Source organism: Streptomyces sparsogenes subsp. cuspidosporus (assembly GCF_039532705.1).
Classification (GTDB): Bacteria; Actinomycetota; Actinomycetes; order Streptomycetales; family Streptomycetaceae; genus Streptomyces; species Streptomyces sparsogenes.
In genome coordinates this window covers 56,435-112,945 of the sequence record NZ_BAAASD010000024.1, presented here as the reverse complement: position 1 = coordinate 112,945, position 56,511 = coordinate 56,435, and the positions used below count along the sequence as shown (strand labels likewise).

General features: G+C 71.0%; 48 protein-coding genes and 2 pseudogenes (2 of these 50 only partly in view). 21 read left to right on the top strand and 29 right to left on the bottom strand.

Annotation, left to right across the window (positions count from 1 at the left end; genetic code table 11):
• From trxB to ABFY07_RS25675, 6 genes are all read right to left on the bottom strand, one after another.
• A protein-coding gene (gene trxB / locus ABFY07_RS25700) for a thioredoxin-disulfide reductase (RefSeq protein WP_346176744.1) crosses the window boundary here: on the bottom strand, positions 1 to 75 show its start. Its footprint begins 882 nt before the window's first position; the window shows 75 of its 957 coding nt (coding positions 1-75); the start codon lies at positions 73 to 75; its stop codon lies off the left edge, out of view.
• 169 nt (positions 76 to 244) lie between these two features.
• Complete coding sequence (locus tag ABFY07_RS25695) at positions 245 to 1,264, bottom strand: anti-sigma factor (protein ID WP_346176743.1); 1,020 nt, start codon at positions 1,262 to 1,264, stop codon at positions 245 to 247.
• Positions 1,261 to 1,950, bottom strand: a complete 690-nt coding sequence (gene sigM, locus ABFY07_RS25690; RefSeq protein ID WP_346176742.1) for an RNA polymerase sigma factor SigM — start codon at positions 1,948 to 1,950, stop codon at positions 1,261 to 1,263. The genes ABFY07_RS25695 and sigM overlap by 4 nt, the downstream gene beginning before the upstream one ends.
• A gap of 28 nt (positions 1,951 to 1,978) precedes the next feature.
• Entirely contained in the window at positions 1,979 to 3,712 is a 1,734-nt protein-coding gene (locus ABFY07_RS25685; RefSeq protein WP_346176741.1) for a protein kinase family protein, read from the bottom strand.
• 110 nt (positions 3,713 to 3,822) lie between these two features.
• On the bottom strand, positions 3,823 to 6,219 hold the full coding sequence (gene murJ, locus ABFY07_RS25680) for a murein biosynthesis integral membrane protein MurJ (RefSeq protein ID WP_346176740.1): 2,397 nt from the start codon (positions 6,217 to 6,219) through the stop codon (positions 3,823 to 3,825).
• A 48-nt stretch (positions 6,220 to 6,267) separates the two neighbouring features.
• Complete coding sequence (locus ABFY07_RS25675; protein ID WP_346176739.1) at positions 6,268 to 8,631, bottom strand: DUF6049 family protein; 2,364 nt, start codon at positions 8,629 to 8,631, stop codon at positions 6,268 to 6,270.
• A 180-nt stretch (positions 8,632 to 8,811) separates the two neighbouring features.
• Here ABFY07_RS25675 and ABFY07_RS25670 point away from each other — a divergent pair, with 180 nt between their 5' ends.
• Entirely contained in the window at positions 8,812 to 10,302 is a 1,491-nt protein-coding gene (locus ABFY07_RS25670; protein ID WP_346176738.1) for a CCA tRNA nucleotidyltransferase, read from the top strand.
• A 4-nt stretch (positions 10,303 to 10,306) separates the two neighbouring features.
• Here the strand turns inward: ABFY07_RS25670 and ABFY07_RS25665 are convergent, their stop codons facing one another.
• From ABFY07_RS25665 to ABFY07_RS25655, 3 genes are all read right to left on the bottom strand, one after another.
• Positions 10,307 to 11,638 carry an MFS transporter gene (locus tag ABFY07_RS25665; protein WP_346176737.1) on the bottom strand — a complete coding sequence of 444 codons (1,332 nt, stop codon included), beginning with the start codon at positions 11,636 to 11,638 and terminating at the stop codon, positions 10,307 to 10,309.
• Positions 11,639 to 11,800: 162 nt separating this feature from the next.
• Positions 11,801 to 12,883, bottom strand: a complete 1,083-nt coding sequence (locus ABFY07_RS25660; protein ID WP_346176736.1) for an inositol-3-phosphate synthase — start codon at positions 12,881 to 12,883, stop codon at positions 11,801 to 11,803.
• A 49-nt stretch (positions 12,884 to 12,932) separates the two neighbouring features.
• A complete protein-coding gene (locus ABFY07_RS25655; RefSeq protein WP_346176735.1) occupies positions 12,933 to 13,661 on the bottom strand; it encodes a PadR family transcriptional regulator in 729 nt (242 codons plus the stop codon).
• Between the two features lie 356 nt (positions 13,662 to 14,017).
• Between ABFY07_RS25655 and ABFY07_RS25650 the strand changes: the two genes are divergently transcribed.
• Positions 14,018 to 16,723 carry a transglycosylase domain-containing protein gene (locus tag ABFY07_RS25650; protein ID WP_346176734.1) on the top strand — a complete coding sequence of 902 codons (2,706 nt, stop codon included), beginning with the start codon at positions 14,018 to 14,020 and terminating at the stop codon, positions 16,721 to 16,723.
• Between the two features lie 222 nt (positions 16,724 to 16,945).
• The gene (locus tag ABFY07_RS25645) at positions 16,946 to 18,433 is read left to right on the top strand and encodes a glycosyltransferase family 87 protein (protein ID WP_346176733.1); all 1,488 of its coding nucleotides are present in this window, start codon (positions 16,946 to 16,948) and stop codon (positions 18,431 to 18,433) included.
• A gap of 93 nt (positions 18,434 to 18,526) precedes the next feature.
• Here ABFY07_RS25645 and ABFY07_RS25640 read toward each other — a convergent pair whose 3' ends face one another.
• The 3 genes from ABFY07_RS25640 to ABFY07_RS25630 all read right to left on the bottom strand — a co-directional run bounded on the left by ABFY07_RS25640 (position 18,527) and on the right by ABFY07_RS25630 (position 21,193).
• Positions 18,527 to 19,558, bottom strand: coding sequence for an alanine racemase (locus ABFY07_RS25640; RefSeq protein WP_346176732.1), 1,032 nt, complete (start codon positions 19,556 to 19,558; stop codon positions 18,527 to 18,529).
• An 81-nt stretch (positions 19,559 to 19,639) separates the two neighbouring features.
• Positions 19,640 to 20,758, bottom strand: a complete 1,119-nt coding sequence (locus ABFY07_RS25635; protein WP_346176731.1) for a lipid II:glycine glycyltransferase FemX — start codon at positions 20,756 to 20,758, stop codon at positions 19,640 to 19,642.
• A 117-nt stretch (positions 20,759 to 20,875) separates the two neighbouring features.
• Complete coding sequence (locus ABFY07_RS25630) at positions 20,876 to 21,193, bottom strand: hypothetical protein (RefSeq protein ID WP_065961978.1); 318 nt, start codon at positions 21,191 to 21,193, stop codon at positions 20,876 to 20,878.
• 230 nt (positions 21,194 to 21,423) lie between these two features.
• On the opposite strand from ABFY07_RS25630, the gene rpsF reads away from it, so the two are divergent.
• The 4 genes from rpsF to rplI all read left to right on the top strand — a co-directional run bounded on the left by rpsF (position 21,424) and on the right by rplI (position 23,161).
• Positions 21,424 to 21,714: a 30S ribosomal protein S6 gene (gene rpsF / locus ABFY07_RS25625; RefSeq protein ID WP_030827724.1), complete on the top strand. Its 291-nt coding sequence runs from the start codon at positions 21,424 to 21,426 to the stop codon at positions 21,712 to 21,714.
• Between the two features lie 82 nt (positions 21,715 to 21,796).
• Positions 21,797 to 22,372 carry a single-stranded DNA-binding protein gene (locus ABFY07_RS25620; RefSeq protein WP_065961976.1) on the top strand — a complete coding sequence of 192 codons (576 nt, stop codon included), beginning with the start codon at positions 21,797 to 21,799 and terminating at the stop codon, positions 22,370 to 22,372.
• Positions 22,373 to 22,459: 87 nt separating this feature from the next.
• Positions 22,460 to 22,696, top strand: a complete 237-nt coding sequence (gene rpsR, locus ABFY07_RS25615) for a 30S ribosomal protein S18 (RefSeq protein WP_003978893.1) — start codon at positions 22,460 to 22,462, stop codon at positions 22,694 to 22,696.
• 18 nt (positions 22,697 to 22,714) lie between these two features.
• A complete protein-coding gene (gene rplI, locus ABFY07_RS25610) occupies positions 22,715 to 23,161 on the top strand; it encodes a 50S ribosomal protein L9 (RefSeq protein ID WP_065961975.1) in 447 nt (148 codons plus the stop codon).
• Between the two features lie 130 nt (positions 23,162 to 23,291).
• Here the strand turns inward: rplI and ABFY07_RS25605 are convergent, their stop codons facing one another.
• On the bottom strand, positions 23,292 to 24,632 hold the full coding sequence (locus ABFY07_RS25605) for an MATE family efflux transporter (protein ID WP_346176730.1): 1,341 nt from the start codon (positions 24,630 to 24,632) through the stop codon (positions 23,292 to 23,294).
• 464 nt (positions 24,633 to 25,096) lie between these two features.
• Here ABFY07_RS25605 and dnaB point away from each other — a divergent pair, with 464 nt between their 5' ends.
• Positions 25,097 to 27,574 carry a replicative DNA helicase gene (gene dnaB / locus ABFY07_RS25600; protein WP_346176757.1) on the top strand — a complete coding sequence of 826 codons (2,478 nt, stop codon included), beginning with the start codon at positions 25,097 to 25,099 and terminating at the stop codon, positions 27,572 to 27,574.
• 69 nt (positions 27,575 to 27,643) lie between these two features.
• Here the strand turns inward: dnaB and ABFY07_RS25595 are convergent, their stop codons facing one another.
• The 3 genes and pseudogenes from ABFY07_RS25595 to ABFY07_RS25585 all read right to left on the bottom strand — a co-directional run.
• A complete protein-coding gene (locus ABFY07_RS25595) occupies positions 27,644 to 28,375 on the bottom strand; it encodes a dienelactone hydrolase family protein (protein ID WP_346176729.1) in 732 nt (243 codons plus the stop codon).
• Positions 28,376 to 28,457: 82 nt separating this feature from the next.
• Positions 28,458 to 29,789 (bottom strand): phosphatase PAP2 family protein, encoded by a 1,332-nt coding sequence (locus ABFY07_RS25590; protein ID WP_428837004.1) that lies wholly within the window; start codon positions 29,787 to 29,789, stop codon positions 28,458 to 28,460.
• Between the two features lie 227 nt (positions 29,790 to 30,016).
• Positions 30,017 to 30,433 (bottom strand): annotated as a pseudogene (locus ABFY07_RS25585) (peptide deformylase); the annotation flags it as partial.
• On the opposite strand from ABFY07_RS25585, the pseudogene ABFY07_RS25580 reads away from it, so the two are divergent.
• From ABFY07_RS25580 to ABFY07_RS25570, 3 genes and pseudogenes are all read left to right on the top strand, one after another.
• Positions 30,418 to 30,805 (top strand): annotated as a pseudogene (locus ABFY07_RS25580) (ArsR family transcriptional regulator). The pseudogenes ABFY07_RS25585 and ABFY07_RS25580 sit on opposite strands and share 16 nt — an antisense overlap.
• Before the next feature lie 71 nt (positions 30,806 to 30,876).
• A complete protein-coding gene (locus ABFY07_RS25575) occupies positions 30,877 to 32,280 on the top strand; it encodes a serine hydrolase domain-containing protein (protein ID WP_346176728.1) in 1,404 nt (467 codons plus the stop codon).
• A gap of 195 nt (positions 32,281 to 32,475) precedes the next feature.
• Positions 32,476 to 33,753, top strand: a complete 1,278-nt coding sequence (locus tag ABFY07_RS25570) for an SGNH/GDSL hydrolase family protein (RefSeq protein ID WP_346176727.1) — start codon at positions 32,476 to 32,478, stop codon at positions 33,751 to 33,753.
• Between the two features lie 31 nt (positions 33,754 to 33,784).
• Here ABFY07_RS25570 and ABFY07_RS25565 read toward each other — a convergent pair whose 3' ends face one another.
• A complete protein-coding gene (locus tag ABFY07_RS25565) occupies positions 33,785 to 34,237 on the bottom strand; it encodes a GNAT family N-acetyltransferase (RefSeq protein WP_065961922.1) in 453 nt (150 codons plus the stop codon).
• A gap of 10 nt (positions 34,238 to 34,247) precedes the next feature.
• Positions 34,248 to 34,736: a MarR family winged helix-turn-helix transcriptional regulator gene (locus tag ABFY07_RS25560; protein ID WP_065961921.1), complete on the bottom strand. Its 489-nt coding sequence runs from the start codon at positions 34,734 to 34,736 to the stop codon at positions 34,248 to 34,250.
• A 144-nt stretch (positions 34,737 to 34,880) separates the two neighbouring features.
• On the opposite strand from ABFY07_RS25560, the gene ABFY07_RS25555 reads away from it, so the two are divergent.
• The gene (locus tag ABFY07_RS25555) at positions 34,881 to 36,104 is read left to right on the top strand and encodes an MFS transporter (RefSeq protein WP_346176726.1); all 1,224 of its coding nucleotides are present in this window, start codon (positions 34,881 to 34,883) and stop codon (positions 36,102 to 36,104) included.
• Between the two features lie 47 nt (positions 36,105 to 36,151).
• Here ABFY07_RS25555 and ABFY07_RS25550 read toward each other — a convergent pair whose 3' ends face one another.
• Positions 36,152 to 36,712 carry a DUF2269 family protein gene (locus tag ABFY07_RS25550; RefSeq protein WP_346176725.1) on the bottom strand — a complete coding sequence of 187 codons (561 nt, stop codon included), beginning with the start codon at positions 36,710 to 36,712 and terminating at the stop codon, positions 36,152 to 36,154.
• 130 nt (positions 36,713 to 36,842) lie between these two features.
• On the opposite strand from ABFY07_RS25550, the gene ABFY07_RS25545 reads away from it, so the two are divergent.
• The 3 genes from ABFY07_RS25545 (at position 36,843) to ABFY07_RS25535 (ending at position 40,520) form a co-directional block, all read left to right on the top strand.
• Positions 36,843 to 37,475 carry an HAD family hydrolase gene (locus tag ABFY07_RS25545; protein WP_346176724.1) on the top strand — a complete coding sequence of 211 codons (633 nt, stop codon included), beginning with the start codon at positions 36,843 to 36,845 and terminating at the stop codon, positions 37,473 to 37,475.
• 332 nt (positions 37,476 to 37,807) lie between these two features.
• Positions 37,808 to 39,331, top strand: a complete 1,524-nt coding sequence (locus tag ABFY07_RS25540; protein WP_346176723.1) for a globin domain-containing protein — start codon at positions 37,808 to 37,810, stop codon at positions 39,329 to 39,331.
• A 292-nt stretch (positions 39,332 to 39,623) separates the two neighbouring features.
• Positions 39,624 to 40,520 carry a pyridoxamine 5'-phosphate oxidase family protein gene (locus ABFY07_RS25535; RefSeq protein ID WP_346176755.1) on the top strand — a complete coding sequence of 299 codons (897 nt, stop codon included), beginning with the start codon at positions 39,624 to 39,626 and terminating at the stop codon, positions 40,518 to 40,520.
• A gap of 186 nt (positions 40,521 to 40,706) precedes the next feature.
• Here ABFY07_RS25535 and ABFY07_RS25530 read toward each other — a convergent pair whose 3' ends face one another.
• From ABFY07_RS25530 to ABFY07_RS25510, 5 genes are all read right to left on the bottom strand, one after another.
• Positions 40,707 to 41,192 carry an NUDIX domain-containing protein gene (locus ABFY07_RS25530; RefSeq protein WP_346176722.1) on the bottom strand — a complete coding sequence of 162 codons (486 nt, stop codon included), beginning with the start codon at positions 41,190 to 41,192 and terminating at the stop codon, positions 40,707 to 40,709.
• 41 nt (positions 41,193 to 41,233) lie between these two features.
• On the bottom strand, positions 41,234 to 42,130 hold the full coding sequence (locus ABFY07_RS25525; RefSeq protein ID WP_065961905.1) for a LysR family transcriptional regulator: 897 nt from the start codon (positions 42,128 to 42,130) through the stop codon (positions 41,234 to 41,236).
• A gap of 218 nt (positions 42,131 to 42,348) precedes the next feature.
• Positions 42,349 to 43,584 (bottom strand): cystathionine gamma-lyase, encoded by a 1,236-nt coding sequence (locus tag ABFY07_RS25520; protein ID WP_346176721.1) that lies wholly within the window; start codon positions 43,582 to 43,584, stop codon positions 42,349 to 42,351.
• On the bottom strand, positions 43,581 to 44,150 hold the full coding sequence (locus tag ABFY07_RS25515) for a low molecular weight protein-tyrosine-phosphatase (protein WP_346176720.1): 570 nt from the start codon (positions 44,148 to 44,150) through the stop codon (positions 43,581 to 43,583). The genes ABFY07_RS25520 and ABFY07_RS25515 overlap by 4 nt, the downstream gene beginning before the upstream one ends.
• Positions 44,151 to 44,174: 24 nt before the next feature.
• Positions 44,175 to 44,555 carry a phage holin family protein gene (locus tag ABFY07_RS25510; RefSeq protein WP_346176719.1) on the bottom strand — a complete coding sequence of 127 codons (381 nt, stop codon included), beginning with the start codon at positions 44,553 to 44,555 and terminating at the stop codon, positions 44,175 to 44,177.
• Positions 44,556 to 44,621: 66 nt separating this feature from the next.
• Here ABFY07_RS25510 and ABFY07_RS25505 point away from each other — a divergent pair, with 66 nt between their 5' ends.
• From ABFY07_RS25505 to ABFY07_RS25495, 3 genes are all read left to right on the top strand, one after another.
• Positions 44,622 to 44,939, top strand: a complete 318-nt coding sequence (locus ABFY07_RS25505) for a cupin domain-containing protein (RefSeq protein WP_065961899.1) — start codon at positions 44,622 to 44,624, stop codon at positions 44,937 to 44,939.
• A gap of 166 nt (positions 44,940 to 45,105) precedes the next feature.
• On the top strand, positions 45,106 to 45,306 hold the full coding sequence (locus ABFY07_RS25500; RefSeq protein ID WP_346176718.1) for a DUF5326 family protein: 201 nt from the start codon (positions 45,106 to 45,108) through the stop codon (positions 45,304 to 45,306).
• A 645-nt stretch (positions 45,307 to 45,951) separates the two neighbouring features.
• Positions 45,952 to 46,389 (top strand): SsgA family sporulation/cell division regulator, encoded by a 438-nt coding sequence (locus tag ABFY07_RS25495; RefSeq protein ID WP_043487236.1) that lies wholly within the window; start codon positions 45,952 to 45,954, stop codon positions 46,387 to 46,389.
• Positions 46,390 to 46,446: 57 nt separating this feature from the next.
• Here the strand turns inward: ABFY07_RS25495 and ABFY07_RS25490 are convergent, their stop codons facing one another.
• Complete coding sequence (locus ABFY07_RS25490) at positions 46,447 to 47,916, bottom strand: YibE/F family protein (protein WP_346176717.1); 1,470 nt, start codon at positions 47,914 to 47,916, stop codon at positions 46,447 to 46,449.
• 205 nt (positions 47,917 to 48,121) lie between these two features.
• Between ABFY07_RS25490 and thiC the strand changes: the two genes are divergently transcribed.
• The gene (gene thiC / locus ABFY07_RS25485; RefSeq protein ID WP_346176716.1) at positions 48,122 to 49,882 is read left to right on the top strand and encodes a phosphomethylpyrimidine synthase ThiC; all 1,761 of its coding nucleotides are present in this window, start codon (positions 48,122 to 48,124) and stop codon (positions 49,880 to 49,882) included.
• A 78-nt stretch (positions 49,883 to 49,960) separates the two neighbouring features.
• Here the strand turns inward: thiC and ABFY07_RS25480 are convergent, their stop codons facing one another.
• Positions 49,961 to 51,064 carry a BRO-N domain-containing protein gene (locus ABFY07_RS25480; RefSeq protein ID WP_346176715.1) on the bottom strand — a complete coding sequence of 368 codons (1,104 nt, stop codon included), beginning with the start codon at positions 51,062 to 51,064 and terminating at the stop codon, positions 49,961 to 49,963.
• 147 nt (positions 51,065 to 51,211) lie between these two features.
• Here ABFY07_RS25480 and ABFY07_RS25475 point away from each other — a divergent pair, with 147 nt between their 5' ends.
• Positions 51,212 to 51,763 (top strand): TIGR03086 family metal-binding protein, encoded by a 552-nt coding sequence (locus tag ABFY07_RS25475; protein ID WP_346176714.1) that lies wholly within the window; start codon positions 51,212 to 51,214, stop codon positions 51,761 to 51,763.
• On the opposite strand, the gene ABFY07_RS25470 is transcribed toward ABFY07_RS25475, so the two are convergent.
• The 3 genes from ABFY07_RS25470 to ABFY07_RS25460 form a co-directional block, all read right to left on the bottom strand.
• Complete coding sequence (locus tag ABFY07_RS25470; protein WP_346176713.1) at positions 51,760 to 52,800, bottom strand: hypothetical protein; 1,041 nt, start codon at positions 52,798 to 52,800, stop codon at positions 51,760 to 51,762. The two genes, ABFY07_RS25475 and ABFY07_RS25470, sit on opposite strands and share 4 nt — an antisense overlap.
• 183 nt (positions 52,801 to 52,983) lie before the next feature.
• On the bottom strand, positions 52,984 to 54,231 hold the full coding sequence (locus ABFY07_RS25465; protein ID WP_346176712.1) for a metallophosphoesterase: 1,248 nt from the start codon (positions 54,229 to 54,231) through the stop codon (positions 52,984 to 52,986).
• A gap of 317 nt (positions 54,232 to 54,548) precedes the next feature.
• Positions 54,549 to 55,649: a LacI family DNA-binding transcriptional regulator gene (locus ABFY07_RS25460; protein WP_076970923.1), complete on the bottom strand. Its 1,101-nt coding sequence runs from the start codon at positions 55,647 to 55,649 to the stop codon at positions 54,549 to 54,551.
• Positions 55,650 to 56,073: 424 nt separating this feature from the next.
• On the opposite strand from ABFY07_RS25460, the gene hisC reads away from it, so the two are divergent.
• Positions 56,074 to 56,511: the beginning of a histidinol-phosphate transaminase gene (hisC, locus tag ABFY07_RS25455; protein WP_346176711.1), read on the top strand. The gene runs 642 nt beyond the window's last position; 438 of the gene's 1,080 nt are visible here — the first part of the coding sequence; its start codon is at positions 56,074 to 56,076; its stop codon lies beyond the right edge, outside the window.

Genomic DNA, 56,511 nt, shown 5'->3' with positions numbered 1-56,511 from the left:
CCGGGCGGTGTAGAGCGCGGCCGTATAGCCCGCGGGCCCGGAACCGATGATGATCACGTTGCGGACGTCGCTCACGGATGTCTTCCTTGTCTCTGCCGAGTGCCGACTGCTGACTCAGGGCGGCGACGTCCGGGAGTTCCCCGGAAAACCGCCGCCACCCCACCCAACGGATCCTACGGGGCCCGCATTCCCGGGTGGCGTCAGGCGACCCCGCCGTGTGCCGTGTGCCTCGGTCCCGCGTGCTTCAGTCCCGCGGGTAGGTACGCGAGACCAGGCGATCACCGGCGGTCGATGGCGAGTGCTTGACGCACGCCGAGTCGATCACGAAGGCGTCGACGAGCTCACTGTCGGCTCGGTGCGGCAGCACCACGAGATAGACGTCCTTGCCGGCGTAGGTGTCCTGCTGCGCGGCGAGCGGGACATCCGAGCGGCCGGTGCCCGCCTGGACGCAGGAGGGCACCAGGGGGTCCTCGGCGCGCAGGGGCATGTCCGGGGTGTCCTGTGAGCTCACATCGCTGGAGGAGGTGGTCTTCTTCTGGTCGGCGAGGAGAGCGTGCACCCGGGCCTTGAGGGTCGCCGCGGAGAGCGCTTCCGCGTCGGACGTGGATTGCTTTCCTGTGGTCTGGGCGTCGGCGCCCGCGCTGTCGTGCGTGGTGGAGCCCGACTGGACGAGGAAGGAGCCGAGGCCGATCACAGCAGCCGCGCAGGCGGCGCCCAGAACGGTCCTGGGCCAGCGTCGGGGCTGATTGCGGCGGGTACCAGGTCGGGTGTCGGGCCGACTGCCGGGCCGGGACTTCCAGCGCCCTGGCCCGGCGCCGGCGCGCGGGCGTCCCGCCGGACGCTCCGCCGGACGTTCCGCGGTGCCGACCGAGGTCGGCTCTGCTTCAGCGAGCGGCTTCCGGGCGGGCGCGGACTTCGATGTTTCACGTGAAACGCTCGGCGGTGCCTCGAGCCCTGCGTCGAGGGGTGAAGTTTCACGTGAAACATCGACGCGGTCGTCCGGGGCGGTCGCGTCGAGGAGCGCTTCGGCGGCGAGTGCCGCGTCTATGCGTCCCGCGATATCCGCGGGCATCTGCACCGGCCCGGGAAGGGTCCCCAGCAGCGACCGGATCTCATCCAGCGAGGCTCGCACATCGGCACACAGGACGCACGCGGCGAGGTGGTCGCGGACATGGGCGGTGCGGTCCGGGGGCAGCAACCCCTCGGTGAGCGCGGAGATCTCTGTGACCTCCGGGTGCTCGTCCGTGTCGGTCGATGATGTCACGCTCGGCCACCTCCGCCCTTCACGGCATCTGCGTCGTTCGGTCCTGCCGCCGGTGGGACGGAAGTCCTCTGCGTCCGGTTCCTTGCCCCGTCCGGCGAGTCGCTACCCCTCCCGTTCGGACGGAGATGTGACAGCAGGGGAAGCAGGCGTGCGCGTCCCCGGGCGCAGCGGCTTTTGATCGTACCGGTGGGGACGTCGAGAACTCTCGCGGCTTCGGCCACCGGGTAGCCCTGCATATCGACGAGGACGAGGGCTGCCCGTTGCTCGGGCGGCAGGGTGGCGAGGGCGCTGAGCAGCTCGCGGTGGAGGTCCCCGCGCTCCGCCGGTGCGGCGGCTGACTCGTGGGGTTCCAGGAGCTGCTCGAGCCGCTCGGTTTCCGCGAGGGGGGAGGTGCGGCGGGAGGCGGCCTTGCGGGCCCGGTCCAGGCAGGCGTTCACGGTGATGCGGTGGAGCCAGGTTGTGACGGCCGACTGGCCACGGAAGGTATGAGCGGCCCGGTAGGCGGACACCAGCGCGTCCTGGACCGCGTCGGCGGCTTCCTCGCGGTCGCCGAGCGTGCGGAGCGCCACCGCCCAGAGCCTGTCGCGGTGGCGCCGCACGATTTCACCGAAGGCGTCCGGGTCGCCGGCGACATGGCGCTTGAGGAGCTCGCCGTCGCTCATGTCGCCGCACCTGGCGTCGTCCACCCTGGAGCCCCCTCCCCGCCCGGCCGGCTCAGCCGGTGAACTTCACGTTGGTGATCGCTTGCTTGTAGTGGTTGGTGTAGTTCGGCTCTGGAGGGGAGTAGGGAAGTGCGGTGAGCCAGACGAGGACGTAGCGGGTCTTCGCCTTGCTCTTGACCGTGAGATCGACGGATTTGCCGGTGGTCTTCTTCGAGACAAGTTTCTCGAAGGAAGCGACCGGGTCGGACGCCGAGACGGACGGAGACAGTGAGTCCGTGGCGTACAGGGAGATCTCCGTGTACGAGCCCCCGTAGTGCAGCCCGATGGACGCACCGCTCAGCGTCCGCTTCGAGCCGAGGTCATAAATGATGCCGACGCCCTTCTTGACGCTGGGGGCGAACGGCGGGCCGTCGATGAAGCTGTTGGTGCGCCAGGACGTCGAGGGGTCCCCGTCGTAGGTGAGCTTGACCTGACCGGGCTTCTGCGCGCTGCCGTCGGGGGCGAACTCCCGGGCGTTGACGATCGCGATCGGCTTGCTGGCCGGCTTCGCGGGCTTGTCGTCGTCCCCCTTCTGCTGGGACCTGCTGGGCGGAGACTTCTTCTCCTCCTTCAGCAGGGTGTCCGCGAGCTGCCAGCTGCCGAGGCCGAGGGCCGCGATCAGCAGGGCGGAGACGGTCCACTTGAGGGCCTTGCCCGTGCGGCTCTGCAGTGGGGGCGGCGGCACGGGTGCGGCCGGTCCGGGGGCGAGGGGCTGGCGGCCGCGGTGGGGTGGCTGGCCGTAGGCGCCCTGTGTGTAGGTGGTGCGCTGGAAGGCCTCGGGGGCGGTGAAGGCGGGCTCCGGCGGGCGGATCCGCGGCATGGCGGCGACGGCCTTGGCCAGCTCCTCGGGGGTGGTGCAGGGCTGGTCCTGCCGGGAGGCGGTGGCGCCGTCGTTGACGAGCGCGCGCATCGCCAGCTCGGACAGCCCGCGGTGGACCCCCGCGCGGACCTGGTCGGGAGCGATCAGACCGACGCCCTTGGGCAGCCCGGACAGGCCGTAGGCGTCCGTCTCGTACGGCCAGCGCTGGGTCAGGGCCGCGTACAGCAGAGCGCCGATGGCTTCGGTGTCGGTGCGCTGGGGGTGGTCGGAGCTGATGCCGCGTAGCGCGGCCATGACGGCGAGCCCGCGGATGCGGTACTGGCCCGTCTCGGTGCGCAGGACGGAGCCGGGGTTGAGCCGCAGATGGGCCAGGCCCTCACGGTGGGCCGCGGCCATGGCCTGGGACACCTGGCTGACGAGCTGGTAGGCGTCATGCGGCTCGAGCGGCCCGGAGGCGAGGACGGCGGTGAGTTCGGTGGCGTCCGGAAGCCACTCGTGGACCACGTAGACGAGGTCGTTGTCCTCGACGGCGTCGAGGACTTGGACGAACCGGGGGTCGCCCAGCAGCGCCGCCGAACGGGCGGCGGCCAGCACCGGGCGGGCCCGCGGATGGTCGGCCGGCAGGACGTGGACTCCGACGGCTCGGCGGAGTTTCTCGTCCACGGCACGCCAACTGCTGAATCCGTCCAGACGGGTGACGCATTCCTCCAGGCGGTAGCGTCTGGCCAGCTTGTGGCCGCTGTGCAGCTCGGGGGCGCTTGTGTCGGCCGCGGCGCCCTTGATGTCGGTGCCCGCGGCCTTCGCTTCCGTATCGGCTTTCGTTTCGGTTCCCACCCCGTCGGACGTGGCCTTGCCCGCCTCGGCGGTCAGCGGTTCATTCCCGCTGTTGTCGGCCACGTCGACGGCAGCCGTGCTCCGTTCCGCCACCGTCGTTCCTGCCTCCCCATCCGTTGCGCCTACTCCGAGCCAAGACAATTGTGCCCACAGTCCGCCGCTATGCACGACACACGGTGGCAGACGATGGTTGTGCTGGGCGATCAGCGACCGAGTCGTCCGCGGACCATACCGACCATGGCGGTCAGCTCCTCAACGCGCATCCGTTTCGCCGCAATGTAGAAGACCGCGACAAGAACGAGACCGCCACCCGCCAGAGCCGCTACGGAGCCGGTGATCCCCGAGCCGAGGGCCCCCGTGATGGCGTAGCCGGCCCCTCCGCCGATGAGGGCGGCGGGAATGCCGGCTCCCACCAGACGGGTGTACGTGCGCACGACGTGCCGTCCGTCCAGATCGCCGCCCAGCCGCTTGCGGAGGCGCTTCCAGGCCACGCCCACACCGATGGCGTAGGCCAGGCCGTAGGAGGCCGCCATGCCGGCCACGGCCCAGCGGGCGGGGAGGATCAGGTAGCAGAGCCCGGAGGCGGCGGCGTTGACGGCGGCGACGATCACCGTGTTGTAGAAGGGGGTGCGGGTGTCCTCGTAGGCGTAGAAGCCGCGCAGGACGACGTACTGCACCGAGAACGGGATGAGGCCGAGGCCGAACGCCATCAGGATGTAGCCCATGGACCGGGCCTGCTCGGCGCCGGAGGAGCCGAACAGCAGGGTGCACATGGGGATGCCGAGCGCGACGAACCCGAGGGCGAGCGGGACGATGGCGACGGCGGAGGTGCGCAGGCCCTGGGAGATGTCGTCGCGGACCGCGCCGGTGTCGCCGTCGTGGGCCGCGCGGGAGATCCGGGGCAGCAGGGCGGCCATGACGGAGACGGTGATGATCGCCTGCGGCATGCCCCAGATGAGCTGGGCGCTCTGGTAGCCGATGAGACCCGTACCGGGGGAGCCCTGGCTGTCGGCCTTGGCGCCGGCTGCCGTGGCGAGCCGGGTCACCACGACGTTGCCCGCCTGGTTGGCGAGCACGAACAGGAAGGTCCACTTGGCGAGCTTGGCTGCCTTGCCGAGGCCGTGGCCGCGCCAGTCGAAGCGGGGCCGGAAACGGAAGCCGGCCGCCCGTAGGTAGGGGAACATCGCCAGCGCCTGGACGGTGAGGCCCAGAAGGGTGCCGACGCCGAGCAGCCGGACCCCCTCCGGCGTGATCCTGGTGACATCCATGTCGGAGGAGCTGGAGGTGCCGAAGACCCAGATGAACAGGCCGAAGGTGGTGATGACGACGATGTTGTTGAGGACCGGGGTCCACATCATGGCGCCGAAGCTGCCCCGGGCGTTGAGGATCTGGCCGACCACGACGTGGACGCCCATGAAGAAGATGGTGGGCAGGCAGTAGCGGGTGAAGGTGACCGCGACCTCGTTGGAGTAGGCGTTGCCCGCGATCGAGGGCGACAGCATGCGGACCAGGGTGGGAGCCGCGAAGACGGACACCACGACGAGGACCCCGAGGACCACCATCACCAAGGTGAGCAGACGGTTGGCGTAGGCGTCGCCGCCGTCCTCGTCCTCCTTCATGGAGCGCACCAGCTGCGGGACGAAGACGGAGTTGAGGCCGCCGCCCACGGTGAGGAAGTAGATCATCGCGGGCAGCTGGTAGGCGACGGCGTAGGTGTCGCCGAGGGTGGCCGCGCCGATGGCGGCGACGATCACCATCTGGCGGACGAAGCCGGTGAGCCGGGAGACCAGCGTTCCGGCCGCCATCACCGCGCTGGACTTCAGCAGGTTCCCCGCGCGGCCTCCTGAGCGCTTCTTCTCGGGCGCGTCCGTCTCCGGCTCGGCCACCGCCTCGGCCGTCCCCAGGGGGGCGGCGGGCTGGGGAGGCACGGGCCCGGCCGGGCCGGCGGACGGCGCGGCCCCCTGCGGGGCCCCGGCGGGCGGATAGCCGGACGAGGACTGCTGGGGGCGCTGGGGCTCGTAGGGCTGCTGATCGCGGAAGAGGTGCGCGAAGGCGTCCGGCTGCTGCTCCTCGGCGGCGTAGCCGGCCTGCGGGCCGGTGCCCAGATACTGCGTGGCCTCCGGGTCGCCGCCGTACTGCTGGTGGGGGTGGTGCTCCGGCGCCGCCGCGGGATCGGCGGCCCACAGCCGCGGGTCGTGTCCCTGCGGGGAGGCGGGCGGCTGCTGGTAGTGCTGCTCGTAGCCGCCGGCCTGGGGCGCGGGGTACTGGCGGTGCCGGTCGTACCGGGGATCCGTCAGCGGGTCGTGTCCGTAGGAGTCCTGCGTGGGGTACGAGCCCTGGGCAGGGTATGAATCCTGTGCCGCGTAGGGGTAGGGCGTGAAGGAGCCGGTGACGTACGGATCCTGCATATAAGGGTCCTGCACGTGCGGGAGCCGGCTGTAGGAGATATCGCGGGGGTCGCCCAGATACGGATCCTGCTGGTGCGGCTCCGGTCCGTAGGGGCTCTGGTGGGCGTGCGGGCCGCTCTGCGGCGGCGGTACCCGGCCGGCGGGGTCACTGCCCGCGCCATGGCCGCGATCACCGTCATACGGCGCGTTCATCGCTACCCCACCTCATCATCCGCTGCGGCCGGCCGGCCGCGCCATTGCTCAACGCTCCACTTTCTCACCCGAGCCGGATAGGTCAGCGCTTTGCGATCCGGTGTCCGGTGCCGGGTCACTCGGCTGCCCGGGCACCAGGGCGCGCGCACGCTCGCCCTCGTCGGGCTCGGCGTGCTCGTCCTCGGCCGCCTCTCCGTCCTGCTTCTCGCTGTTCCCCGCGCCGTCTTCACCACTCCTGGCGGCGGACCGCTTGCGCTGGAGGTAGATCCGGATCCCGGCGAGAACGAGCAGCAGCACCCCGCCCGCGATCACCAGGATGACCGTGGACGTGATTTCGGTGACATTCACCTTGAAGGACATCTCGGGGCCGTAGGCCTGGTCGTCCACGGTGTACAGCTGGGCGGTCACCCAGGCGCGTCCGTTGGCGTTGGCCGTGGTGCCGAACTTCACCGACTGGGTGTGCCCGCCCTGGACCGTGACCACCTGGGGCTCGCTGACCGCCAGACGGTTGCCCTGCTGGGACCGGAGGACCAGCCGCAGCTCGACGGGTTGCAGAAGGTTGTTCTGCACGGTCACCGGGATCGTGGCGCTGCGCCCGGACAGGGTCACGTCCGTCTTCTTGACGAGTCGCACCTTCTCGGTGAGCCCCTGGAGGTACGCCTGGACGGAGTCACGGAAGCCGGTCGAGCCCCGCGGGTCGCTGCGCCACGAGGTGGACATCTCCCGCATGATCGCGGTGCCGAACGGGGTGACCACGCGTCCCTTGGCGGTGAGGATCACCTCGAACTTGTCGAGGGTGGACTGGGTCTGCTGGATCTTGCGGAATCCGTCGGTCGGCAGCTCCTGGCGACGCAGCGTGGCCGGGTACGAGCGGGCTCCCGGCACTCGCTGGGTGGCGCGCGGGTCGGGCTGGGCCTTGGCGGCCTCCCCCAGGCTGGCCGGCTGCGTCCAGCGGCCCGACAGGGCGCCCAGGGCCGCCGCCATGGCCTGCGCCTGGGTGGCGGTGGGCATCCGCTGCGGGGCCACGACGACGCTGCGCTGCTTGTCCGGCGCCTGGAGGGTCAGCATCTGGCTCTGGGCGAGGAACCTCTGGATGGCGAGTGTGGCGTTCTCCGCCCTCGTCATGTCGCCCGTGAAGGCGGTGGACAGCCGCGCGTCCGCGACCACCGCCGTGTTGCCACCGCCGATCTGACGGGCGGCGGTGGGGGTGTACTGCAGGTCGCCGGTCTCGCGGAGGCTGTCGCTGCGGGCGATGATGTTGTGTGCGCCGGCGGAGGTGGCGACGTCCACGATCGAGGAGTCGATGGCGCCGTTCACCGGCCAGGCGAAGTCCGTGCGCGGCTTCACATGGAGGATGGTGTCCACGGTCGTGGAGGCCAGCGCAGTGGCGCTCTGAAGGTGGCTGAGGGCGCCCGTGACGTTCTTGCCGCGGTGTGCGAGCGAGGCGAGGTCGGGGTCGGCGAAGGGCAGGGCCACCACCTGGTGTCCCTGGACGGCCTGCTCCAGGTCGTTGAGCCACTGCATGGCCACGGCCTGGCCCCGGCCCTCCGTCGTGTCCTCGTCCGTCTGGCCCTGGACCTCGTACCGCTTGGTCATCGCCTCGACGGTGGCGAGCAGGTCCGGGTCGATCACCCAGGTGACGGGCAGGTTCTTGCCCAGGGCCACCAGCTGCTGCAGCCGCCCGCCCGGGGCGAGCTCCGCCGCGAGGTCGTCGTTCTGGAAGATCGGCGTCTGCTGCTCATCGGCACCGGTCCGGGCGGTGAGGTGGGTGGTGGAGATGAGCGGCCACAGATAGGTGAGCTTGCTCTTCTTGGGGGCGGCGGTCTGCTGCCAGGGGAGGAAGGTCCGCTGGATGCCCATGACCTGCGGCCAGGGACGGCTCTTGGTCTGTCCGGTGAGCGAGACGCCGATCTGGTACACGCCGTTCGCGCCGAGGTGCAGCTCCTTCACCGGTATGGAGAGGGTGAAGTCACGGCTGATGCCGACGGGCAGCTTGCCGATCTTCTGCTCGTACTTCTCGGCGACCTCGGTGCCGTCGAGGGTGGGCGAGTAGCCCGTCCGTTTGGCGACCGTGTCGATGTCGTTGCGGCCGTTCATCGGCTGGCCGACCCGGAGCCCCACGTAGGAGGTGTTGATCGTCGAGTCGCCGCGGTTGGTGACCGTGCCCCGGACGGTGAGCGTGTCGCTCTTCGAGGGGGTGGTGGGGGTGAGCGAATCGACGGAGACGTCGACGGTGCGGGAGCCGCTCGCCTTGGCCTGCGTGGGGGCGGGCTGAGCATGGGCGCCGGGAGCCGCCGGGATCTGCAGGACGCCCGCGAGGAGGGGCGCCGCGGTCAGCAGTGCCCCGGTGCGCCGCAGCCAGCGACGGGCGCGAGCGGAAGTTGTCCCCTTGAGCTCTGCCGGCTCGGCCACGCGCTCGCCCGTCCCTCGTCGTCAGTGGTCGTCAGTGGTCACCGCTGAATGCGTCCACGAAATGGTAACGATGCCCGCTGTGACGAAGTGCTGTGGAGGGCTCCACAAGATCGTCACCGGTTCGATGCGTCGGATCGCGGAGGAGGCCCCGGGGCGGGCGGACACGTACCCTGTTCTGTTGTGCCGAACGCCAACAATGACAGCCACCACCCGCAGTCGACCAACGAGCTCAGCCAGGTGCAGCGCCGCGCCGTGGGCGAGCTTCTGCGGGTGTCTCCCGTAGCCGACGATCTCGCCCGCCGCTTCGAAGCGGCCGGGTTCGGCCTTGCCCTGGTCGGCGGATCGGTGCGGGACGCGCTGCTGGGCCGTCTCGGTAACGATCTGGACTTCACCACGGACGCGCGGCCGGACGATGTGCTCAAGATCGTCCGACCCTGGGCCGACGCGGTCTGGGAGGTCGGCATCGCCTTCGGCACGGTCGGCTGCCGCAAGGAGGGCCGGAACGGAGACGGGGCGAGTCAGAGCTTCCAGATCGAAATCACGACTTATCGGTCGGAGGCGTACGACCGTACGTCACGGAAGCCCGAGGTCTCCTACGGCGACTCCATCGACGAGGACCTGGTCCGTCGGGACTTCACCGTCAACGCCATGGCCGTCGCGCTGCCGCGCAAGGAATTCATCGATCCGCACCACGGCCTCGAGGATCTCGCCGCCCGAGTGCTGCGCACTCCCGGCACCCCTGAGGACTCCTTCTCCGACGATCCGCTGCGGATGATGCGCGCCGCGCGCTTCGCGGCCCAGCTCGACTTCGATGTGGCGCCCGAGGTGATCGCCGCGATGAAGGCGATGGCGGGCCGGATCGAGATCGTCTCGGCCGAGCGGGTACGGGAGGAGCTCAACAAGCTCATCCTGGGCGCCCGCCCCGTGAAGGGGCTCCGGCTTCTCGTCGACACCGGCCTCGCCGAGCATGTCCTGCCGGAGCTTCCGGCGCTGCGCCTGGAGCGTGATGAGCACCACCGGCACAAGGACGTGTACGAGCACACTCTGACCGTGCTGGAGCAGGCCATCGCCCTGGAACAGGACGGACCCGACCTGGTACTGCGGCTGGCGGCGCTGCTGCATGACATCGGGAAGCCCAAGACGCGCCGGTTCGAGAAGGACGGCCGGGTCTCCTTCCACCACCATGAGGTGGTGGGCGCCAAGCTGACCAAGTCGCGGATGACCAAGCTCAAGTACTCCAATGAACTGGTCAAGGACGTCTCGCGTCTGGTCGAGCTGCATCTGCGCTTCCACGGCTACGGCACCGGCGAGTGGACGGACTCGGCGGTGCGGCGCTACGTACGGGACGCGGGCCCGCTGCTGGAGCGGCTGCACAAGCTGACCCGCTCGGACTGCACCACGCGGAACAAGAAGAAGGCCGGCGCTCTGTCACGTGCGTACGACGGGCTGGAGGAGCGCATCGCCCGGCTGCAGGAGCAGGAGGAGCTGGACGCGATCCGGCCGGACCTGGACGGCAACGAGATCATGAAGATTCTCGGGATCGGGCCAGGCCCGAAGGTCGGCAAGGCGTACAAGCATCTCCTGGAACTGCGGCTCGAGTACGGCCCCATGGAGCGGGAGGCCGCCGTCGCGGCCCTCCATGAGTGGTGGGCGGCTCAGCCTCAGGACTGACGTCTCAGGTTTCACGTGAAACATCGGGCCGAGCGGTCTCGCGCGGAGCATGTTTCACGTGAAACAAGACGACGACGGCGGTCGCCGCGTAGAGCGCGGCCACCAAAATCACCAGGACGGCCGAGCGGCCATCGGGTGGCAGGGCCAGCGCCGCGACCCCGGCTCCCGCGACGAAGGCCGCGTTGAAGAGCACGTCGTACAGGGAGAAGATCCGGCCGCGGAAGTCATCGGCGATCGAGGACTGCACCACGGTGTCGGTGGCGATCTTGGCGCCCTGGGTGACGAGGCCGAGAACGAAGGCGGCGGCGAGCATCGGAGCGGGCTCGAAGAACAGCCCCAGCCCCGGCACCAGCACGGTCGCGGCCGCCGCACACACCACGATCCAGCGGAGCCGGCCGTCCGGGTGGGTTGCGGGGCTCAGCCGGGCCACCGCCCCCGGGGTGACCACCGCCGCCGCGAAGAAGCCCGCGCCCGAGACGGCTACGGCGAGCCCGAGGAGCGCCAGACCCTCCGACTCGGTTCGGGCCCACGCATACCGGCAGAGCATCAACACCATCACCGTCAGCGCCCCGTAGCAGAAGCGCATCGATGTCATGGCCGCCAGAGCCACCGTGGGAGCCCGGCGCTCCCACAGATGACGCAGCCCCGCGGTCAGGCCGCGCACGGTGCTCAACAGGGCCGCGCGAAGGTGGGGTTGGAGCGCCGAGGGCTCGGGCCCCAGCAGCCCGGGTGGCATCCTCAGCGCCGCGGTCGCGGCGCCGAGATAGAGCGCCGAACCCGTCAGGACCACGACGGCGTCGGAGGAGGAGCCGTCCGGGACCGCGATGCGCAGGACGAGGGCCAGGGCGCCGCCGACGGTAGCCGCGAGCGTTCCCGCCGTCGGGGACAGGGAGTTGGCCATGACCAAGCGCTCCTGGGTGTCGACCACCCGCGGCAGCGAGGCGGAGAGGCCGGCCAGGACGAAGCGGTTGACGCCCGTCACTGACAGGGCGGAGACATAGAAGATCCAGTCGGGAACCTGCGCGAGGATCAGAACCGCGGTTCCCGCCGCCAGTCCGCAGCGCAGGGCGTTGCCGTGGAGCAGGACCTGGCGGCGGCGCCACCGGTCGAGCAGGACCCCGGCGAAGGGGCCCAGCAGGGAGTAGGGGAGCAGCAGGACCGCCATGGCCGAGGCGATCGCCGCGGCCGAGGTCTCCTTCTCCGGGGAGAAGACCACATGGGCGGCCAGCGCGACCTGGTAGACGCCGTCGGCCGACTGGGACAGCAGGCGAACGGCCAGGAGGCGCCGGAAGTCGCGCAGCTGGAGCAGTACGCGCAGATCACGCACAACGGGCATGGCGTCAGCCTCACACACGACACGGGCCTCCAGGGGGATTACCCCGGAGGCCCGTGATCAAGCCGTGCTCTGCGACGCCCGGCCTAGCGCCGTGTCAAGCTGGCGCCCAGCGCTGTGTCTCGCTAAGCGTTGTGTCTCGCTAGCGCGCAGCGTTGTGTCTCGCTAGCGCTCGACTTCACCCCGGATGAACTTCTCCACGTTCTCCCGGGCCTCGTCGTCGAAGTACTGGACCGGCGGCGACTTCATGAAGTACGAGGAGGCGGAGAGGATCGGGCCGCCGATGCCGCGGTCCTTGGCGATCTTCGCGGCGCGCAGCGCGTCGATGATGACGCCCGCCGAGTTCGGGGAGTCCCACACCTCGAGCTTGTACTCCAGGTTCAGCGGGACGTCACCGAACGCGCGGCCCTCCAGCCGGACGTAGGCCCACTTGCGGTCGTCCAGCCAGGCCACGAAGTCCGACGGACCGATGTGGACGTTGTCCTCGCCCAGCTCACGGTCGGTGATCTGGGAGGTGACGGCCTGGGTCTTGGAGATCTTCTTGGACTCCAGGCGCTCACGCTCGAGCATGTTCTTGAAGTCCATGTTGCCGCCGACGTTCAGCTGCATGGTGCGGTCCAGGACCACACCGCGGTCCTCGAACAGCTTCGTCAGCACGCGGTGCGTGATCGTGGCACCGACCTGCGACTTGATGTCGTCACCGACGATCGGCACACCGGCCTCGGTGAACTTGTCCGCCCACTCCTTGGTGCCGGCGATGAAGACCGGGAGCGCGTTGACGAAGGCGACCTTGGCGTCGATGGCGCACTGGGCGTAGAACTTGGCGGCGTCCTCGGAACCCACGGGGAGGTAGCAGACCAGGACGTCGACCTGCTTGTCCTTGAGGACCTGGACGACGTCGACCGGGGTCTCCTCGGACTCGTCGATCGTCTGGCGGTAGTACTTGCCCAGGCCGTCGAGGGTGTGGCCGCGCTGGACCGTGACGCCGGTCGAGGGCACGTCGCAGATCTTGATCGTGTTGTTCTCGCTGGCGCCGATCGCGTCGGCGAGGTCGAGGCCGACCTTCTTGGCGTCCACGTCGAACGCGGCCACGAACTCCACGTCCCGCACGTGGTAGTCGCCGAACTGCACGTGCATCAGACCCGGCACGCGGGTGCCGGGGTCGGCGTCCTTGTAGTACTCGACGCCCTGCACCAGCGAGGCGGCGCAGTTGCCCACGCCGACGATGGCTACGCGAACCGAACCCATTCCGGTTGCTCCCTGTGTGTACTCGACGAAGCCCTGCGGGTGCGGGGCTTCACTTGGCGGTGTCATCGGACGGATCCGGCCGGGAACCACCCCGGTGCCGGGGCAGGCCGTCCGTATCTCCTGACTGGTCCTGCGGTGGTGAGCGGTCCAGCTCGGGGGACCGGCCCTGCTCCTGCTCATGCGGCCGATCCTGGTCCGCGGGGCCGCCGCGCTGATCGCGCCCGGCCCGCTCGCTCTCAATCAGCTCGTTGAGCCAGCGGACTTCACGTTCCACCGACTCCATGCCGTGCCGCTGCAGCTCGAGGGTGTAGTCGTCGAGCCGCTCACGGGTGCGGGCGAGGGAAGCGCGCATCTTCTCCAGGCGCTCCTCGAGGCGGCTGCGACGCCCCTCCAGCACCCGCATCCGCACATCCCGCGACGTCTGCCCGAAGAAGGCGAAGCGCACGCCGAAGTGCTCGTCCTCCCACGCGTCCGGGCCGGTGTGGGCGAGCAACTCCTCGAAGCGCTCCTTCCCCTCCGCCGTCAATCTGTAGACGATCTTCGCCCGGCGGCCGGCGAGCGACGCCGCGAGAGCTTCCTCGGGGGCGCTGCCGGGTTCCTCGATCAGCCAGCCGTTGGCGACCAGTGTCTTGAGGCAGGGGTAGAGGCTGCCGTAGCTGAACGCACGGAACACCCCCAGCGAGGTGTTGAGGCGCTTCCGCAGCTCATAGCCGTGCATCGGGGACTCGCGGAGCAGGCCCAGGATGGCGAACTCAAGGATGCCCGAGCGTCTTCCCATACGCCGCCTCCCCTGTCTCCTGGGTCCTTATGCCGAGCTGATGTATCGGCTCGATACATCCAGACGATAGAACCGTGATCCTGGTGGGACAAGGGGAGCCATGGTGAACGGCGTCACATCGCCAATTCGCGGGACGCGAACTGACTGTTATGGAGTGAAGATCATGACTGGGTTGGTTTTGACCGTGCGTACTCTGTTCGCCATGCACAGCACTGGGAACCAAGCGACGCCGTCAGGCGTCCTCGTCCTGGATGCAGTGCGCCCGGTACCCACCAGCGGCCCGCGCGCACATCGGGGGGACCGAAAGCCACCTGCCGCTTTCAGGCGATAGCGCCTGCCCGAGGAGTAGTCGTTCCATGAGCGAGCACCGTCGCAAGCCGCCACAGTCACAGGGCGGCGGACGAGCAGCGGCCCGGCGCGCCGCGCAGCAGTCTTCAGGACGCCGCGCGGCCCAGCCGCGAAGCACCACCGGGTCGGAATCCGCCCCGCACGGGGAGGAGCGTCCCTACGGCGGCCGGGCCGAAGCCCGGCGCGCCGCACAGCGCGGCGGCAGTCGCCGACGAGGCGCCGATCCCGACGCCGGGGGCGCGGGCCGCGGGGGCCACGGCGGCGGTCGGCGTGCCGCCGGCGGTGGCCGGGGGCGTGGCGGGGGCGGTGACGGCCGACCCAAAAAGAAGCGCTTCATCGACTACCCGCGCGCCGGCAAGGACGGTTTCCGGCGCTGGGTGCCGTCCTGGAAGCTGGTGACCGGGACCTTCCTCTTCTTCTTCGCGATGCTCGTCGGCGCCGTGGGCATCGGGCTGTGGCTGGTGGAGGTGCCCACCGCGCAGGCCGCCTCCCAGGTCGAGAAGAACGTCTACTACTGGGCCGACGGCAAGCAGATGGTGGTCTCCGGCAAGGGTGAATACAACCGCCAGATCGTGCCGCTGAGCGAGATCCCCAAGGAAATGCAGAACGCGGTGATCTCCGCGGAGAACGCCAGCTTCTACGAAGATCGCGGCGTCGACCCGATGGGCATCGCGCGCGCGGTCGTCAACATGGCCAAGGGCGGGGCGACACAGAGCGGTTCCACCATCACTCAGCAGTTCGTGAAGAACACCTACCTCGACCAGTCGCAGACGGTCACGCGCAAGGTCAAGGAGCTGTTCATCTCCATAAAGGTCGGCGCGACGATGGACAAGGAAGACATCCTCGCCGGCTACCTGAACACCGCGTACTACGGGCGTGGCGCCTACGGATGCCAGGCGGCGGCCCGCGCGTACTACGACAAGGACTGCAAGGATCTGGACGCGAGCCAGAGCGCCTTCCTCGCCGCGACCCTCAACGGCCCCAACCTCTACGACCCGGCCGGCGGTTACGGGGCCAACGCCGGCAGTGCGGCGAACACCAAGCGGGCGAAGCTGCGCTGGGAGTGGATCCTCAAGCGTGAGGCCGAGGTGGGGAGGATGTCCAAGGCCAAGAGCCAGGAGTGGATCGACAAGAGATTCCCGAGCCCCCGGGAGCCGAAGATCGCGACGAACAAGGAAGGTCAGATCGGCTACCTCACCGATCTCGCCGACAACTACATCATCGCGCACACCAACATCACCAAGGCGATGCTGGACAGGGGTGGCTACCAGATCCGGACCACCTTCGACCGGGAGAAGATGAACCAGCTCGAGGCGGCCGTCAAGAAGGTGAGCAAGGAGAACATCAACCCGAAACTGCGGCCTAAGTATGACAAGTACGTGCAGTTCGGCGGGGCCTCGGTGGAACCCAGGACGGGCAAGATCGTCGCCATCTATGGCGGTAAGAACGCCCTGGAGCACTACCGGAACAACGCCGACTACACGGGCGTCCAGGTGGGCTCGACCTTCAAGCCCTTCGTGCTGGCCGCCGCGATGAGGGACGGGGTCCTCGACAAGACCGGTCCCCCCGACCAGCCCGACTCGATGCGCACCCGCGTCTCCCCCAAGAGCGTCTACAACGGTGACAACAAACTGACGCTGCGGGACTACAAGGGGACCGTCTGGCACGACAAGGACGGCAAGGAATGGCACCAGCGGAACGACGGTGACGAGAACCGGGGCAAGATCACCCTGCGCACCGCGATGCAGTTCTCGGTGAACACCCCGTACATCCAACTCGGCATGGACGTCGGCTTGGAAAAGGTGCAGCAGGCGGCGATCGACGCGGGCCTCAGCAAGGACCAGATGGCGTCGATCACCCCGACGTTCTCTCTGGGCACCTCCGCGCCCAGTGCCATCCGGCTCGCCGGGGCTTACGCGACCTTCGCGGCCAGCGGCAAGCAGGCCGACCCCTACTCGGTCGAGACGGTGGAGCGGAAGGGCGAGACCAAATACGACCACAAGCACGACGCCAAGCTCAGGCAGGCGTTCGACGCGAATGTGGCGGACAACGTCACCGACGTCCTGAAGAACGTGGTGGAGCACGGCACCGGTACCTCGGCGCAGATCGGCCGTCCCGCCGCGGGCAAGACCGGTACCACCGATGAGAACAAGTCGGCCTGGTTCTCCGGCTACACCCCGCAGCTGTCCACGGCGATCGGCATGTGGCGGGTCGATGACAAGGCCAAGAAGCAGGAGTTCCTCTCCATGCGCGGCGTCGGCACCGGCCGACCGAACGCGTCGATCCACGGAGCCTCGTTCCCGGCCGAGATCTGGGCCGACTACATGCGCGCGGCGATGAAGGGCAAGGAAGTCAAGGACTTCCCGAAGCCCGGCCCCATCGGCAAGGAGATCTTCGGGGACGGCGCGAGCCCGACCACCCAGCCGCCTTCCACGCCGCCCTCGAGGACGCCTTCCGAGACGCCGTCCTCGGAGTCGCCTTCCGAGACGCCGTCGTCGGAGACCCCGTCCACCACCCCGTCCTCGACGGACACCTGCGACCCGCTGGACATCAACTGCAACGACAACGGCGGGGGCAACGGCGGTAACGACGGCGGGGGCAACGGCAACGGAGGAGGCAACGGCAACGGGGGAGGCGGCCCAGGCGGCGGCACCAGTTCGCCGACCACGGAGCCCCCGGCCGACGGCGGCGGCTGGTTCGGGGGCAACGGCTAGCCCGGGCCGCGGAGCCCGTCGGCGAGCACCCCGCCCTCCCCCTCACGGCGGCCGCGCCGGAGCGTCACCCGCTCCGGCGCGGCCGCCGCCGTTTTCTCGGCGCTTGTGGGCCCCGCGCGGCGCCTTTCCCGCCTCATGGGCCTCCCAGCCCCTCCGACGGCCGTCCGGGGCCCTGGGGCGGGCCTCACGGCCCCTGCCCCGCCCGTACGGCAGGATGGGGCCATGACGAGCGTGCGACGCAGCAACCGAGAGGCCGAGCCCGTACGGCCGACCGCCGAGGACGCGGTGGCCGCGGCCGGCAGCGAGCTGATCGGCGGGCCCGCCGGGCGCCGTGCGCTGCTCGGGACGAGCTGGTGGACACCGGTGCGGATCATCGCGCTCGTCGTCATCGGGATGTTCGCGCTGGGCATGGTGCAGAAGGTGCCCTGCTACAACGGCGGCTGGTTCTACGGCGCCACCGCCCAGTACACCCACGCCTGCTACTCGGACATCCCCCACCTGTACGCGGGCCGCGGATTCGCGGAGAACGTCGTTCCGTACTTCCACCGCATACCGGGCGCCGCGGACGGAATGGACTACCTGGAGTATCCGGTCCTCACCGGTCTGTTCATGGAGGTCGCCTCCCGGCTCACCCCGCACAGCGGGTCGCTCCAGCACCAGGAGCAGATCTACTGGATGGTCAACGCGGGCATGCTGATGGTCTGCGCCGTCGTCATCGCCGTCTGCGTCTCGCGTACGCACCGCCGCCGCCCCTGGGACGCCCTGCTCGTCGCACTCGCCCCCGCCCTGGCCCTGACCGCGACCGTGAACTGGGATCTCTTCGCGGTCGCGCTCACGTCCGCCGGGATACTCATGTGGTCGCGCAGCCGCCCGCTGGCGGCCGGCGCCCTGCTGGGTCTCGCGACGGCCGCGAAGTTCTATCCGGTGCTGCTGCTCGGCGCGCTGCTGGTGCTGTGCCTGCGGGCCGGCCGGCTGCGCGCCTTCGGGACGGCGCTGGGCGGGGCGCTGGCGGCCTGGCTGGTGGTGAACGTGCCAGTCATGATCAGCAGCCGCGGGGGTCTCCACCTCCGCGAGGGCTGGCTCGCCTTCTACACCTTCAGCAGGGACCGGCCCGTCGACTTCGGCTCCCTGTGGCTGGTGGTCTCCCAGCGCACCGGCGACCCCCTCGACAACGTCAACACGTACGCCACACTGCTGATGCTGCTGGCCTGCGCCGGCATCGCCGCGCTCGTCCTGTGCGCGCCGCGGCGCCCCCGCCTGGCGCAGATCGCCTTCCTGCTCGTCGCCGCCTTCGTGATCACCAACAAGGTGTACTCGCCGCAGTACGTGCTGTGGCTGATCCCGCTGGCGGCCCTGGCCCGGCCGCGGTGGCGCGACTTCCTGGTGTGGCAGGCGTGCGAGGTGATGTATTTCCTCGGCATCTGGATGTATCTCGCGTACACGGGCAGCGGTGACAAGCACCGCGGGCTGCCGCCGGAGGGGTACCAGCTGGCGGTGATCGTCCATGTGCTGGGCACGCTGTACCTGTGCGCGCTGGTCCTGCGGGACGTGCTGATGCCCGAGCGGGACGTGGTGCGCCGGGACGGCTCGGACGACCCGTCGGGCGGCGTGCTGGACCAGGCCCCCGACGCGTTCGTCCTGGGCGAGGCGCGGCGCGCGGCGGCGTACGAAGGGACGGCGCGGGTGGAGTGGGGCGTCAGACCCGAGTGAGCTCCCGCCGGTACTCGATAACGGCGAAGGGCCCGAGGCCGTGACCACCGGATCCGGGAGGTCGCGGCCTCGGGCCCTTTCCGGCCCGGTGACTCAGCGGTCGACCAGCCGGTCGAACTGCGTCGTGGTGTGCCGCAGATGGGCCACCAGCTCGTCGCCCACCTGCGGGGGCGCGACGTCGCCCGGCACGAACAGGATGGACACCTGCATGTGCGGCGGCTCGGCGAACCAGCGCTGCTTGCCCGCCCAGACGAACGGCGACAGGTTGCGGTTGACGGTCGCGAGCCCGGCGCGGGCGACGCCCTTGGCGCGCGGCATCACACCGTGCAGGGCCTTGGGGGCCTCCAGGCCGACGCCGTGGGAGGTGCCACCGGCCACGACCACCAGATGGCCGTCGGAGGCGGCCTTCTGCTGGCGGTAGCCGAAGCGGTCGCCCTTGGCGACCCGGGTGACATCGAGCACCGAGCCCCGGTACTGGGTCGCGTCGTGGTCCCCCAGCCACAGCCGGGTGCCGATGCGCGCGCGGAACCGGGTCTGCGGGAACTGCTGCTGCAGGCGTGCCAGCTCATCGGACTTGAGGTGGCTGACGAACATCGTGTGCAGCGGCAGCCGGGCGGCGCGCAGCCGGTCCATCCAGGCGATGACCTCCTCGACCGCGTCCAGCCCGTCGGTGCGGTCCAGGGGGAGGTGGATGGCGAAGCCCTCCAGCCGGACGTTCTCTATCGCGGCGTGCAGCTTGGGGAGGTCCTCCTCGGCGACGCCGTGGCGCTTCATGCTGCTCATGACCTCGATGACCACGCGCGCGTTCACCAGGCCGTACACACCGTCGACCGACGACACCGAGCGGATCACCCGGTCCGGCAGCGGCACGGGTTCCTCGCCCCGGCGGAAGGGGGTGAGCACCAGCAGGTCACCGCTGAAGAAGTCCTTCATCCGGGCGGCCTCGTAGGTGGTCCCCACCGCCAGGATGTCGGCTCCGATGCGGGCGGCCTCCTCGGCCAGCCGCTCGTGGCCGAAGCCGTAGCCGTTGCCCTTGCAGACCGGGACTATGCCTGGGAACTGCTGAATCACCAACTGCTGGTGTGCCCGCCAGCGCGCGGTGTCGACATAGAGGGTGAGCGCCATTGGCCGGTCCCGGAACCTTTCTCGTGGCCGCGGTGTATTGAAGGTATGCAGCGTAGGTGGAGAGTCAAGAATTCGGGGAAGTCAGCGGCGGGACATGTAGATGTCCAGCGCCTTGTGCAGCAGCTTGTTGAGGGGGAAGTCCCACTCGCCGAGGTATTCGGCGGCCTGGCCGCCGGTGCCCACCTTGAACTGGATGAGGCCGAAGAGGTGGTCGTTCTCGTCCAGCGAGTCGCTGATGCCCCGCAGGTCGTAGACGGTCGCGCCGAGCGCGTAGGCGTCGCGCAGCATCCGCCACTGCATCGCGTTCGAGGGCCTGACCTCGCGCTTGTGGTTGGCGGAGGCGCCGTAGGAGTACCAGACGTGGCCGCCGACGATCAGCATGGTGGCGGCGGCGACGGCCTCGCCCTCATGGATGGCGAAGTACAGCCGCATCCGGTTGGGGTCCTCGGTGTTGAGGGCCTGCCACATCCGCTGGAAGTAGCTGAGCGGGCGGGGCCGGAAGTGGTCGCGCTCCGCGGTGATCTCGTACAGCCGCTGCCACTCGGCCAGGTGCTCGTACTGGCCCTGGACGACCTCGACGCCGGCCTTCTCGGCCTTCTTGATGTTGCGCCGCCACAGCTGGTTGAAGCCCTTGTGGACGTCCTCCAGCGAGCGGTTCTCCAGGGGCACCTGGAAGACGTAGCGCGGCTGGACGTCGCCGAAGCCGGCCCCGCCGTCCTCGCCCTGCTGCCAGCCCATGCGGCGCAGCCGGTCGGCGACCTCGAAGGCGCGTGGCTCGATGAAGGTCGCCTCGATGTCGCGCAGCCGCTTCACATCCGGGTTCTGGATGCCGGCCTTGATCGCGGCGGCGTCCCAGCGGCGGATGATGACCGGCGGGCCCATCTTCACGGAGAAGGCGCCCTGCTGCTTGAGGTGCGCGAGCATCGGGCGCAGCCAGTCCTCGAGGTGGGGCGAGTACCAGTTGATGACCGGGCCCTCGGGGAGGTACGCGAGATAGCGCTTGATCTTGGGGAGCTGCCGGTAGAGGACGAGGCCCACGCCGACCAGCTGGCCGGTCGCGTCGAACCAGCCGAGGTTCTCCGAGCGCCACTCCTTCTTGACGTCCGCCCATGCCGGGACCTGCATGTGGCTGGCCGCGGGCAGGCTCTGGATGTACGCCAGATGCTGCTCTCGGCTGATCGTCCTCAGGGTCAGGCTCATGCGGGGCGCTCCTCGGCAGGTTTGTCCCCATGGTCGGGGCTCCGGCTCTCGCGCCGAAGCCTACTGCGCCAAGGACATGCCCCGTTTGGGCCCGGGGGCAATGGGCCGGGCCGGACTTCAGCCCAGGACGCCGCCGAACAGGCCGCCGTGCGCCATGCCGAGATAGAAGCCGACGCCGGCCGCGCCGAGCCCGATGATCAGCAGGAAGCGCTCACCGGTGGTCGCGGAGATCAGCTGTCCCCACAGGCCGGTGACGATGCCGACCAGGCCCGTCCACGAGCTGACCAGGTGCAGGCCGGGGAAATGGGCGGTGATGAAGGCGATGACGCCGATCAGCAGGGTTGCCGCGGCGAAGCGGTTCTCGACGGGATGCGCCTTGCCGTCGGTGTCGAGGAAGGAGAGGAGGCCGCGGTGCGGTCGTGCTGCCTGTGCCATGGGGTACCTCCGGGGAGAGCACATATGGCAAAGCGGCGAAACTGTAACGCCGCTCACACCCGATGTGTACAGATTGCGGCGAGAGACGCCCGGATTTCAACCCGGCGGCAGTCGGCGGGTAGTGTGTACCGTCCGCAGTGGTGTCTGCTCAGACACCGGTGCGGTACGCATCACGACCCTCCTGCCACGGATCGACCGTGGCCGCTGAGTCCAAAGGAGGTGGGTTCCACATGCGTCACTACGAGGTGATGGTCATCCTCGACCCCGATCTCGAGGAGCGCGCTGTCTCCCCGCTGATCGAGAACTTCCTTTCCGTCGTCCGCGAGGGCAACGGCAAGGTGGAGAAGGTCGACACCTGGGGCCGTCGTCGTCTCTCGTACGAGATCAAGAAGAAGCCCGAGGGCATCTACTCGGTCATCGACCTGCAGGCCGAGCCCGCGGTCGTCAAGGAGCTCGACCGCCAGCTGAACCTGAACGAGTCGGTCCTCCGGACCAAGGTCCTCCGTCCCGAGACCCACTGACCGCGTAAGCGCTCAGCGGTCATCGGGCCGAATCGCAACGAGTAGCAAGCAGCCCAGCAGTACCCGCCGAGAGGTTCCCCCAATGGCAGGCGAGACCGTCATCACGGTCGTCGGCAATCTCGTCGACGACCCCGAGCTGCGCTTCACCCCGTCCGGTGCGGCGGTCGCGAAGTTCCGTGTCGCGTCCACTCCCCGTACCTTCGACCGGCAGACCAACGAGTGGAAGGACGGCGAGAGCCTCTTCCTCACGTGCTCGGTGTGGCGGCAGGCCGCGGAGAACGTCGCCGAGTCGCTCCAGCGCGGCATGCGCGTCATCGTGCAGGGCCGGCTGAAGCAGCGGTCCTACGAGGACCGCGAGGGAGTCAAGCGCACGGTCTATGAGCTGGACGTCGACGAGGTCGGCGCCAGCCTGCGCAACGCCACGGCGAAGGTCACCAAGACCGCCGGCCGCGGCGGCCAGGGCGGATACGGCGGCGGCCAGGGCGGCGGTCAGGGTGGCGGCGGCTGGGGCGGCGGCCCCGGCGGCGGCCAGCAGGGCGGCGCTCCGGCCGACGACCCGTGGGCGAGCAGCGCCCCGGCCGGCGGTCAGGGCGGCGGCGGTGGCTGGGGCGGCGGCTCCGGCAACTCCGGCGGCTACTCAGACGAGCCGCCCTTCTAGGCCCCGGATGCGCTGTTTCACGTGAAACAGCGCCCGGCCTGGTCAGGGCGACCAGCACAAACTTCTTGATCACACTGGAGAGAGACAATGGCGAAGCCGCCTGCTCGCAAGCCTAAGAAGAAGGTTTGCGTGTTCTGCAAGGAGAAGATCTCCTACGTCGACTACAAGGACACGAACCTGCTGCGGAAGTTCATTTCCGACCGCGGCAAGATCCGTGCCCGCCGGGTCACCGGCAACTGCACCCAGCACCAGCGTGACGTCGCCACGGCCGTGAAGAACAGCCGTGAGATGGCGCTGCTGCCCTACACCTCCACCGCGCGATAAGGGAAGGGTGACCGATTCATGAAGATCATCCTCACCCATGAGGTCTCCGGCCTCGGTACCGCCGGTGACGTCGTGGACGTCAAGGACGGTTACGCCCGTAACTACCTGGTTCCGCGTGGTCTGGCGATCCGCTGGACCAAGGGTGGCGAGAAGGACGTCGAGCAGATCCGCCGCGGTCGTCGCATCCGCGAGATCGCCACGATCGAGCAGGCCAACGAGGTCAAGGCGCAGCTCGAGGGCGTCAAGGTGCGGCTGAAGACCCGCGCCGGCGACGCCGGCCGTCTGTTCGGCTCCGTCACCCCGGCCGACATCGCCTCGGCGATCAAGGACGCGGGTGGCCCGGAGGTGGACAAGCGCCGCATCGAGGTGGCCGCCCCGATCAAGACCCTGGGCGCGCACCAGGTGTCGGTGCGTCTGCACGCCGAGGTTGCCGCCAAGGTGGGCGTCGAGGTCATCGCCGCCTGATCGCTGCCTTCGGCACGACACGTCGGCACGGCCTGCGCGGCATGACTGAGGGCCGCGACCCACGCCGGGGTCGCGGCCCTCAGGTATCTCCGGGGGCAGGTGTCTTCAGGGGGGCAGGCGTCATCGGGGGTCAGGCGCGCACCGCGCCGGTGACGAGCCAGCGGCCCGAGCGGGCGCGCAGCCACAGGGTGGCCAGCCGGACCGTCATCATCAGCGCCATGGTCCACCACAGGGTCGTCAGCCCGCCGCCGAGCGAGGGGACCAGCATCGCGACCGGGGCGAAGACCGCGAGCGTGACGATCATCGCCCAGGCCAGATAGCCGCCGTCGCCGGCGCCCATCAGCACCCCGTCCAGGACGAAGACGACACCGGCCACCGGCTGGATGGCGGCCGTCACCAGCAGGGCGGGCAGCAGGGTGTCCCGTACCGCCGCGTCCGAGGTGAACAGGGGGATGAACAGCGGGCGGGCCGCGACGACCAGCAGACCGAGCACCACCCCGGAGGCGATGCCCCACTGGACCATGCGGCGACAGGCGGCGCGGGCCCCCTCGGCGTCGCCCGCGCCCAGATATCTCCCGATGATCGCCTGGCCCGCGATGGCGATCGCGTCCAGGGCGAAGGCCAGCAGGTTCCACAGGGACAGAACGATCTGGTGCCCGGCGATCTCGTCGTCGCCGAGGCGGGCCGCCACCGCGGTCGCGATCACCATGACGGTACGCAGGGCCAGCGTGCGGACCAGCAGCGGCACCCCGGCGTGGGCGCAGGCCCGGATCCCGGCCGGGTCGGGGCGCAGCGTGGCGCCGTGGCGTCTGGCGCCTCGTACGACGACGGTGAGATAGACCCCGGCCATGGCGCACTGGGCGATGACCGTGCCCCAGGCGGAGCCCGCGATGCCGAGCCCGGCGCCGTAGACCAGGGTCGCGTTCAGCGCGGCGTTGGCGGCGAAGCCGCCGATGGCGACGTACAGCGGGGTCCGGGTGTCCTGGAGGCCGCGGAGCACGCCGGTGGCGGCGAGCACGACGAGCATCGCGGGGACGCCGAGCGAACTGATGCGCAGATAGGTGACGGCGTGCGGGGCCGCGGTGTCCGAGGCGCCGAAGAGGTCGATGAGCCCGGGGGCGGCGGGCAGGGTGACGGCGATGACGGCGCCGCCGAGGAGGAGGGCGAGCCAGATGCCGTCCAGCCCCTGGCGGAGCGCCCCGGCCAGGTCGCCCGCGCCGACCCGGCGCGCCACGGCGGCCGTGGTGGCGTAGGCGAGGAAGACGAAGATGTTGACGGCGGTGGTGAGCAGGGCGGCGGCGACGCCGAGCCCTGCGAGCTGAGGGGTGCCGAGGTGGCCGACGACGGCGCTGTCGGCCATGACGAAGAGGGGCTCCGCCACCAGTGCGCCGAAGGCGGGGAGGGCGAGCGCGACGATCTCGCGATCGTGTCGCCGGGCGGTGTTCCGCTCGGTCGCGGGGGCCGTAGTCATGGGGGCAATCTAATCTTCCACAGGTAAGAGACACAACTGGCTTGCATCCCTTACATGTGATGGTACGGGACGCTCTCCTCTGCGTCGTTTGTCGCGATCTTGATCCAGGTGCCGAAGTTTTTCTCCTGCACAGCCCCTGGATGAAGAAACCGCAGGTCAGGGGCGCAAGTCTGGGGTGACTGTGTGTTTGTCCACAGCGCTGTCCCCCGCCCCGTGCACAGGATCGCGGGACTTCTCCACAGGATGGCCTCCATCATCCACATGCCCTGTGGATAACCAAGTTGGCTGAGGGGGGAGACGGGCCTACCGTGGTCCGGCGCCCGCTGCCCGTTCCGGCCTCGATTCCCCTCGAATCCGCCGCGTCGGAACCGGAAGTCGGGCGCCCTGTTTGTCATAGCCGTGGCGTAAGAAAGAGACGCGCGGCGAGGTCCGCACCGCGGACGGGAGGAGGTGGCGGGGTGAGCATGCCCGAGCCCATGGACGACCCCTGGGCAGACTCCGGCCCGGTCGACCGGTTCCCCTCCCCCCGGTTCCGCCGCGGCGAAGGCGGCCGCGGCCGTGACGAGCAGCATGAGCGCGGGCGGGAGTCGGGGGCCTGGGAGGAGGGCGGCGGAGCGGGCTTCGAGCGGGTGCCGCCCCAGGACCTGGACGCCGAGCAGTCGGTGCTGGGCGGCATGCTGCTGTCCAAGGACGCCATCGCCGATGTCGTCGAGGTCCTCAAGGGCAACGACTTCTACCGACCCGCCCATGAGACGGTCTACCAGGCCATCCTCGACCTGTACGCCAAGGGGGAGCCGGCCGATCCGATCACCGTCGCCGCCGAGCTCACCAAGCGCGGGGAGATCGCCCGCGTCGGCGGCGCCTCGTATCTCCACACCCTCGTCCAGTCGGTCCCCACCGCCGCCAACGCCGAGTACTACGCCGAGATCGTCCATGAGCGCGCGGTGCTGCGCCGCCTGGTCGAGGCCGGCACCCGCATCACCCAGATGGGATACGCGGCCGACGGCGATGTGGATGAGATCGTCAACAACGCCCAGGCGGAGATCTACGCCGTCACCGAGCAGCGCACCAGCGAGGACTATCTGCCGCTCGGCGACATCATGGAGGGCGCGCTCGACGAGATCGAGGCCATCGGCTCGCGCAGCGGCCAGATGTCCGGCGTGCCCACCGGCTTCACCGACCTGGACGCCCTGACCAACGGGCTGCACCCCGGCCAGATGATCGTCATCGCCGCCCGTCCCGCGATGGGCAAGGCGCTGGCGCTCGATACGCCGCTGCCCACCCCCACGGGGTGGACCACCATGGGCGAGGTGCGGCCAGGTGACTACCTGCTCGACGCATCGGGGAAGCCGACCCGGGTAGTGGCTACCACTGACGTGATGACGGGGCGGCCGTGCTACGAGATGATTTTCGACGATGGCACGACTGTCGTTGCCGATGCGGACCATCAGTGGCTCACCGATACCCGGGCTTCGCGCAGGTCTGCCCAGGCCGCCGCGGCCCAGCACAACGGCCATCGCAATCAGCGCACCTTCGCCTCGGTCAAGACCACCAAGGAAATCGCCGCGACGCTGCACTGCGACACGGCTGACGGGCGCAAGAACCACTCCGTGACGAACGCGGCTCCTCTCCAACTGCCGCATCGGGAGCTGCCTGTTCCGCCGTACACGCTAGGTGCGTGGCTGGGTGACGGCAGCAGCAACGCGGCGAGAATCACATCGTCCTCCTTCTCTGAGCCCCGATGTGCCCCGTGCACCAGGAAGCACGGCGGCCTCCATACGCGACTGCGGGACATGGGTCTCTTGGGAGACAAGCACATCCCGCAGGAGTACCTGCGCAGTTCCATTGCCCAGCGCAGGGAACTGCTCGCCGGGCTCCTCGACACCGACGGAACCGTAACGAATGCCGGGTCTGTTCAGTTCACCGTCACCAACGAGGCGTTGGCCGAAGGCTTCCGTGAACTGCTCGTCAGCCTCGGCTACCGCTGCGGCGTGCGGAAGAAGCTGGTCAAGGGGCGCTCGGAGAAGACCTCCATTGCCTACCGGGTCAGCTTCACACCGACCGATGACGTGTTCGGGTTGGAGCGGAAGCGACGCATGCACGAGGAGCGCAGGCGCCCGGGCACTCCGAAGCTGAGGCAGCGGTTCATCACCGACGTCCGGGAGATCGAGAGCGTCCCGGTCCGCTGTGTTCAGGTGGACAACCCGGAGCACCTCTATCTGGCCACCCGGTCGATGGTGCCCACGCACAACTCCACCCTCGCCCTGGACTTCGCGCGGGCCTGCTCGATCAAGAACAACCTGCCCAGCGTCATCTTCTCGCTCGAGATGGGACGCAACGAGATCGCCATGCGACTGCTGTCCGCCGAGGCCCGGGTGGCGCTGCACCACATGCGGTCCGGGAGCATGACGGACGAGGACTGGACGCGGCTGGCCCGCCGGATGCCCGATGTCTCCGCCGCCCCCCTCTACATCGACGACTCCCCGAACCTGTCGATGATGGAGATCCGCGCCAAGTGCCGCCGCCTCAAGCAGCGCAACGATCTGCGGCTGGTGGTCATCGACTATCTGCAGCTGATGCAGTCCGGCGGCGCGCGGCGCCCCGAGAGCCGTCAGCAGGAGGTCTCGGACATGTCGCGAAACCTCAAGCTGCTGGCCAAGGAGCTGGAGCTTCCGGTCATCGCGCTCTCGCAGCTCAACCGTGGTCCCGAGCAGCGCACGGACAAGAAGCCCATGGTCTCCGACCTGCGTGAGAGTGGTTCCATCGAGCAGGACGCCGACATGGTCATCCTGCTGCACCGGGAGGACGCGTACGAGAAGGAGTCGCCGCGCGCGGGCGAGGCCGACCTGATCGTGGCCAAGCACCGTAACGGTCCGACGGCCACGATCACGGTCGCCTTCCAGGGGCACTACTCGCGCTTCGTGGACATGGCCCAGACCTGATCACGCCCCCGGCGGGTGCTCAGTCTCCAGGTCCTTCTCCCGCCACCCCTCCACCCCTCCGTCCCTCCGTCACTCCGTCACGGGCAGGCACTCGGCGAGCAGGCCGACGATGTCGCGCCAGGCCCGCTGCGCGTGGAGCGGGTGGTGGCCGACGCCGGGGACCGTGGGGTGGTCGACCGTCGGGTGGTGGAAGGCGTGCAGGGCCCCGCCGTAGACCACGAGGCGCCAGTCGACGCCCGCGGCCTGCATCTCGGCGGTGAAGGCGTCCCGTTGCGCGGGCGGCATGATCGGGTCCTCCGAGCCGACCCCGGCCCACACAGGGCAGCGAATGCGCTCGGCCTCGCCCGGTCGGCCCGTGGTCAGCGCGTTGACCGTGCCGATCGCCCGCAGGTCGACGCCGTCGCGCCCGAGTTCCAGCGCGATCGCTCCCCCGGTGCCGTAGCCGATGGCGGCGATCCGGTCGGGGTCGGTCCGCGGTTCGGCGCGCAGCACATCGAGTGCCGCGTGGCCGATGCCCCGCATCCGGTCGGGGTCGGCGAGCAGCGGCATGCAACGGGCCAGCATCTCCTCGGGGTCGCCCACATAGCGCCCGCCGTGAAGGTCGAAGGCCAGCGCTACGTATCCCAGCTCGGCGAGAGCTTCGGCCCGGCGGCGCTCGACGTCGCTGAGTCCCATGCCCTCTGGCCCGAGCAGGACCGCGGGCCGGCGGCCGGTACCGGCGGGGAGCGCGAGGTGCCCGATCATCGTCAGGCCGTCGGCCGGGTATTCCACCGTGCGCGTGGTGACGGTCGTCGTCGTCATGAGACGGGACTGTAGTGATCACAGGGGCCCGGTCAGGCCGGTCTTAGCCGTCAGCAGAGCGGCGCGGGTGGCGCCGCCTGATTCACACCAGCTCGGGTTGCGGTTCCGGCCGTGGCGCCGGCGCCGCCTTCGGCTCCCACAGTCTGGTGGTGCGTATGTAGACGTGGATGACCGAGACCATCGCCAGGAGGAGCAGCGGTCCGAACAGCCAGGGGTGGGTGGCCATCTTCATCGGCAGATAGCGGTAGCAGACCAGGAGCGCGGCGAAGACGGTGGTGCCGTAGGCGACCATCTGGATTCCCGCGCGGTTCCAGCCGCGGTCGAACGAGCGCAGCGCCGCTTCGATGGTGAGGGCGAACACCACGCCGGCGATGAGGTCCACGCCGTAGTGGTAGCCGAAGCCCAGGGTCGCGGTGAGCGTGGCGACCAGCCAGAAGGTGCCCGCGAACCGCAGGGCGCGCGGGCCCTTGCGGGAGTGGATGAAGATCGCGGTGGCCCAGGCGGTGTGGAGGCTGGGCATGCAGTTGCGGGGGGTGATCTCGTCGTACAGCACCGGGTGCGGGGGGTTGATCGGCGGGGGCGTGTCCGGCCAGAGGTTGGCGATCGCCCAGTGCTCGCCGCCGGTGCCGAAGGCGCCGGTGCCGTAGGCGAAGATCGGCCCGACGACCGGGAAGATCATGTAGATGGCGGGCCCGACGACGCCTATGACCAGGAAAGTGCGCACCAGATGGTGGCGCGGGAAGCGGCGCTCGACCGAGACCTTGCGCAGCTGGTACAGCGCGACGACGACCGCGGCGACCGCGAGCTGGGCGTAGACCCAGTCGAGGAGGTGGGTGCCGATCGGACCGGTGGCCCTGACCAGCCGGCCCACCAGCCAGGACGGGTTGCCCAGCGCGTGGTCGGCGGTCGCGAGGTACGGGTCGAGCACCATGGGGCGGGTCTTCGAGGTGATGAGGAGCCAGGTGTCGCCGGTCTTGCGGCCGGTCACCAGCAGCAGGCCAAGACCGACGCCCTTCAGCAGCAGCGCGCGCTCATTGCCGGTGCGCCGCGTGAGAGCGATGACCGCACAGCCCAGGACCACCCACAACGCGCCGTTGCCGAAGCTCATCTTGGCGTCGACCGTCCACCGCACCAGCACGAAGACGATGTCGATGCCGATCGCGACACCCAACGCGATGAACCGCTGCCGCCAGGTGAGCACCAGCATCATCAGCCCCATGCTGGCGTACAGCAGAAAGCCGGACTTGGGGGCGAATATCACCTCTTGCGCCTGGCTGGTCATCGGCCCGGGGAGGCCATAGCGACGTGCGGCGATCTCCAGCGCGATGAGGAATCCCAGGGTCGCCACACCCGCCACGGCCCACAGTATCGTCCGCGGTCGACGCCACGCGGCGAGCGTGAGTACGCGGCTTATTCGGGAAAAGGCCCGCGATGCTATAGGTATCAATTTTTCGGCCGATTTGCTAGGCGTTGGTCAAATAGGTAACTCATCGTGCTGGATGGCATGGTTTTTCCGGTGAAGCGCGGGCGATGTGGGCGATTGTCCTGGGCCCGAGCATGCTATCGGAGCGGTGCGGGGCGGGTTTTGGGCACGCCGGATGGCGGCAAGCGGTGCGTCGGCAGCGAGAGGTTGGCGTTCCGTCAGGACGCCGAAGAGCGCGCGCCGCACGCCGCGGCCTTCTTCTCGCGTCGGGCGAAGACGTCCTCGCGGCGCGCGGCCATCTGCCGCAGGGCGTCCTCGCGGTCCCGCGCGGACAGCCGGTCGAGATAGAGATGTCCGTCGAGATGGTCGATCTCGTGCTGCAGGCACCGGGCGAAGTAACCCGTCCCCTCGATCACCAGGGGGTTGCCGTCCTTGTCCCATCCGCGCGCGACGGCGCGATCGGGGCGGGGGACCGCCATGGTGGCGCCGGGCACGGACAGACAGCCCTCGGCGCCGTCGGCCACGTACATGGTCAGGAACATGTCGTCGATCAGGGCCGAGAGCTCGGAGGTGCCGAACTCGGTCACCTCGCGGCAGGGGCGGCTCAGCACCTCCGGAGCTGCTCGCCGAAGTCGGCACCGTCACGGCGACCGAGGCGGCCGCCCGGCTCGGCTATAGCTCGGGGCTCTGCTCGTTCCATCTGCGGCAGCTCGCACGCCACGGCCACATCGAAGAAGCCCCTCACAGCGGGGGCCGCGCCCGTGGGGCGCCACGACGAGGCCTTCAGCGCCGTCGCCTATCTGACACCCGAGGAGGCGATCCGGGTCGCGGACGTGATCCGGCGGGCCCTCGCCCCCTACCAGGACCGCGAGCAGCGCCCCCTGGCCCGGCCCGAGCGCGCCGCACCGGTCGCCCTCATCACGCGGCTGTTCCCCCTCCTTCCCCACCCGGCGGACGACGCCGGCCGAGCCGGGGAAACCGGGGGCGGCGGCTCCCGGCCGGACTGAGAAAGCGGCCCCCGGCCCCCCGAATGGCGCATCGGCCCCTGCGGCCGACCCGCCGGACGTAGGGTGCGGGCATGATCGCGCCCATGGAAGAGCCCGCGCAGCCGCTGCCCGCCACCCGCCGTGCCCTGCTCCGCCGGATCGCCGTCGGCCAGACCGAGGGCCGCGCGCCCTCCCTGGTGGGCGCGGTGGTACGGGACGGACGGCTGTGGTGGGCCGGGGCGCGCGGCGAGGTGGCAGGGCAGGCGCCCGACGGCGGAACCCAGTACCGCATCGGCTCGCTCACCAAGACCTTCGTGGCGGTGCTGGTGATGCGGCTGCGCGACGAGGGGCTGCTGTATCTCGGCGATCCGCTCTCCCGCCATCTGGATGTGCCCGAGGCCGGGGACGCCACCATCGCCCAGCTGCTCGCCCACACCTCGGGCCTGGCGGCGGAGGCGCGCGGCCCGTGGTGGGAGCGCACGCCGGGCGAGCTGCGCCCCGAGACGGCCGACATCTTCGGGGAGAGGCCGCTGCGGCATCCCGTCGGCCGCCGCCACCACTACTCCAACCCCGGCTTCGCGCTGCTGGGGGCGCTCGTCGAGCGGCTGCGCGGCGCGCCCTGGGACGAGGTGCTGCGCCGCGAGGTGCTGGAGCCGCTGGGGATGAAGCGCACCTCGCCGCTGCCCTGGGCCCCGCACGCCGAGGGCTGGGCGGTGCACCCCTGGGCGGATGTGCTGCTGCCCGAACCCGCCGTGGACACCGGCCGGATGGCCCCGGCCGGACAGCTGTGGTCGACCGCCGCCGACCTGGCCCGGTACGCCGCCTTCCTGATGGACGGGGACCGGCGGGTGCTGGACCCCCGGACGCTGGCCGAGATGCGGGCCCCGGCGGTCGCGCCCGAGGGCGACGAGTGGGACGACGGCTACGGGCTCGGCATCCAGCTGGCCCGCCGGGACGGCCGGCTCCTCATCGGCCACACCGGCTCCATGCCGGGCTTCCTGGCCGCCCTGTGGGCGAGCCCCGAGGAGGGGCTGGCCGGGATCGCGCTGGCCAACGCCACCTCCGGCCCCGCCGTCGGTGCCGTCGCGGCCGATCTCGTACGGATCGCGGCCGAGCACGAGCCCCCGATGCCCGCGCCCTGGCGCCCGTTGTCCGAGGCCGATCCGGAGCTGGTGGCGCTGACCGGGCCCTGGTACTGGGGCCCCACGCCCTTCCTGCTGCACCTGCGTCCCGAGCGGGGGCTCGAGCTGCGCCCGTTGAACGGCAGGGGGCGCGGCTCGCGCTTCCGGGCGGAGCCGGACGGCACCTGGACCGGGCTCGACGGGTACTACGCGGGCGAGACGCTGCGCGTGGTGCGGGGCGCGGGCGGTGGTCCGTACGGTGCCGACAGCGTCCATCTCGACCTGGGGACCTTCGTCTTCACCCGGGAGCCGTACGAGGCCGACGGCGCGGTGCCGGGCGGGGTGGACCCCAAGGGGTGGCGCCCGGGGGCGTGAGGCGCCGGGCGTGACGCGCGGAGTCTGACGCGCGGGGCGTGAGGCGCGGCCCGGCGGTGGGCGGCGCGCGTGCCTGACCCCGGCAGTGGTACGCACCGCCGGGGGCTGGGTGGCCCGAGCGAGCCGCCGCAGGCTGATCTCCTCAGCTCAAGTGCGGCGGGCCCCGGGCCCGCCCCGTTTCGAAGGAGATCCGCCGTGCGCTCTTCAGCGCTTCGCGTGGGTGCGTCCCTGCTCGCCCTGACCGCCGTCCTGGCCGCCTCCGGCTTCGGTTCCGCCACAGCCGCCTCCCCCGCCTCCGGTTCCGCCGCCCGGCCCGCGGCCGCCTGGTCGGCCGGGTGGGCCGCCCCCGTCCAGCGGCCCAGTGAGGGTTTCGAGGACAACTGGTCCCTCAAGGGCTTCGCCGACCAGACGGTGCGCCAGGTGGTGCGGGTGACCGGCGGCGGCACCGCCGCCCGGATCAGGCTGTCGAACCGGTACGGCGCCGAGCCGCTGCGGATCGCGGGCGCGACCATCGCCCGGAGCGCGGGCGGCGCGGCGGTCGAGGGCGGGAGCCTGCGCCGGCTGACCTTCGGGCACCGGGGGGCGGTGACCATCCCGGCGGGTGGCGAGACGGCCAGTGACGCGGCGCCGGTGCGCGTGGCGCCCTTCGAGTCGCTGACGGTGACGCTGTACTTCGCCGAGCCGACCGGTCCGGCCACCTTCCACGCCCAGGCGTACGCCACCAGCTACCGCGCGGAGGGCGACCACGGCGCCGACCGCACGGGCGGGGCGTTCACCGAGACCACCCACTCCTGGTACTACCTCTCGGACGTGGAGCTGTCCGGCGGCACCGGGCGGCGCGGCTCCGTGGTGGCGTTCGGCGACTCCATCACCGACGGCTTCGGCTCCTCCTACGACGGCGACAAGCGCTGGCCGGACCGGCTGGCGGAGCGCCTGGCGGCGGCGGGCACCCCGCGCCCGGTCCTCAACTCCGGCATCGGCGGGAACCTGCTGCTGCACGACTCGCGCTGGTACGGGGACCGGGCGGGCGCGCGGTTCGGGCGCGATGTGCTGGACAAGCCGGGTGTCAGGTCGGTGATCCTGCTCCAGGGGCTCAACGACATCGGGTTCAGCGAGGTGGACCTGCCCACCTACAAGCCCAATCCGCAGGTCTCGGCCGAGCAGGTGATCGCCGGCTACCGCGATCTGATCGCGCGGGCCCACGCGCGGGGCGTCAGGGTCGTGGGCGCGACGATCCTGCCGTTCAAGGGCGCGGAGTACCACACGGCGCGCTCCGAGGCGAAGCGCGCGGCGATCAACGAATGGATCCGTACCTCCGGGGAGTTCGACGCGGTGGTCGACTTCGCGGAGGTCATGGCCTCGCCCTCGGATCCGCTGGCGCTCGACCCGGCGTACGACAGCGGGGACCACAAGCACCCCAACGACGAGGGCTACCGGCGCATGGCCGAGGCGATCGACCTCGACGCGCTCTAGATCGACCTCGGCGCCCTCTGACCGGCCGGAGTCAGAGAGCGAGCTTGAATCCCACGTGCGAGGCCTCGAAGCCGAGGCGCTCGTAGAAGCGGTGGGCATCGGTCCGGGTCGCGTCCGAGGTGAGCTGCACCAGCACGCAGCCCTCGCGGCGCGACTCGTCGATGGCCCACTGGATCAGCTGGGTCCCGAGCCCGCTGCCGCGCTCGTCGGCGTGGACGCGGACGCCCTCGATGATCGAGCGGGTGGCGCCGCGCCGGGACAGGCCGGGGACGACGGTGAGCTGGAGCGTGCCGATGACGCGACCGTCCCGTACGGCGACGACGAGGCGCTGGCCCGGGTCGCGGGCGATCCGCTCGAACGCGGCCCGGTAGGGGGCCGGATCATCCGGGGACTCGCGCCGGGCGCCGAGCGGGTCGTCGGCCAGCATGGCCACGATGGCGGGGATGTCGTCGGCGGTTGCGGGGCGGATCTCCAAGTCGCTCATGGCGCGCAGCCTACGCGGGGGCCCACAGCCCTTCGACGGCCGCCACCAGCGGGGCCAGCTCGGGCCGTGCGGCGGCGTCCCGGAGGGCCTCGCGCAGCGCGGCGTCATTGGTGGGGCGGGCCTGTTCGAGCAGGTCACGGCCCGCGGGGGTGACGTTGGTGTAGATGCCGCGGCGGTCGTCCGGGCAGATGTAGCGGGCGAGCAGGCCGCGGTCCTCCAGCCGGGTGACCAGGCGGGTGGTGGCGCTCTGGCTGAGGACGACGGCGTCGGCGAGCTGGCGCATCTGGAGATGTCCGCCCGGGCCGTCGTGCTGCTCGTTGAGCACGTTGAGCACCGAGAACTCGCGGACGCTCAGCCCGTGCCGGGCCTGGAGCGCGCGCTCGACGTGGGTCTCGATGCGGCCGTGCAGGGCGGACAGGGCGCACCAGCCCTGGGCGAGGGCGCGCCCGCCGGTCAGCGGCCCGCACGACAGCGGCTCGTCGGTCTGCGCATCCGGCATGGGTCCCTCCTTGGGTGTCGTCCCGACCAGGGTAGTCCACCCGTCGAAAAAGTCGGCGCTTGCAATTAGAGCGCGTCTGCAATTATTGTCTACGCGTTAAAACCTTCCGCGCAATCATCGTCATCGCTCCAAGGGACTCCAGACATGCCTCTCGCCCTGCTGGCGCTTGCCATCGGCGCCTTCGGCATCGGCACGACCGAATTCGTGATCATGGGACTGCTGCCCGAGGTGGCCGACGAGTTCCATGTCTCCATCCCCACCGCCGGCTACGCGACCACCGGCTACGCCCTCGGCGTCGTCCTCGGGGCCCCGCTGCTGACGCTGCTCGGCACCCGGCTGACCCGCAAGCGGATGCTGACCACGCTGATGGGCCTGTTCATCGCGGGCAACCTGCTCTCGGCGCTCGCCCCCGCCTTCGTGCTGCTGCTTGCCGGCCGGGTGCTCGCCTCGTTCGCACACGGCGCGTTCTTCGGCATCGGCGCGGTGGTCGCCGCCGACCTGGTCGCCCCCCACAAGCGGGCCCAGGCCATCGCCACCATGTTCACCGGCCTGACCGTCGCCAACGTCGTCGGCGTGCCCATGGGCACCTGGATCGGCCAGACCTTCGGCTGGCGCGCGTCCTTCCTCGCCGTCGCCGGTCTCGGCGTGCTCGGCCTGGCCGGCATCGCCGCCCTCGTCCCCAGCACCCCCGGCGCGGCCGCCGCCCGCCTCGGCCAGGAGCTCGCGGCCTTCCGCAACCCGCAGGTGTGGCTGGCGATGATCATGACGGTGCTCGGCTTCGGCGGGGTCTTCGCCGCCATCACCTACATCACGCCGATGATGGTGGACGTGGCCGGCTACGGCGCCTCCTCCGTGACCTGGCTGCTCGTCCTCTTCGGCCTCGGCCTGGTCGGCGGCAATCTGATCGGCGGCCGCTATGCCGACCGGGCGCTGATGCGGATGCTGTACATCACCCTCGGCGGACTCGCCGTCGTCCTCACGGCGTTCACGTTCACCGCCCACAACAAGGTCGCGGCCGCCGCCACCCTCCTGCTGGTCGGGGCCTTCGGCTTCGCGACCGTGGCGCCGCTGCAGAAGCGGGTCATGGACCAGGCGCCGGACGCCCCGACGCTCGCCTCGGCGGCCAACATCGGCGCCTTCAACCTCGGCAACGCCCTGGCCTCCTGGCTCGGCGGGATCGTCATCGCCGCCGGGATGGGCTACACCGCGCCCAACTGGGTCGGCGCCCTGATGGCCGCCGCCGCCCTCGGCACCGCCGTGCTCTCGGCCGCGCTCGAGCGGCGCACCACGCGCACCGGGCGGATCGTCGCCGCGGGCGGCGCGCCCGCCCCCGACGAGGCGAGCCGGGAGGCGGCGGCTCTCCGCTGACCAGCCCCTCCCGGCCCCTGGCCCTCCGGCCCTCGCGTGGCCTCCCGTCACACCTGTGAGCGGGCGGTGGCGCGGGGGCCGGGGCGCGTCCGGGCGCCCGACGGGCCCGAGCCGGCGCGCATCCGGCGGCCGCGCGCCGTGAGCCCCCACGGCTTGAGGACCGAGATCGCGGTGAGGAAGACGTACACCCCGAGCGCCACCGAGGGCGCGATGACCAGATCGGTGGCGGCGGGCACGGCCCGGCCCGCCGAGGCGTCGGCCGCCGCCGAGTCGATCTCGGCGCGCAGGGCGAGGACGGACGCCCCGGCCGCGGGCAGCGTCAGCCAGAACTTCGTCACCACCCAGCGGTAGCGGGCCAGTCCCCACGGCGTGCCGAGCGACAGCACCACCCCGCTCACCAAGGACGCCAGGCTGATCGGCACGATCAGCCAGTCACCGAAGATCTTCATGGCGCGATACGCGGCCTCGGCGGTGTCCGCCGACCCGGAGGCCGCGCCCGCGACCCCGAGCGCGAGCAGACAGAGGGTGAGCCCGAGCCAGCCGACCGAGACGACGACATGGACGACGAGAAGGGCCCTGCGGGCGGGACGGGAGAGGTTCGGCTGCATGCCTCCACGGTCGTGCGCGGCGCTCCGTACGGCGTCTGACGGCGGGAGTATCCGCGGGTACTCCCGCCGTACGCCCGCCGCTCCCCCGGCCCCCTGTCGCACTCCTTGTCACGGCTTAGGCTCGGCTTCCATGACCAGACTGCATCTGTTCGACCTGGACGGGACGCTCATCCACGGGTCGGCCGCGGCCGTCGAGATATCCCGTCAGCTCGGGGTGGAGCGCGAGATCGACGCGCTGGAGCGCGCGTTCGCGTACGGGCGGCTGACGACCGCGCAGTTCGCGGAGCGGGCCTGTGCGCTGTGGGGGGAGTTGACGGAGCGGCATGTTGCGGCGGCGTTCGAGGGGGCGCCCTGGCTGGTGGGGATCCGCGAGGTGTGGGCGGACATCGCGGCGCGCGGCGAGCGCTGCGCGGTGATTTCGCTCTCCCCGGGGTTCTTCGTGGAGCGGCTGCTGGAATGGGGAGCCCACGCCGCGCACGGGTCGCGGTGGCCGGCCGTGCCGTTCCGCGAGCCGCTGGATCCGGAGGGCATCCTCACCCCGGCGGCGAAGGTGCGTATCGCCGATGAACTGTGCGCGAAGTTCGGGCTGAGCAGGGCGGACTGTGTCGCTTACGGCGATTCCATGTCGGACGCCGAGCTGTTCGCCGTGGTGCCGTTCTCGGTCGCGATCAACGCCGACCACCATGTGAGCGAAATCGCATCCTGCGGCTATACCGGGCGCGATCTGCGGGAGGCCTACGAATTGGCTGGTAACTACCGGTAATTACGCTGGTTCCTGGGTGTAACGGAACCGCTGGACTTGGGGCTTGTGAATTCATCGGGGCCGGGTAGGGTCGGGTCCCGGGTCCGGCGCGGCGCCTGCCGCGGGGCTTACATCGGGGCAATCCAGCCTAACGGAACACGGGTGCCGTTACCTGGAGTTCCGGTTATGTGTGCTGCGCGGCGAACGAGCATGGCATGCTGCCCGTGAGAAGTACGGGGCGGGCCATCCGGACCAATCTCACATGAACCAGGGGCACAGAGCGGGGAATTGCGGGCACATTCCGGCTTCGGAAGTGCGAAGACCGACAGAAAGACGTTCGAGGCGAGGCAACCATGGACGCTCCGACCACCACGTCGTCGGCCGGCAACGACGGCACCGGCGGCACCGGCGGAAGCAGTGGCGACTGGGGCTGGTTCACCCCGAGCAGGAAGCGGGACGAGGACGCGCCCCAGGGCCCGGAGCAGGAAGCCGACCGGAGCGCGCCCAGCCGCCCGGTGAACCCGATACGGCCGGTCGGCACGGGCGCCGAGCGCCGTCTCCCGACCCCGGCGCGGCCCGGGCAGTCCGAACCGCCCTCCCCCGGAGCCGGGGCGCCGCCCGCCGGGAACCCGCCCGCGCGGGAGGGCGAGGAGCACCAGCGCCCGACCGAGACGCCCGGCGCGCAGGACGTACGGCCGGCCGGCCTGTTCTCCGACGGGTCGGCGGGCCTGTTCTCCGACGACCGGACCGCCTCCCTCGACGCGGTCCTCATCCGCCGCACGATGGCCGAGATCGAGCCCATCGCGGACAAGGTCACCTCGTACTTCTACGCGCTGCTCTTCGTCCAGCACCCCTATCTGCGGCCGCTGTTCCCCGCCGCGATGGACTCCCAGCGCGACCGGCTCTTCCGCGCCCTGCTGACCGCGGCCAAGCTGGTGGACGACCTGGACATCCTCACCGAGTACCTCTCCGGGCTCGGCCGCGGCCACCGCAAGTACGGCACCCAGCCGGAGCACTACCCGGCCGTCGGCGAGTGCCTGATCGGCGCCCTCACCCGCTACGCCACCGGAACCTGGAGCGATGAGACCGAGGGCGCCTGGGTCCGCGCGTACACCACCATCTCGCAGATCATGATCGACGCCGCCGCCGAGGACGAGCTGCGCGCGCCCGCGTGGTGGCAGGCCGAGGTCGTCGGCCATGAGCTGCGCACCCCGGACATCGCCGTGGTCACCGTCCGCCCCGACCAGCCGTACCCCTTCCGCGCGGGCCAGTACACCTCCCTGGAGACGCCCTGGTGGCCACGGGTGTGGCGGCACTACTCCTTCGCCTCGGCGCCCCGCGCGGACGGGTTGCTGTCCTTCCACGTCAAGGCGGTGCCGGCGGGCTGGGTGTCCTCGGCGCTGGTGCACCGCGCCCGGCCCGGTGACGTGATCCGCCTCGGCCCTCCGACCGGCAAGATGACGGTCGACCACTCCACCGACAACGGACTGCTCTGCCTGGGCGGCGGCACCGGCATCGCGCCGATCAAGGCCCTTGTCGAGGACGTCGCCGAGCACGGCCGCAACCGGCCGGTCGAGGTCTTCTACGGCGCCCGCAGCGACCACGACCTCTACGACATCGACACCATGCTGCGGCTGGCCCAGACCCACCACTGGCTCTCGGTCCGCCCGGTCGTCTCCGACGGCCCGACGAACGGGCTCAGCGGCCGGCTTCCGGACGCCGTCCGCCAGTACGGCCCGTGGAACTCGTACGACGCCTACCTGTCCGGGCCGCCCGGGATGATCCGCAGCGGCGTGGACACCCTCAGAGGCATCGGGATCCCGTCCCACCGCATACGTCACGACGCCATCGAGGAGCTGGTCACGGCCGGGGACTGACGCGGCGACGAGCGAGCGGAACGGACTGCGACACGGCGGGGGGCCGGGACGCAGAGCTGAGGAGAAGGGGAACTGGGGGGCCGGGAGAGCAGTACTTCACTGACTCGGGCGATCGCGGGATGAGGGACGAGTGAGCGTGGACGACGTCGAGCACGAGCGGGCGACGGCGGAGCGGGCGACGGAGGAGAGGGCGACGACGGTGAGAGCGGCGACGGCACTGACCGCGCCGGCCGGCGCCCCGATGGACGAGCTGGACGCCATCAGGCGTCCGGGCAGCGACGGCGAGCACGCGCTGCAGCGGCGCCTGGGCACGGTCCACCGCGCCGAGCGCTTCTACGACGAGCAGGTGCTGGACCGGCTCAACGACCGGATGCGGGAGTTCGTGGGCCGGCAGGAGATGTTCTTCCTGGCGACCTCCGACCGGCACGGCGAGTGCGACAGCACCTTCCGGGCCGGGCCCCCCGGATTCCTGCGGGTGTTCGACGACAAGACCCTGGCCTACCCCGAATACCGGGGCAACGGCGTCCTGGCCAGCCTCGGGAACATCGAGGAGAACCCCCACCTCGGGATTCTCCTGATCGACTTCATGCGCGACCGGATCGGCCTGCACATCAACGGCCGGGCGCGAGTGGTGGCGGACGCCGAGATGCGCGCCGCGCACCCCGACCTGCCGGTGGACCCGGTGCCGGGGCGGCGGGCCGTGGTGTGGGTGGAGGTGACGGTCGAGGAGGCGTACATCCACTGCGCCAAGCACATCCCGCACCTGCAGAAGGTGCCCAACCAGCGGCGGCACGCCGCCCCGGCGGGCGCCCCCGGCACCGGCACCGACGCGGGGACCAGGGCCGACGCGGGCACGAGGACCGACGCGGGAACCGGGGCCGGGAGCGGGGCGGGGGACGGTGACGGGAACGGCAGCGTGAACGGCGCTCCCGCCGACCGGGACCGCGACTGGGGCACGGACGACGTCAAGCGCAAGGGCGGCGACTTCTTCGGCGCGGCCGCCGATGTGCGCGAGGGCCGGCGCACCCCGGTGGCCGTCCGGGAGCAGGACCAGGACGACGCACCGGCCCTGGGCCCGGTCCCCCCGCGCCCCGAGGAGTGGCAGCGGGAGGCCGAGCGCGTGCTGGCCAGGGCGCGGGAGCGGGCGCCGGAAGGAGCCGGGCAGCCGTTCAGCGGCTGGTTCCGGTAGCGGACTCCGGTAGCGGGCGGGCCCAGGGCCGGTGGTGGCCGGCTTCTGGTCCAGCAGCGGGCGGCGACGGGGCGCCAGTGGTGGCCGGCGACGGGATCGGGCGAGGGCGGCGGCGGGATCAGCCGAGGCCGGCGACGGGGCGCCAGTGGTGGCCGGCGGCGGGATCGGGCGAGGGCGGCGGCGGGATCAGCCGAGGTCGTCGGCGAGCAGCGCCAGCACGCCCTCGACATTCGCGTCGAGATACGCGCGCAGCGACGGCGGCACCACCTCCACCGAGGCGATCCCCTCCCGGGTGAACGGCACCCGCACCACCTCGTACTCCCCGCAGGGGTCGTCCACCTCGGGGCCGTGGCGCCGCGACAGGTCCATGGACCCGAGGCGGCACACGAAGAAGTGCTGCACCTTCACGCCGGGCGAGTGCGCGTCGGGATGCGGAACGGTGTCGACGAAGGCGGGCACCACGTCCGTCACCTTGGCGCCGAGCTCCTCGTCGACCTCGCGGTGCAGCGCGTCGACGACCGTGGCGTCCTCGGGCTCCACGCCACCGCCCGGCGTGATCCAGTACGGCGCCTCGCCGGGCTTGGTCCGCTTGATCAGGACGAGCCGGGGCTCGGTGTCACCGTCGAGCAGGATGGCACGGGCGGTGCGCTTGACCACTGGTCGTTCGGTCATGGTGGACATCTGCCGCATGTGTCGCCCGGTGAAACCCCGTCTCACCAGTCAACAGCGGAGCGCAGCAGCCACTCGTGCGCCCGCGCGATGTGCGGCAGGGCCAGCGCGCCCGTCCGGGTCACCAGGAAGTAGGTGCGCAGCGGGGGCACCGGCGGGTTGAGCAGGGCGACGACCCGGCCCGCGTCCAGCGCGTCCATGCACAGATAGCGCGGCAGCACGCCGAGCCCGACGCCCTCCGCGACGCAGGTGAGGACCGCCCGCAGATCCGGGGCGATGACCGTGCCGGCGGTGATCGGCGGGGTGTCGAAGACGGCCGACCAGTAGCGGGTGATCAGCGGCAGGGTCTCGTGGACCTCGACGACCGGCAGCCGCTCCAGCGCGCCCACGCCCTTGACCTGTAACACCGCGGGGCCGCCGAGCCGGGCGGCCCAGCGCGGGGCGGCGACCAGCACGTGCTCCTCGTCGCAGAGCGGGACCGCGGCCAGCAGCCGGCCGCGCGGCCGGGCGGTGGCGACGGCCAGGTCGTGGTGGCCGGCGGCCAGCCCCTCGAACAGCTCCTCGGGGCCGCCGAACGAGCACCGCACCGCGAGCCCCTGGTTGATCAGCGGGGCGAGGGCGGGCAGGACGCGCAGCGCGGTGAACTCCGGGGGGCCCGCGAGGTGGAGGGTGCGGTTGGCCGAGCTGTCGTCGAGCCCGGCCTCGGTGATCTCGAGCAGCGCGTCGAGGTGGGGCGCGGCCTTGTGGGCGAGTTCTTCGCCGACGGTGGTGGGGACGACCCCGCGCGCGGTGCGCAGGAACAGGGGGCGGCCGAGCTGGCGCTCGAGGGTGCGGATCTGGCCGGTGACGGCGGGCTGGGAGAGCCCGAGGAGGGCGGCGGCGCGGGTGAAGGACCCGGCTCGGTGAACCGTGACAAAGGTGCGTAAGAGGGCCAGATCCATGCGGTTCCCCTCCGCTCGACGCACCCCTGCCGCAGGCCAACTATAAATATGCCGATAGGTCCATGTCGCTACTGTGATTGGACACTGACGCTGAGTCAACTAGCCTTGTTCAGGCGGTTCTCCACGAGGGAACCGGGGCGTCTCAAGCCACGAGGGGGGAGGCTTGAGACGCCCGCCCGGCATGGCCTGATCCCGTGGGGGGCGCGTGATCGGCCGCCTCAGCCGCCCGTCGCGCCACGCGCCGGGGCGCGCGCCTCGTCGAGCGCCCGCAGCACATCCGCGATCAGGTCCTGGGGGTCCTCGGCGCCCACCGAGAAGCGGATGAAGCCGTCCGGCACGGCGTCGCCGCCCCACCGGCCGCGCCGCTCGGCCGTGGACCGTACGCCGCCGAAGCTGGTCGCGTCGTCGACCAGGCGCAGCGCGGCCAGAAAGCGCTCGGCGTGCTCCTGGCCGGGGAGGACGAAGGAGACCACACAGCCGAAGCGCCCACCGCGCATCTGGGCCGCCGCGAGGCGGTGCGCGGGGTCGGTCGGCAGCCCGGGGTGGCGCAGCCCGGTGACCTCGGGGCGGTCGCGCAGCGCCTCGGCCAGGGCGAGCGCGGTCGCGGCCTGGCGGTCCACGCGCAGCTGGAGGGTGGCCAGGGAGCGGTGGGCGAGCCACGCCTCCATCGGGCCGGGGATCCCGCCGGCCATCTTGCGCCAGGCGCGCACGGAGGCGGCCAGGCGCGGATCGCGGCAGGTGACATAGCCGAGCAGGACGTCGCCGTGGCCGGTGAGCGCCTTGGTGCCGCTGGCCACGGAGAAGTCCGCGCCGAGGTCCAGGGGGCGCTGGCCGAGCGGGGTGGCCAGGGTGTTGTCCACGGCGACCAGCGCGCCCCGCGCGTGGGCGGCGTCGGCCAGGCGGCGGATGTCGCACACGTCCAGGCCCGGGTTGGCCGGGGACTCGATCCACAGCAGCTTGGCCGGCCGGGGCTCGCCGCCGTCGGCGGCCGGCGCGCCGTCCAGGAGGGGCAGTTGGGCGTCGCCGCCGGTGGGCGCGGTGCGCACCTCGATGCCGTACCCCCTCAGCCGCTCGCCCAGCGGGGCCAGGAGTTGGTAGCCGTCGGACGGCAGCACGGCCGCGTCGCCCTGTCCCAGCTGGGACAGCAGCACGGCGGAGATCGCGCCCATGCCGGAGGCGAAGACCACCGTCTCGGCGTCGGCCTCCGGCGACTCCAGCTCGCTGATCGCCCGCTCGAGCCCGGTCCAGGTGGGGTTGGCGTCCCGGCCGTAGGTGTACGGGCCCTGGAGCAGGTCGGCGCCGTCCGGCAGGTGGTAATGGGCGGCGAAGGCCGGGCCCGGCAGGGCCGGCGCGTACGCCTCGGGCTCGGGCAGCCCGGCCCGGACCGCCCGCGTGCCGTCACCGGTCGTACGGTCGCCGGTCGTACGGTCGTGGGGCTTGTGCTCGCCGGTCATGCGTTCTCCCTCGGGGCGGCGGGAGCGGCGGGGGCGGCGGCGGGGGCCGCCGGGGTCTTCCGGGCGTCGAGTGCCGCACCCACCGCGTCCAGCAGCCCCTCGCTCGCCGCCTCGATCATTTCCAGGCACGCCTCGAACTCCTCGGTCCCGCCGAAGTACGGATCGGGCACGTCCAGCCCGCCGAGGGTGTCCGGGTCGGCGTCCGGGTCGTAGCTGCGCAGCAGCCGCACCTTCGCGGCGTCCCCGGGCGTCGGCGCGAGGGCGCGCAGCTCGTGCAGATGGCCGCTGTCGAGGGCGATCACCAGGTCGAGGGCGGAGAACCACTCGACCTGGAACTGCCGCGCGATGTGACGCTGCTCATAGCCGTGGTCCGCCAGGACCGCGGCGGCGCGGCGGTCGGCCCCCTCGCCCTCGTGCCAGGGGCCGGTGCCCGCGCTGTCCACCTCGACCAGACCGTCCAGCCCGGCTTCCTCGGCGTGGGCGCGGAAGACGGATTCGGCCATCGGCGAGCGGCATATGTTGCCGGTGCAGACGAAACAGACGCGGTAGGGCGACGGGGCTCTCATGCGTCCCATCATCCTCGACGGCGGTCAGTCCTTGTCGTCGGGCAGGACGACGTGCAGGGCCCAGGACACGATGGAAACGATCAACGCGCCTATGACGGCCGTGCCGAAGCCCTCCACATGGAACGCCAGGTCGAGTTTGCCGGCCAGCCAGGAGGTCAGCAGCAGCATCAGGGCGTTGATCACCAGGGTGATCAGCCCGAGGGTGAGAATGAAGAGAGGAAAGGCCAGCAGTTTGACCACTGGCTTGACCACGGCGTTCACCAGGCCGAACACGAGCGCCACGAGGATGAGCGTGATCGCCTTGCGCCCGGCGCTCTCGCCGGTCAGCGTGATGTCCTTCAGCAGCCAGACGGCCACCCAGAGGGCACCCGCGTTGGCGATCGTCTTGACGAGAAAATTCTTCATGGTTGAGATCGTCGCAGAACAGGCCCCGCGCTGGGCAGGGCCGGCGACCGAGGGGTGGAGGGGCGAATGAAGGCGTTCCGGCTGGATGAGCTGGAGGCGGAGCGGGCCGCGAACGACGGCGCGTATCTGCAGTTTCTGCGCGAGCGCAACATGTCCGTCGGGCTGTACGCGCTGGACGCGGGCCAGAGCGACCCGCAGCAGCCACATCGCCAGGACGAGGTGTATCTGGTGCTCAGCGGGCGGGCGTCGATCACGGTGGGGATGGAGACCACGCAGGTGGCGCGCGGCAGCGTGGTGTACGTGCCGGCCGGGACGGCCCACAAGTTCCACCACATCACCGAGGACCTGCGGGTCATGGTCGTCTTCTCTCCCCCTGAGAGCTGATACCCCCGGCCCGCGTCCCGTAGGGGTTCGGTCAGGGGAGGACGGGGGACACGAGCCCTGTATCCGCTTGGCGGCCGCCCTAGCATCGAAGGCGGGGGACACCGGCCGGCGTCAAAGCCGGCGACCGGCCGGACCGACTGGCTCAGCGAGGAAAGCAGGGACCGAAGTGGCGACGAAGGACATATTCCAGGGCCTGCCGTGGTGGGTGACATGGGTCGCGGTGCCGCTCCTGGTGCTGGCCGTGTTCGGCGGCCTGATCCTCCACGTGGTCGGCATCGTGATCGGTCTGGTGTTCAAGGCCCTGCTGTTGGTGGCGCTCGTCGGCGGTCTGATCTACCTCGTACGGAAGTTCAGCTCGTCGTCCTAGATTGAGTCGGTCCGGACCAGTTCGAACCGGTCCGAACCAGTCCGATGCGGCGCCGCTCCCGGCCCGCTCCCGGTCCGCCCCCCGCCCCGCTCCTCTCCCCGCCCTCCGCCCCGCTCCTCGTCCCGCGGCGACCGGTGACTCGGCGCCGCGGGTACGCCGCGCGGGGGATAGGCGCGTTCCAAACCTCAACTTGACGGCACCGTTCCGGTTAGAGTTCGAGGCCTCGACGTCTCCCGTTCCGGCGTCTGCCTCGCAACACACCCCGGGGGTGCCTGTTGACGAAAGCGAACTTGGCCGCGGCCGGTGAACCGGCTCCGAACTCCCACGTCATAGCCCGGCGCCGCCCCACCCGGCCCGGCGAGCGGATCCGCCCGCCCGCGCCGGCCCCCTCGATCGCCGCCGCGCGGACGGCGCGGCAACTCTGGCCATTTCCAGCCCCCCACATGAGGCAAACCGACTCCGCCCCGCAGTCGAGTCGCTACGCTCCAGAGTCGGCCGAGACATCAGCTCCCTCTCGATCCCTGTCCATATCCAAAAATTCGCTTCTTTTGGCCCGCTGGAGGTAGGCGGACCATGGCGCCAAGAGGCCAGGGCGTTCAAACCTGGCCATTCGCAAACAACTCGGGGCGGCGAACGATGCGTGACATGCGCGACACAGTCCAGGCAGAAGTGACGATGACCTTCCTGGTCTCCCAGGACCTCTCCTTCCGGATCCCGGTCGAGCTGTCCTACGACAGCAGCGACCCGTACGCAGTCGAGATCACCTTCCACCTGCCCGGAGACGCGCCCGTGAGCTGGGCCTTCGCCCGGGAGTTGCTGCTTGACGGGCTGAGCAAACCTTCCGGCGAGGGCGATGTGCGGATCGCTCCCGCCTCACCGGAGGGGCTTTCGGACGTCTTCATCAGGCTCCAGGTGGGCGCCGAACGGGCGCTGTTCCGCGCCGGCGCCGCCCCGTTGGTCGCCTTTCTGGACCGTACGGACCGGGTGGTTCCGTTCGGGCAGGAGCAGGCGGCCTGCGATCCGGTCGGCGACCTGGACGCGGAGCTGGACCGGATCCTCGCGGAGGACCGTTACGCCGGCTAGCGGGCACCCCCTTTGGCCAGGGCTTATTCGCCTCCGGCGCTCATTCGCCTCCGGGGTTCAGCGCCCGCGCGCCCGGCGGCGCCGGCCGCGTCCGCTCCGGCTCGTGCGACCCCCCTGCTCCGCGCCGCCCTCGGGCGCGCGGTCAGCGCAGACCACCAGCGTGGCAAGCGCGGTGGTCACCGGCACCGAGGCGATGAGTCCGATGCTGCCCACGAGGGTCCTTACGATCTCCTCCGCGACGAGCTCGCTCGTCGCCACCGTCCCCACGCCGCTGTCCGCGATCGAGAACAGGAGCAGCAGCGGCAGCGAGGCGCCCGCGTACGCGAGCACCAGGGTGTTCACGACGGACGCGATATGGTCCCGCCCGATGCGCATCGCGGCCGCGTACAGTGCGCGCCGGCCCGCCGTGGGGTCGGCCGCCCTGAGTTCCCACACCGCGGAGGTCTGGGTGACGGTCACGTCGTCCAGCACCCCCAGAGATCCGATGATCACCCCGGCCAGCAGCAGACCGCGGATCTCGATGTCCGGATAGAGGCCGTGGACCAGCCCCGTCTGGTCGTCGGTGTTGCCGGTCAGGCTCGCCCAGCCGATGAACAGCGAGCCCAACAGGCCGATCAGCAACAGCGAGACGAGCGTCCCGAGCACGGCGACGGACGTACGGGCCGTCAGCCCGTGGCACATGTACAGCGCGATGAGCATGATCGCGCTGCCCCCGATCACCGCGACCACCAGCGGGTTGGAGCCCTGCAGTATCGCCGGGAGGATGAACAGCGTCAGCACCCCGAAGCTGACCGCCAACGCCACCAGCGCGAAGACGCCGCGCAGCCGCCCGACGACCACGACCGCGAGCGCGAACAGCCCGGCGAGCAGCGCCATCGGCATGGCCCGGTCGACGTCGGAGACGGAGTACTGCAGGTTCTTCGGCGCCTTGGGCGCGTACGCCAGCTTCAGCTTCTGCCCGGCGGAGAACTTGCGGGAGGCGTTCGGCTGCACGATTTCCTCAAACCTGCGCCCTTTGTCCTTGCCGGAGGTGACCTCGATGGTCGCCTTCTCGCAGATCGACTTCTCCCCGGAGCCGGGCCCGCCGGCCGCGCTCTGCTGGTTCGCGGCGTCCTGCCCCGGCTCGATGGGCTGCTGCGGCTGGGCGTTGACATCGGCGCAGTCGACCTCCTCGACCTTCACCACCCGCCCGGCCACCGTCTGCTGGTCGAAGCCGAGCCCGGTGCGCTCATGCGCCTTGTGATCGGGCGTGCCCCCCGGCCACAGCACGATCAGCCCGGCGACCACGGCGGCGGCGAAGGGGATCAGGACCGCCGCGATGACCTTGCGCAGATGGGCGGAGACCGGCGTCGCCGGGCCGTGGCCGTGCGAATGGTCATGTGAATGGCCGTGGGCGTGGCCGTGTGAATGGCCGTGCGAGTGGCCCTGTGCGGCGGCGCTTTGCGGTTGGCCGTGCTCGGGGCCGGGACCGTGCCCGGGGTCGTGGCCGGGCTCGGGGTGCTGGTGCCGCTGCGGGGTCGAGGTCACCGTCAGATCATCGCAAGAGCGAGGGCCCTCTGTTCAGCGCCGCCGGAGAACCGCTAGCGTGGGTGACACCTTTGCAATCGCGGGAGCTCGGAGCACCGGGCTGAGAGGGCGCTGATTGTGTCGGCCCGGGGATGGCCCCGGGCCCCATGCTGCGCCGACCGCTGAACCTGTTACCGGGTAATGCCGGCGTAGGGAGTGGGTCTCAATGACTCTGCAGGATGCACGCACGCCCGAAAACCGTGAGTTCGGCTGGCATAAGGGATATGTCACCGGCTCCCGTCCGGACCTCCGGGTCCCGGTCCGCCGAGTGCACCTCACCAACGGCCAGGACGTGACGCTGTACGACACCTCCGGCCCGTACACCGACCCCCAGATCGAGACAGATGTCCGCCGCGGGCTCGCACCGCTGCGGCAGAACTGGATCCTCGCCCGCGGCGACACCGAGGAGTACGCGGGCCGCCCCGTCCGCCCCGAGGACGACGGCATCAAGCACACCGCGCCGCGCGGCGGGCTGCGCAACCTCGACGCGGTCTTCCCCGGCCGCCCGCGCCAGCCCCGCCGGGGCCGGGACGGCGCCGCCGTGACCCAGCTCGCGTACGCCCGCCGGGGCGAGATCACCGCGGAGATGGAGTTCGTGGCGCTCCGCGAGAACGTCTCCCCCGAGGTGGTCCGGGAGGAGATCGCGGCCGGCCGCGCGGTCCTGCCGGCCAACGTCAACCACCCGGAGATCGAGCCGATGATCATCGGCAAGCGATTCCTGGTGAAGGTCAACGCCAACATCGGCAACTCCGCCGTCACCTCCTCCATCGAGGAAGAGGTCGAGAAGATGACCTGGGCCACCCGCTGGGGCGCCGACACGGTCATGGACCTCTCCACCGGCCGCAACATCCACACCACCCGCGAGTGGGTGCTGCGCAACTCCCCCGTCCCCATCGGCACGGTGCCGCTGTACCAGGCCCTGGAGAAGGTCGACGGCAAGGCCGAGGAGCTGACCTGGGAGATCTACAAGGACACCGTCATCGAACAGGCCGAGCAGGGCGTCGACTACATGACGGTCCACGCGGGCGTACGGCTGCCGTACGTACCGCTGACCGCCCGCCGCAAGACCGGCATCGTCTCGCGCGGCGGCTCCATCATGGCGGCGTGGTGCCTGGCCCACCACAAGGAGTCCTTCCTCTACACCCATTTCGAGGAGCTCTGTGAGATCCTCGCCGCGTACGACGTCACCTACTCGCTCGGCGACGGACTGCGCCCCGGATCCATCGCCGACGCCAACGACGAGGCGCAGTTCGCGGAGTTGCGCACGCTCGGCGAGCTCAACCGGATCGCCAAGCGGCACAACGTCCAGACGATGATCGAGGGCCCGGGCCATGTCCCGATGCACAAGATCAAGGAGAACGTCGACCTCCAGCAGGAGATCTGCGAGGAGGCCCCCTTCTACACCCTCGGCCCCCTCACCACCGACATCGCCCCCGCCTACGACCACATCACCTCGGGCATCGGCGCGGCGATGATCGCCTGGTGGGGCACGGCGATGCTCTGCTACGTCACCCCCAAGGAGCACCTGGGCCTGCCGGACCGCGACGACGTCAAGACCGGCGTCATCACCTACAAGATCGCCGCCCACGCGGCCGATCTCGCCAAGGGCCACCCCGGCGCCCAGGAGTGGGACGACGCCCTGTCCGACGCCCGCTTCGAATTCCGCTGGGAGGACCAGTTCAACCTGGCCCTCGACCCGGAGACGGCCCGCTCCTTCCACGACGAGACGCTCCCGGCGGAACCGGCGAAGACGGCGCACTTCTGCTCCATGTGCGGGCCGAAGTTCTGCTCCATGAAGATCAGCCAGGACATCCGGCGCGAGCACGGGGGCGCGCTGGGCGCGGCCGAGGTGGAGGCCGGGATGGCGGAGAAGTCGAAAGAGTTCGCGGCGGCGGGAAATCGCGTTTATCTACCGATCGCGGACTGAGCGACGGTAATGTGCGTCGGGCCCGAAGCCGCAACTACGGATTGCGACTTCGGGCCCTCGTGCTGTGGTGCGGTCGTGCTATTTCAGGCCGTACACCGGCGCGCCGTCCGGCGTCACCCCGCTCTGCCGGATGCAGCCGCGCTTCTGCAGCATGCGCAGGGCGTCATGCACGCGGTGCTCGGTGAGGCCGGTGTTGGACGCGATGGTGCTCAGCGGGTACAGGCATTCGCCCTGGGCGATGATCGCGGGCAGGATGTACACCGCCACGGCCCAGATGTCGGCCGTGACCACGAGGTTGTTCTCGCGCCACTCGTCGATCACCGAGGCCGGAGTCACCACCTGGGGCGGCTCGGGGAGGTCCCGCCAGTGGCGTCGGATGCTGTCGGGCCCGGCGGTGAACGACTCCCGCTGGACGGCGGTGGACTCGCGGATCGCCTCGACGATCTCACGCTGAACGCGCTCCGCCTCGCGCTGCGCTTCCCGCTGTGCTTCGAGGGCCTCCCGCTGCGTCTTGGCGATCTCCTTCTGTGCCTCGGCGACCTCTTTGTGGGCTTCGGCGACCTCCTTCTGGGCCTCCACGGACTGCCGCATCAGCTCGGCGCTCTCGCGCCGCAACTCCTGGGCCTCGCGCTGCATGGCGAGCATCTGCGCGTCCATGCTCAGGTTGTGCTCCTCGAGCCGGACGATGGCGTCGGCGACCTCCTTGGGCATGGCGTAGGCGGTGGGGGCGTCCGGGGCCGTGGGCTGTACTTCGGCCTTCTCGAGCGAGTAAGAGCCGGTGCTCTGGACGGCCAGCACCACCTCCGCGACCCATCGCTTGAAAGGCCGTGCCTCGGGCTTTGTGGAGCCGTTGACAAGCTGGATCAAACCCTGGAGGTTCACCAGACTCATCGACTTCTGCAGCCCCTGGCCTGCAGGAATGCGCAAGGTGTCCACTCCACAGACGCCTTGTGCAATGTCTCGGAGAGGTTTGCAGTACTCGTCGGCGACGTGGAAGTTCACGGCTTGCCGCGTGTTTGCATAGCCGAGGTGGCGCGCCACATCCACCGCCGGGAACCAGTGGGTCCCGTCCGGCGTCGTGAGTCGCCGTACGCGGGCTCCGGTCGCCGCGTAGACGAAGTCGTTGATGTCGATCGCGTCCTGCTTGCCCGCCGGGTTCGGCGGGGTGTTCTGTGTGCTCATCAGAGCATCACCTCCGCCACGGACGTTATGCACCTCAGCGCCGGAAGGTCCCACGATTGGGGGCGAGTTCGCTCAAAAGGTGGGGAGTGAGGCATTCCGCTGGTGTCGTGATCACAGACCCTGAACGACGACTCAAGGAGCAGCCCGATGGACAACCGACACGCCCTGCGCGTCGTCAACGCACGGTTCACCGAACTTCTCGGCACGGCAAAGGAAGACGACTGGGAGCTGCCCACCCCCTGTAGCGAGTGGAACGTCCGCAACCTGGTGGCGCATGTGATCGGCGGACACGCCATGGTGACCTCGCTGCTGACGGGCAAGGAGTTGGTCACCGCGCCCGGGGACACGGTGGAGGAGTGGGCGGCGCGGGTGGAGCGGGCGGCGGAGGGAGAGGGGGTGTTGGAGCGGGTGGTGTCGCATCCGATGTTCGGCGAGCTGAGCGGGGACGCCCTGCTGATGATCCGCTGGGGGGATGTCTGCGTGCACACCTGGGATCTCGCCCAGGCCCTGGGCGTGGAGTTCGCCCCGGAGCCGGGTCTGGCCGAGGCGGCGCTGGAATGGCTGGTGCCGTTCGGTCCGGCGCTCGGCGCCTCGGGGAGGTTCGGGGAGGGGGCCGACCCCGGGCCGGGGGCCGACGCCTTCGCCAGGGTGCTCGCCATCACCGGGCGGGGGGCGCGGCCCGTGGCCGGGGCGGACTAGTCCGGCTGGTGTTCCGGCCCGCCGTAGTCGGGGCTGGTGAAGTCGGGGCTGCTGTAGCGCGGGCGGGTCTTCGAGGCGTCGCCCTGGGTGCTGAAGCCGGGGCGGCTGTAGCCGAGGTGGGGGGTGCGGCCGATGGCCTCGGACCTGGTGGGGGTGTGGGTCGCGGTGGGGCGCGTCGGGGTGGAGGCGGGGGGAGGGGCCGGGGAGGTGTGGGAGCCGTCGGCCGCCGCGGGATCCGCCAGCGCGTCGCGCAGGAAGGGCACCACGCCGCGCTCCAGCAGCGCCAGCCGCCAGGCCTCTCTGGCGCGCTCCACGTCCTCCCGCTGCCTGCTGCGCGCGCCGCCCCCGACCGCCCCCGAGCTGTTGCGCAGCGCGGTGAGCAGGAGGCCGATGGTGGCGATCAGCAGGCCGGCGGCGGTGAGCGCGGCGAACAGCCAGCCCGCGGTGATCATCGGTTGGGCGATGGACGGCGTGGGGTGGAGCAGGCGCAGCAGATAGCCGGCGAGGAGGAAGATGATCGCCGCGGTGCCGGCCAGGACCGGGGCCAGGACGGAGAGCACGGCGACGAGCCCGGCGCCGGACGCCGCGTCACCCACCGCGGCGGCGAATCCGCCGCCGGCCGCCGCCTCGCCCGGCCGGCCCGCGGCGTCGCCCGCCGCGCCGCCCTTCTCCGGGGCTCCGGCCGCGGGCCCGCCGTGCCCGCCTTCGCCGACGGGGCTCAGGGTGGCGCCGGGCGAGCGGGCGCCGTCGGGCGAGCGGGGGCCGCCTGCGGTGTCGGCGGCGCCGGGCCAGTCGGGTGGCGCGGATTGGCGCAGCTTCTCGCGGGCGTCCACATAGTGCTGGTATTCGTCGGCCGCGCGGGCCGCGATGGCGGCCGCGGCGTTCATCGCCATGGTGCGCAGCTGCTCGGTGGTGAGCCGCTGTCCGACGCCGCTGAGGTCCGCGCGGCGGTCCGCGGTACGCAGCGCCTCGTCGAGAACCCGCTCGAACTCCGGGCGGTCCTCGATCAGCAGGTGCGGAGCGCTGTTCATGTGCATCCCCCGATGCTCCGTAGGGCCTTGATGCCGGCTGTCACCGGGCAGTGGGGCGGAAACGGAGGAGAGCCTGCTACGGATAAGCCGATGGTAGAGCCGATCCGGCGCGGGGTGACAGTGACTTTCCCGAAATCACTCCGCGTCGGTGAAACTGTCTATCTTCCCCGCGCGGCGTGATATGAACCCTCAGTTCAGCGGGAGTTGGACGACCAACAGCTTTCCGGCCATGGTGACACCGCCGTCCATGGCGACTGCGAGGTTGTCGGCGTAGACGTGCGGGCCCTCGACGGTCGGCGCGCCCTCGTCCTCGCCTTCCTCGGAGCCGACCTCGCCGAGCAGATACGGGATCGGGCTGTGGCCGTGGACGATGCGCTGCCCGCCGTAGGTGTCGAGCAGTTCGCGGACGGCCAGGGGGCCGGCGTCCTCGTCGCGGAAGGCGAAGCGCTTGGTGAACTTGCGGAACAGGTCCCAGCACTCGTCGGCGTCGCTGCGCTGCAGGGTCTCGGTCACCGCGTCGTTGACGGCCTCGATGGAGTCGCCGTACTCGAGGTAGGCGGTGGTGTCGGAGTGGACGAGGAGGTGTCCGTCCTGCTCGGTCATGGCGTCGAGCCGGGACATCCACTGCAGGTGGTGGTCCTCGAGCCGCTCCATGTCGGTGCGCTGGCCGCCGTTGAGCAACCAGGCGGCCTGGAAGGAGGCGGTGCCCGCGCCGGAGTTGACGGGGGTGTCGCCGAATCGCTTGGCGCCGATGAGCAGCAGTTCGTGATTGCCCATCAGGGCCTTGCAGTAGCCGCCGGCGGCCGCGGCCTCGGCGGAGAGCTGCATGACCAGGTCGATGACGCCGATGCCGTCCGGGCCGCGGTCGGTGAAGTCGCCGAGGAACCAGAGCCGGGCGTTGCCCGCGGACCAGTTGCCCTTGGCGTTGATCAGCCCTTGGGCGGCGAGCGCCTCGCGCAGCTCGTCGAGGTAGCCGTGGACGTCGCCCACGACGTAGAGCGGACCGGGCCCGCCGGGCTCGGCCTCCTGGGCGCGCTCGGGGTCGGGGACGGGGATGAGCTCGACGGTCGGGCGGTCCTGCGGGGGCACCAGGGGGGTGTCCGGGAGGGTGTGCCCGGGGCCCATGACCGGCAGGGAGCGCTCGGTGGGGGTGTACTCAGCGGGCGGGACCGGCGCGGCGGGGCGCGCGGGCGCGGTGGGCGCGGCGGGCTGCGCCGCGGGCGCCGCGTGCGAGGGCGGAGCGGCGCGGACGGGGTCGCGGGGCACCCGGCCGTGCGGGGTGGCACCGTAGGCGGTCCCGGCGTACGGGTTGGGGGCGGCGGGGACCGCGCCGTCGCCCGGAAGCGGGCCGGGCGCGGCGGACGATCCGTACACGGGCACGGGCGGGACTGCCGCCGTGGTCCGTGCCGTGGCTCCCAGACCGGCCCCCTGAGTCATCGACCCCTCCACCATCGCGCCGCCGTGCCACCGTGTGGACCATGCCTGGTCGAGGGCGGTCCGCGGTGTCGTCCGCCCATCATAGGAATGACCGTACGGGCTTGTGACGCACCAGGGTGCCGTCAATCGGGGCGCGGTCCCACTGGGACGGTCTTTTATCCCGGATTGGCCCGGTAGGGGAAGCGGATCGGGCTCGGGTGCGTCTCGCGTCATGCTCAAGTCTTCCTCAGGTTACGACCTGGGGTGCGATGGGGGGCGGGGCGAGGGGCGGCCGTGCGGGGCGTCGCGGCGCCGTTCCCCCGGCGCACCGGAGGTCGTCAGCCGCCGGCGCGGCTGCGTGGCGCGCTGATCGTGGTGCGGGGCGGACGGCGTTGCGAGGACGTCCGCACGATCAGTTCGGTGGGTATCACGCGCTCGACGGGGTGCTCGTGGCCCGGCCCCTCGATGGCGTCGATCAACAGTTGCACGGCGGCGGTGCCGATCCGGCGGGGCTTGAGGGAGAGGGTGGTGATGGGCGGCTCGGTGGTGCGGTAGACGGCGGACTCGCTGCAGCACACCAGCAGCAGGTCGTCGGGGACGCGCAGGCCGTAGCGGCGGGCGGCGGCCAGCAGGTCGGTGCCGTTGGGGTCGAAGAGGCCGTAGACGGCGTCGGGGCGGTCGGGGCGGGCCAGCAGCCGGTCGGCGGCGACGGCGCCGGCGCACGGGTCGTGGGCCGGGTAGGCCTCGTACACCGGGTCCTGTCCGACCCGCTCGCACCAGTGGAGGTAGGCGGTGGTGGACAGCCGGGTGTAGGTGTCGGTGGTGGTGCCGGTGAGCAGTCCGATGCGGCGGGCGCCGGCGTCGGCGAGGTGGTCGAGCAGGCCGAGGACGGCGGCCTCGTGGTCGTTGTCCACCCAGGCGGTGACGGGGAGGGTGCCGGCCGGGCGGCCGTCGCTGACCACGGGGATGCCCTGGCGCAGCAGCCCGGTGACGACCGGGTCGTGGTCGGAGGGGTCGATGACGACGGTGCCGTCGAGGGCGACGTTGGACCACACGTCGTGGCGGGAGGTGGCGGGCAGGATGACGAGGGCGTAGCCGCGGGCCAACGCGGCGGAGGTGGCGGCGCGGGCCATCTCGGCGAAGTACGCGAATTCGGTGAAGGTGAAAGGTTCATCCCCGTACGTGGTCACGGTCAGGCCGATGAGGCCGGACTTGCCGGTGCGGAGGGTGCGGGCCGCGGCGGAGGGGCGGTAGCCCAGCCGTTCGGCGACCTCGCGGACATGGCGGCGGGTGGCATCCGGGAGCCGGCCCTTACCGTTGAGCGCGTCGGAGACGGTCGTGATCGAGACCCCGGCTGCGGCGGCCACGTCCCGGATGCCCGCGCGTTCCAGCCGGCGGCCGGTCGACCGGCTCACCTGATGCTTCCCTGCTGCTGTCATGGCGAGCCGATAGTAGGGCGAGGGCGGGCCCCGCGCGCCGGGGTGCGGCCGGTCTTCCGAAGGCACGTTTCTGCATGAGCGCTGTGCTCAATTCCCTTGGAAACAAAGCCGGTTGAGGGATGGGGCGGGGCAGTAGTCGCCTCTGGCATATCCATGCCTGCCGATTGGCCGCTGTCCGGAAGAGGGCGCAACTCACCTGCACGGGTGATGCGCGCCAGGGCGCTCGCCACCGGCGCACGGCGGAAGCGGAATCGCTCCCCCTCATCTGTGGACCCTCGGCCGGGGGACCGCGCGGGGCGCGCCGTCGTCCGTGACCGGGTCGTGCTCGCCCGGTACTCCGGGCCCAGGGCGCCTCATAAGGTATGAGGTATCGACGTGGGCGGCGGGCGCCGCGCACGGACGGGACGGTCGAGGAGGAGCCGCGGTGACTGAGAAGAGCCCGAAGCTGCGTGGAGCGCTGGACGGCATTCCGACGTACAAGCCCGGCAAGCCGGCCGCGGCGGGCGGCCCCGCCGCCTTCAAGCTGTCCTCCAACGAGAACCCCTATCCGCCGCTGCCGGGGGTGCTGGAGACCGCGATGGACGCCGCCGCCTCCTTCAACCGCTACCCCGACCTGGCCTGCACCGCCCTGACGGCCGAGCTGGCGGACCGCTTCGACGTGCCGCCGGAGCACCTGGCCACCGGCACCGGCTCGGTGGGCGTCGCCCAGCAGCTGGTGCAGTCGACGGCCGGGCCCGGCGACGAGGTGATCTACGCCTGGCGGTCCTTCGAGGCCTACCCGATCATCACCCAGATCTCCGGGGCGACGTCGGTGCGGGTGCCGCTGACCGAGGGGGAGGTGCACGACCTCGACGCGATGGCG

Coding starts and splice junctions, on each gene's coding strand:
- ABFY07_RS25595 (WP_346176729.1), bottom strand. CDS start 28,375: ATGACGACGACGACCGTCACCACGCGCACGGTGGAATACCCGGCCGAC.
- ABFY07_RS25660 (WP_346176736.1), bottom strand. CDS start 12,883: ATGGGTTCGGTTCGCGTAGCCATCGTCGGCGTGGGCAACTGCGCCGCC.
- ABFY07_RS25495 (WP_043487236.1), top strand. CDS start 45,952: ATGCGCGACACAGTCCAGGCAGAAGTGACGATGACCTTCCTGGTCTCC.
- ABFY07_RS25525 (WP_065961905.1), bottom strand. CDS start 42,130: ATGGATCTGGCCCTCTTACGCACCTTTGTCACGGTTCACCGAGCCGGG.
- rpsF (WP_030827724.1), top strand. CDS start 21,424: ATGCGTCACTACGAGGTGATGGTCATCCTCGACCCCGATCTCGAGGAG.
- ABFY07_RS25515 (WP_346176720.1), bottom strand. CDS start 44,150: ATGAGAGCCCCGTCGCCCTACCGCGTCTGTTTCGTCTGCACCGGCAAC.
- ABFY07_RS25465 (WP_346176712.1), bottom strand. CDS start 54,231: ATGACTCAGGGGGCCGGTCTGGGAGCCACGGCACGGACCACGGCGGCA.
- ABFY07_RS25655 (WP_346176735.1), bottom strand. CDS start 13,661: ATGGGAAGACGCTCGGGCATCCTTGAGTTCGCCATCCTGGGCCTGCTC.
- ABFY07_RS25475 (WP_346176714.1), top strand. CDS start 51,212: ATGGACAACCGACACGCCCTGCGCGTCGTCAACGCACGGTTCACCGAA.
- ABFY07_RS25540 (WP_346176723.1), top strand. CDS start 37,808: ATGGACGCTCCGACCACCACGTCGTCGGCCGGCAACGACGGCACCGGC.
- ABFY07_RS25650 (WP_346176734.1), top strand. CDS start 14,018: ATGAGCGAGCACCGTCGCAAGCCGCCACAGTCACAGGGCGGCGGACGA.
- ABFY07_RS25665 (WP_346176737.1), bottom strand. CDS start 11,638: ATGCCCGTTGTGCGTGATCTGCGCGTACTGCTCCAGCTGCGCGACTTC.
- ABFY07_RS25640 (WP_346176732.1), bottom strand. CDS start 19,558: ATGGCGCTCACCCTCTATGTCGACACCGCGCGCTGGCGGGCACACCAG.
- rpsR (WP_003978893.1), top strand. CDS start 22,460: ATGGCGAAGCCGCCTGCTCGCAAGCCTAAGAAGAAGGTTTGCGTGTTC.
- thiC (WP_346176716.1), top strand. CDS start 48,122: ATGACTCTGCAGGATGCACGCACGCCCGAAAACCGTGAGTTCGGCTGG.
- ABFY07_RS25505 (WP_065961899.1), top strand. CDS start 44,622: ATGAAGGCGTTCCGGCTGGATGAGCTGGAGGCGGAGCGGGCCGCGAAC.
- ABFY07_RS25620 (WP_065961976.1), top strand. CDS start 21,797: ATGGCAGGCGAGACCGTCATCACGGTCGTCGGCAATCTCGTCGACGAC.
- ABFY07_RS25480 (WP_346176715.1), bottom strand. CDS start 51,064: ATGAGCACACAGAACACCCCGCCGAACCCGGCGGGCAAGCAGGACGCG.
- ABFY07_RS25545 (WP_346176724.1), top strand. CDS start 36,843: ATGACCAGACTGCATCTGTTCGACCTGGACGGGACGCTCATCCACGGG.
- ABFY07_RS25630 (WP_065961978.1), bottom strand. CDS start 21,193: ATGGCACAGGCAGCACGACCGCACCGCGGCCTCCTCTCCTTCCTCGAC.
- ABFY07_RS25460 (WP_076970923.1), bottom strand. CDS start 55,649: ATGACAGCAGCAGGGAAGCATCAGGTGAGCCGGTCGACCGGCCGCCGG.
- ABFY07_RS25510 (WP_346176719.1), bottom strand. CDS start 44,555: ATGAAGAATTTTCTCGTCAAGACGATCGCCAACGCGGGTGCCCTCTGG.
- rplI (WP_065961975.1), top strand. CDS start 22,715: ATGAAGATCATCCTCACCCATGAGGTCTCCGGCCTCGGTACCGCCGGT.
- ABFY07_RS25575 (WP_346176728.1), top strand. CDS start 30,877: ATGATCGCGCCCATGGAAGAGCCCGCGCAGCCGCTGCCCGCCACCCGC.
- ABFY07_RS25635 (WP_346176731.1), bottom strand. CDS start 20,758: ATGAGCCTGACCCTGAGGACGATCAGCCGAGAGCAGCATCTGGCGTAC.
- ABFY07_RS25645 (WP_346176733.1), top strand. CDS start 16,946: ATGACGAGCGTGCGACGCAGCAACCGAGAGGCCGAGCCCGTACGGCCG.
- ABFY07_RS25550 (WP_346176725.1), bottom strand. CDS start 36,712: ATGCAGCCGAACCTCTCCCGTCCCGCCCGCAGGGCCCTTCTCGTCGTC.
- ABFY07_RS25565 (WP_065961922.1), bottom strand. CDS start 34,237: ATGAGCGACTTGGAGATCCGCCCCGCAACCGCCGACGACATCCCCGCC.
- dnaB (WP_346176757.1), top strand. CDS start 25,097: ATGCCCGAGCCCATGGACGACCCCTGGGCAGACTCCGGCCCGGTCGAC.
- ABFY07_RS25555 (WP_346176726.1), top strand. CDS start 34,881: ATGCCTCTCGCCCTGCTGGCGCTTGCCATCGGCGCCTTCGGCATCGGC.
- ABFY07_RS25560 (WP_065961921.1), bottom strand. CDS start 34,736: ATGCCGGATGCGCAGACCGACGAGCCGCTGTCGTGCGGGCCGCTGACC.
- ABFY07_RS25470 (WP_346176713.1), bottom strand. CDS start 52,800: ATGCACATGAACAGCGCTCCGCACCTGCTGATCGAGGACCGCCCGGAG.
- ABFY07_RS25530 (WP_346176722.1), bottom strand. CDS start 41,192: ATGACCGAACGACCAGTGGTCAAGCGCACCGCCCGTGCCATCCTGCTC.
- ABFY07_RS25605 (WP_346176730.1), bottom strand. CDS start 24,632: ATGACTACGGCCCCCGCGACCGAGCGGAACACCGCCCGGCGACACGAT.
- ABFY07_RS25520 (WP_346176721.1), bottom strand. CDS start 43,584: ATGACCGGCGAGCACAAGCCCCACGACCGTACGACCGGCGACCGTACG.
- murJ (WP_346176740.1), bottom strand. CDS start 6,219: ATGAACGCGCCGTATGACGGTGATCGCGGCCATGGCGCGGGCAGTGAC.